Origin of the sequence: Collinsella aerofaciens, assembly GCF_039752775.1 — a bacterium.
GTDB lineage: Bacteria > Actinomycetota > Coriobacteriia > Coriobacteriales > Coriobacteriaceae > Collinsella > Collinsella aerofaciens_R.
The window spans coordinates 1-57,671 of the sequence record NZ_JBDMGT010000003.1 but is presented as its reverse complement, the minus strand read 5'-3'; the positions used below and the strand labels follow the sequence as shown (position 1 = coordinate 57,671).

The 57,671-nt window shown below is 59.6% G+C and carries 49 protein-coding genes, 7 tRNA genes and 1 riboswitch (1 of these 57 running past the window's edge); of the genes, 10 read left to right on the top strand and 46 right to left on the bottom strand.

The annotated features are described in order from the left end of the window. The 3 genes from ABHR63_RS01680 to ABHR63_RS01670 all read left to right on the top strand — a co-directional run. Positions 1-148: the final stretch of a mechanosensitive ion channel family protein gene (locus tag ABHR63_RS01680; RefSeq protein ID WP_346964761.1), read on the top strand. 620 nt of this gene lie to the left of the window's left edge; 148 of the gene's 768 nt are visible here — the last part of the coding sequence; the start codon falls outside the window, past its left edge; its stop codon occupies positions 146-148. Between the two features lie 163 nt (positions 149-311). Beyond that, positions 312-2,228 (top strand): BMP family ABC transporter substrate-binding protein, encoded by a 1,917-nt coding sequence (locus ABHR63_RS01675; protein WP_346964762.1) that lies wholly within the window; start codon positions 312-314, stop codon positions 2,226-2,228. Continuing rightward, positions 2,225-2,935 (top strand): metallophosphoesterase family protein, encoded by a 711-nt coding sequence (locus ABHR63_RS01670; RefSeq protein ID WP_346964763.1) that lies wholly within the window; start codon positions 2,225-2,227, stop codon positions 2,933-2,935. The genes ABHR63_RS01675 and ABHR63_RS01670 overlap by 4 nt, the downstream gene beginning before the upstream one ends. 125 nt (positions 2,936-3,060) lie before the next feature. On the opposite strand, the gene rplA is transcribed toward ABHR63_RS01670, so the two are convergent. The 11 genes from rplA to ABHR63_RS01615 all read right to left on the bottom strand — a co-directional run bounded on the left by rplA (position 3,061) and on the right by ABHR63_RS01615 (position 8,665). Then, complete coding sequence (gene rplA, locus ABHR63_RS01665; protein ID WP_346964764.1) at positions 3,061-3,768, bottom strand: 50S ribosomal protein L1; 708 nt, start codon at positions 3,766-3,768, stop codon at positions 3,061-3,063. A 117-nt stretch (positions 3,769-3,885) separates the two neighbouring features. Beyond that, positions 3,886-4,314, bottom strand: coding sequence for a 50S ribosomal protein L11 (gene rplK, locus ABHR63_RS01660; RefSeq protein ID WP_022093893.1), 429 nt, complete (start codon positions 4,312-4,314; stop codon positions 3,886-3,888). Between the two features lie 120 nt (positions 4,315-4,434). Beyond that, positions 4,435-4,971, bottom strand: a complete 537-nt coding sequence (nusG, locus tag ABHR63_RS01655; protein WP_099432095.1) for a transcription termination/antitermination protein NusG — start codon at positions 4,969-4,971, stop codon at positions 4,435-4,437. Positions 4,972-4,974: 3 nt separating this feature from the next. Then, positions 4,975-5,286 carry a preprotein translocase subunit SecE gene (gene secE / locus ABHR63_RS01650; RefSeq protein WP_346965857.1) on the bottom strand — a complete coding sequence of 104 codons (312 nt, stop codon included), beginning with the start codon at positions 5,284-5,286 and terminating at the stop codon, positions 4,975-4,977. Between the two features lie 76 nt (positions 5,287-5,362). Further along, positions 5,363-5,438, bottom strand: a tRNA-Trp gene (locus ABHR63_RS01645). 13 nt (positions 5,439-5,451) lie between these two features. Beyond that, on the bottom strand, positions 5,452-5,601 hold the full coding sequence (rpmG, locus tag ABHR63_RS01640; RefSeq protein WP_102372646.1) for a 50S ribosomal protein L33: 150 nt from the start codon (positions 5,599-5,601) through the stop codon (positions 5,452-5,454). 279 nt (positions 5,602-5,880) lie between these two features. Continuing rightward, a complete protein-coding gene (tuf, locus tag ABHR63_RS01635) occupies positions 5,881-7,071 on the bottom strand; it encodes an elongation factor Tu (protein ID WP_346965856.1) in 1,191 nt (396 codons plus the stop codon). Positions 7,072-7,167: 96 nt separating this feature from the next. Further along, positions 7,168-7,244: transfer RNA gene (locus tag ABHR63_RS01630), tRNA-Met, on the bottom strand. A gap of 3 nt (positions 7,245-7,247) precedes the next feature. Next, positions 7,248-7,323: transfer RNA gene (locus tag ABHR63_RS01625), tRNA-Thr, on the bottom strand. 10 nt (positions 7,324-7,333) lie between these two features. Further along, positions 7,334-7,415, bottom strand: a tRNA-Tyr gene (locus ABHR63_RS01620). A 416-nt stretch (positions 7,416-7,831) separates the two neighbouring features. Next, entirely contained in the window at positions 7,832-8,665 is an 834-nt protein-coding gene (locus ABHR63_RS01615) for a MurR/RpiR family transcriptional regulator (protein WP_346964765.1), read from the bottom strand. A gap of 151 nt (positions 8,666-8,816) precedes the next feature. On the opposite strand from ABHR63_RS01615, the gene ABHR63_RS01610 reads away from it, so the two are divergent. Further along, positions 8,817-10,235 (top strand): glycoside hydrolase family 1 protein, encoded by a 1,419-nt coding sequence (locus tag ABHR63_RS01610; protein WP_195625132.1) that lies wholly within the window; start codon positions 8,817-8,819, stop codon positions 10,233-10,235. Positions 10,236-10,244: 9 nt separating this feature from the next. Continuing rightward, positions 10,245-11,645, top strand: coding sequence for a PTS transporter subunit EIIC (locus ABHR63_RS01605; protein ID WP_271730173.1), 1,401 nt, complete (start codon positions 10,245-10,247; stop codon positions 11,643-11,645). A gap of 533 nt (positions 11,646-12,178) precedes the next feature. On the opposite strand, the gene ABHR63_RS01600 is transcribed toward ABHR63_RS01605, so the two are convergent. After that, a tRNA-Thr gene (locus tag ABHR63_RS01600) sits at positions 12,179-12,253 on the bottom strand. Positions 12,254-12,414: 161 nt separating this feature from the next. On the opposite strand from ABHR63_RS01600, the gene ABHR63_RS01595 reads away from it, so the two are divergent. Further along, entirely contained in the window at positions 12,415-13,755 is a 1,341-nt protein-coding gene (locus ABHR63_RS01595; RefSeq protein ID WP_346964766.1) for a DNA-binding protein, read from the top strand. A 27-nt stretch (positions 13,756-13,782) separates the two neighbouring features. On the opposite strand, the gene ABHR63_RS01590 is transcribed toward ABHR63_RS01595, so the two are convergent. The 6 genes from ABHR63_RS01590 to disA all read right to left on the bottom strand — a co-directional run bounded on the left by ABHR63_RS01590 (position 13,783) and on the right by disA (position 19,287). Further along, on the bottom strand, positions 13,783-14,460 hold the full coding sequence (locus ABHR63_RS01590; protein ID WP_006234978.1) for an NYN domain-containing protein: 678 nt from the start codon (positions 14,458-14,460) through the stop codon (positions 13,783-13,785). A gap of 3 nt (positions 14,461-14,463) precedes the next feature. Then, positions 14,464-15,378, bottom strand: a complete 915-nt coding sequence (gene rlmB / locus ABHR63_RS01585) for a 23S rRNA (guanosine(2251)-2'-O)-methyltransferase RlmB (protein WP_238057645.1) — start codon at positions 15,376-15,378, stop codon at positions 14,464-14,466. A gap of 186 nt (positions 15,379-15,564) precedes the next feature. After that, positions 15,565-17,031, bottom strand: a complete 1,467-nt coding sequence (gene cysS / locus ABHR63_RS01580) for a cysteine--tRNA ligase (protein WP_195625128.1) — start codon at positions 17,029-17,031, stop codon at positions 15,565-15,567. Positions 17,032-17,034: 3 nt separating this feature from the next. Beyond that, positions 17,035-17,529, bottom strand: coding sequence for a 2-C-methyl-D-erythritol 2,4-cyclodiphosphate synthase (gene ispF / locus ABHR63_RS01575; protein WP_006234975.1), 495 nt, complete (start codon positions 17,527-17,529; stop codon positions 17,035-17,037). Next, a complete protein-coding gene (gene ispD, locus ABHR63_RS01570; RefSeq protein ID WP_238057643.1) occupies positions 17,519-18,247 on the bottom strand; it encodes a 2-C-methyl-D-erythritol 4-phosphate cytidylyltransferase in 729 nt (242 codons plus the stop codon). Before ispD ends, ispF begins: the two co-directional genes overlap by 11 nt. After that, a complete protein-coding gene (gene disA, locus ABHR63_RS01565) occupies positions 18,247-19,287 on the bottom strand; it encodes a DNA integrity scanning diadenylate cyclase DisA (protein ID WP_006234973.1) in 1,041 nt (346 codons plus the stop codon). Before disA ends, ispD begins: the two co-directional genes overlap by 1 nt. Positions 19,288-19,535: 248 nt before the next feature. On the opposite strand from disA, the gene ABHR63_RS01560 reads away from it, so the two are divergent. The 3 genes from ABHR63_RS01560 (at position 19,536) to ABHR63_RS01550 (ending at position 22,023) form a co-directional block, all read left to right on the top strand. Further along, positions 19,536-20,120 carry a manganese efflux pump MntP gene (locus tag ABHR63_RS01560; protein WP_346964767.1) on the top strand — a complete coding sequence of 195 codons (585 nt, stop codon included), beginning with the start codon at positions 19,536-19,538 and terminating at the stop codon, positions 20,118-20,120. A 124-nt stretch (positions 20,121-20,244) separates the two neighbouring features. Further along, on the top strand, positions 20,245-20,715 hold the full coding sequence (locus tag ABHR63_RS01555) for a helix-turn-helix domain-containing protein (protein WP_346964768.1): 471 nt from the start codon (positions 20,245-20,247) through the stop codon (positions 20,713-20,715). 3 nt (positions 20,716-20,718) lie between these two features. Beyond that, a complete protein-coding gene (locus tag ABHR63_RS01550) occupies positions 20,719-22,023 on the top strand; it encodes a type II toxin-antitoxin system HipA family toxin (protein WP_346964769.1) in 1,305 nt (434 codons plus the stop codon). A gap of 127 nt (positions 22,024-22,150) precedes the next feature. Here ABHR63_RS01550 and ABHR63_RS01545 read toward each other — a convergent pair whose 3' ends face one another. The 19 genes from ABHR63_RS01545 to asnB all read right to left on the bottom strand — a co-directional run bounded on the left by ABHR63_RS01545 (position 22,151) and on the right by asnB (position 46,946). Continuing rightward, on the bottom strand, positions 22,151-23,608 hold the full coding sequence (locus ABHR63_RS01545) for an aminoacyl-histidine dipeptidase (protein WP_346964770.1): 1,458 nt from the start codon (positions 23,606-23,608) through the stop codon (positions 22,151-22,153). A 213-nt stretch (positions 23,609-23,821) separates the two neighbouring features. Beyond that, positions 23,822-26,464 carry an ATP-dependent Clp protease ATP-binding subunit gene (locus tag ABHR63_RS01540; RefSeq protein WP_346964771.1) on the bottom strand — a complete coding sequence of 881 codons (2,643 nt, stop codon included), beginning with the start codon at positions 26,462-26,464 and terminating at the stop codon, positions 23,822-23,824. 192 nt (positions 26,465-26,656) lie between these two features. Continuing rightward, positions 26,657-27,346, bottom strand: coding sequence for a TetR/AcrR family transcriptional regulator (locus ABHR63_RS01535; protein ID WP_055285228.1), 690 nt, complete (start codon positions 27,344-27,346; stop codon positions 26,657-26,659). Next, positions 27,330-31,769: an acyl-CoA dehydratase activase gene (locus ABHR63_RS01530; RefSeq protein ID WP_346964772.1), complete on the bottom strand. Its 4,440-nt coding sequence runs from the start codon at positions 31,767-31,769 to the stop codon at positions 27,330-27,332. The genes ABHR63_RS01535 and ABHR63_RS01530 overlap by 17 nt, the downstream gene beginning before the upstream one ends. Before the next feature lie 281 nt (positions 31,770-32,050). Next, positions 32,051-32,599, bottom strand: a complete 549-nt coding sequence (locus tag ABHR63_RS01525) for a DUF2798 domain-containing protein (protein WP_022094319.1) — start codon at positions 32,597-32,599, stop codon at positions 32,051-32,053. Between the two features lie 313 nt (positions 32,600-32,912). After that, entirely contained in the window at positions 32,913-34,481 is a 1,569-nt protein-coding gene (locus tag ABHR63_RS01520) for a threonine/serine exporter family protein (protein ID WP_346964773.1), read from the bottom strand. Positions 34,482-34,909: 428 nt separating this feature from the next. Then, positions 34,910-36,874, bottom strand: a complete 1,965-nt coding sequence (gene lysS, locus ABHR63_RS01515) for a lysine--tRNA ligase (RefSeq protein ID WP_022094894.1) — start codon at positions 36,872-36,874, stop codon at positions 34,910-34,912. A gap of 79 nt (positions 36,875-36,953) precedes the next feature. Continuing rightward, positions 36,954-37,424, bottom strand: a complete 471-nt coding sequence (gene greA, locus ABHR63_RS01510; RefSeq protein WP_006234960.1) for a transcription elongation factor GreA — start codon at positions 37,422-37,424, stop codon at positions 36,954-36,956. Positions 37,425-37,530: 106 nt separating this feature from the next. After that, positions 37,531-37,806: a twin-arginine translocase TatA/TatE family subunit gene (tatA, locus tag ABHR63_RS01505; protein ID WP_022094895.1), complete on the bottom strand. Its 276-nt coding sequence runs from the start codon at positions 37,804-37,806 to the stop codon at positions 37,531-37,533. A gap of 112 nt (positions 37,807-37,918) precedes the next feature. Then, a tRNA-Pro gene (locus ABHR63_RS01500) sits at positions 37,919-37,995 on the bottom strand. A 49-nt stretch (positions 37,996-38,044) separates the two neighbouring features. Then, positions 38,045-38,941 (bottom strand): 4-(cytidine 5'-diphospho)-2-C-methyl-D-erythritol kinase, encoded by an 897-nt coding sequence (gene ispE / locus ABHR63_RS01495; protein ID WP_346964774.1) that lies wholly within the window; start codon positions 38,939-38,941, stop codon positions 38,045-38,047. A 2-nt stretch (positions 38,942-38,943) separates the two neighbouring features. Beyond that, a complete protein-coding gene (locus tag ABHR63_RS01490) occupies positions 38,944-39,240 on the bottom strand; it encodes a Veg family protein (RefSeq protein WP_006234957.1) in 297 nt (98 codons plus the stop codon). 183 nt (positions 39,241-39,423) lie between these two features. Continuing rightward, entirely contained in the window at positions 39,424-39,870 is a 447-nt protein-coding gene (dtd, locus tag ABHR63_RS01485; RefSeq protein ID WP_148331907.1) for a D-aminoacyl-tRNA deacylase, read from the bottom strand. Between the two features lie 3 nt (positions 39,871-39,873). Continuing rightward, positions 39,874-40,515, bottom strand: a complete 642-nt coding sequence (gene rdgB / locus ABHR63_RS01480) for an RdgB/HAM1 family non-canonical purine NTP pyrophosphatase (protein ID WP_022094898.1) — start codon at positions 40,513-40,515, stop codon at positions 39,874-39,876. Between the two features lie 140 nt (positions 40,516-40,655). Beyond that, positions 40,656-41,381 (bottom strand): ribonuclease PH, encoded by a 726-nt coding sequence (gene rph, locus ABHR63_RS01475; protein WP_346964775.1) that lies wholly within the window; start codon positions 41,379-41,381, stop codon positions 40,656-40,658. Positions 41,382-41,435: 54 nt separating this feature from the next. Beyond that, a complete protein-coding gene (gene murI / locus ABHR63_RS01470) occupies positions 41,436-42,320 on the bottom strand; it encodes a glutamate racemase (RefSeq protein WP_346964776.1) in 885 nt (294 codons plus the stop codon). 51 nt (positions 42,321-42,371) lie between these two features. Beyond that, complete coding sequence (locus ABHR63_RS01465) at positions 42,372-43,283, bottom strand: HAD family hydrolase (RefSeq protein WP_055309432.1); 912 nt, start codon at positions 43,281-43,283, stop codon at positions 42,372-42,374. A 107-nt stretch (positions 43,284-43,390) separates the two neighbouring features. Further along, positions 43,391-44,953: a Mur ligase family protein gene (locus ABHR63_RS01460; protein WP_346964777.1), complete on the bottom strand. Its 1,563-nt coding sequence runs from the start codon at positions 44,951-44,953 to the stop codon at positions 43,391-43,393. A 112-nt stretch (positions 44,954-45,065) separates the two neighbouring features. Beyond that, the gene (gene asnB / locus ABHR63_RS01455) at positions 45,066-46,946 is read right to left on the bottom strand and encodes an asparagine synthase (glutamine-hydrolyzing) (protein ID WP_195920120.1); all 1,881 of its coding nucleotides are present in this window, start codon (positions 46,944-46,946) and stop codon (positions 45,066-45,068) included. 187 nt (positions 46,947-47,133) lie between these two features. On the opposite strand from asnB, the gene ABHR63_RS01450 reads away from it, so the two are divergent. Further along, a tRNA-Val gene (locus tag ABHR63_RS01450) sits at positions 47,134-47,209 on the top strand. Positions 47,210-47,821: 612 nt separating this feature from the next. Here the strand turns inward: ABHR63_RS01450 and ABHR63_RS01445 are convergent. The 9 genes from ABHR63_RS01445 to ABHR63_RS01405 form a co-directional block, all read right to left on the bottom strand. Beyond that, positions 47,822-49,105, bottom strand: coding sequence for an aminotransferase class III-fold pyridoxal phosphate-dependent enzyme (locus ABHR63_RS01445; RefSeq protein ID WP_346964778.1), 1,284 nt, complete (start codon positions 49,103-49,105; stop codon positions 47,822-47,824). Positions 49,106-49,174: 69 nt separating this feature from the next. After that, positions 49,175-50,155: an acetylglutamate kinase gene (gene argB, locus ABHR63_RS01440; protein ID WP_346964779.1), complete on the bottom strand. Its 981-nt coding sequence runs from the start codon at positions 50,153-50,155 to the stop codon at positions 49,175-49,177. 81 nt (positions 50,156-50,236) lie between these two features. Further along, positions 50,237-51,505 carry a bifunctional glutamate N-acetyltransferase/amino-acid acetyltransferase ArgJ gene (argJ, locus tag ABHR63_RS01435; RefSeq protein ID WP_346964780.1) on the bottom strand — a complete coding sequence of 423 codons (1,269 nt, stop codon included), beginning with the start codon at positions 51,503-51,505 and terminating at the stop codon, positions 50,237-50,239. Positions 51,506-51,639: 134 nt separating this feature from the next. Beyond that, complete coding sequence (gene argC / locus ABHR63_RS01430; RefSeq protein WP_195232437.1) at positions 51,640-52,710, bottom strand: N-acetyl-gamma-glutamyl-phosphate reductase; 1,071 nt, start codon at positions 52,708-52,710, stop codon at positions 51,640-51,642. A gap of 265 nt (positions 52,711-52,975) precedes the next feature. Beyond that, on the bottom strand, positions 52,976-53,386 hold the full coding sequence (locus ABHR63_RS01425) for a pyridoxamine 5'-phosphate oxidase family protein (protein ID WP_195232439.1): 411 nt from the start codon (positions 53,384-53,386) through the stop codon (positions 52,976-52,978). Positions 53,387-53,430: 44 nt separating this feature from the next. Next, a complete protein-coding gene (locus ABHR63_RS01420; protein ID WP_346964781.1) occupies positions 53,431-53,877 on the bottom strand; it encodes a pyridoxamine 5'-phosphate oxidase family protein in 447 nt (148 codons plus the stop codon). 30 nt (positions 53,878-53,907) lie between these two features. Then, on the bottom strand, positions 53,908-54,708 hold the full coding sequence (locus tag ABHR63_RS01415) for an energy-coupling factor transporter transmembrane component T family protein (protein ID WP_346964782.1): 801 nt from the start codon (positions 54,706-54,708) through the stop codon (positions 53,908-53,910). Further along, entirely contained in the window at positions 54,708-56,612 is a 1,905-nt protein-coding gene (locus tag ABHR63_RS01410) for an energy-coupling factor transporter ATPase (protein WP_346964783.1), read from the bottom strand. The genes ABHR63_RS01415 and ABHR63_RS01410 overlap by 1 nt, the downstream gene beginning before the upstream one ends. Beyond that, positions 56,609-57,199: an ECF transporter S component gene (locus ABHR63_RS01405; RefSeq protein ID WP_055252299.1), complete on the bottom strand. Its 591-nt coding sequence runs from the start codon at positions 57,197-57,199 to the stop codon at positions 56,609-56,611. Before ABHR63_RS01405 ends, ABHR63_RS01410 begins: the two co-directional genes overlap by 4 nt. Positions 57,200-57,204: 5 nt before the next feature. Next, a riboswitch (FMN riboswitch) is annotated at positions 57,205-57,395 on the bottom strand. Positions 57,396-57,671: the final 276 nt, after the last annotated feature.

The window sequence follows — 57,671 nt, the reverse complement described above, 5'->3', positions numbered from 1 at the left end:
GGGCTTTGACAAGGAGCCCTATGTGCTCTTTAGCGAGATCGGCGACTTTGGCATTAAGGGCAAGATCATCTTTATCGTCAGCGACGACAGCACCACTTTCACCGCTGCCGACGCCTGCATCCGCGCCATCGCCCCCATCATCGCCTAACCTACCAAATAGGGACAGGTTTATTTTGGCAGGTTTTATCTGGGCAAATGAGCGGTTATTTCTTAATGGCCCAGCCGCCCTTTACGAGCTGCCCCTTTTCGAGCGGCCGAGACGATGGTAGCATGATTCATATAGTTGTTTAAACGACTAAGGGAGCAAAACTATGGAAGAGGCCTATCGTCAAGCACGCAAGCGCGGCGAACAAGGACGTCGACGCGCCATTAGTCAAAGCGCGCATCCGTACCTCACGGACCTCGATAGCTTGGTCGCCCAGCTCCCCTTAGGTCAGCGAGAAAACGTCGGCCTGAGGGACATTCCACTCGAAATGGTCGTCGGTACGGTTACTAAGGGCCGTCAGTCCGCCTTTTCATGCAACTTTATGCCCTTGCTGCCGTTTAGCACCGAGTTCGCCCGCAAGTGGTCCAACCTCTACGACATCCAGGTAACCGAGGGCTATCGCGACCCCATCATCGTCACCGAATTTATGCATCGGTTTTACGTCCAAGAGGGCAACAAGCGCGTCAGTGTCCTCAAATTCCTGGACGCTCCAACGGTTTCGGCTAGGGTCACCCGTCTCTATCCCGGCACATGGGATTCCGTCGAAAGCCGCCTGTACGGCGAGTTCTGCGCGTTTTGGCGCGTCTGCCCCCTATACGAGATCGAGTTCTCGCGCGAGGGAAGCTACGAGACGCTCGCGAAGATGCTCGGTCAGAACCTTATCGAAAAATGGCCGCAGAAAAAGGTCGAGTACCTGCACCACACCTTCTTACTCTTTAAGCGCGCCTACCTTCGCGCGGGCGGCGACCACCTGGACATTACGCCTGCCGACGCCATGCTCGTATACCTCAACGTATACAACCAGGACCGCCTACTGGACACACCGACCGATATCGTCGTAAACCGCCTGTGCAAGATTTGGCGCGAGCTGGTCATTGCCGGCAAAAGCGACGAGGACAAGGTCAACCTTGTCGAGGCGCCGAGCGTCGATGAGGAGGAGTCGCCCGCCAAGTCCACCTCCGGCGTGCTCAACTTCTTTATGGGCAAGACCGTCTATTCGGCAGCCAATCCCCTGCGCATCGCCTTTATCCATGAGTTCCCCTGTGCGACGTCGAGCTGGGACAGCCTGCACGACCAAGGGCGTCAGTATCTCGATGAGCACTTTGGCGGTATCGTGCGCACCGAGGCGTTCGAGGACTGCCATGATCCGGACGCGTTCTACGCCGCCGTGGAAACGGCTGTCAAACATGGAGCAAACGTCATCTTCTCGACCTCGCACCGCCTGATGGAATACACGCTCAGGGCTGCCGTTGAGTATCCCCGGGTTCGGTTCCTCAACTGCTCTATCGGTCTTCCCCATCAAAGCGTCCGTTCGTACTTTGGCAAGATGTACGAGGCCAAGTTCCTCCTGGGCGCCCTTGCCGCCAGCATGGCGGACAACCACCGCATCGGTTACCACGCGTCGGTCTTTGCCTCGGGCGCACTCAGCGAAATCAACGCCTTTGCGATTGGCGCCTCGCTGCTCGACCCCCGTGCGCAAATTATCCTGACCTGGGGCGATGTGCCTGCCGGTGGCCTTGCCGAGGCCATGTGCCGCGAAGGCGTGAGCGTCATGACCGGCGCCGACATGTCAAAGTCGCTCGAAGATCCCACGGCCTACGGACTTCACCGCCTGATCGATGGCAAGGTTGCCGGCATTGCCATGCCGGTGTGGAACTGGGGCCGATATTACGAGCTTATCGTGCGAAGTCTGCTGCATGGCACCTGGGACGAGACCAGTGACGACAGCCGGGTCCGCGCCGTCAACTACTGGTATGGCATGAGCTCGGGCGTTATCGATATTCGCTACGCTCCGGGCCTGCCCTATCAGACGCGCAAGCTTGTTCAGCTACTCCGCAATGGCATCGTCGAGGGCTCCATCAATCCATTTGGCGGCGAACTCCATAGCCAAGACGGCGTGGTGCAGATCGAGGGCTTTCCCCCACTGCCGAGCACTCAAATCGTCGAGATGGACTGGTTGGCCGACAACGTGGTGGGCACCATTCCGCAGCCCAACGATGAGCCGAAGGTCCACGCCCTATGAAAATCCTTGCCATAGCCGATACCGAAGAACGATGCCTATGGGAGCGCTTTCGCAAGGAACGCTTTGAGGGTGTCGACCTGATTTTGTCCGCTGGCGATCTGGACCCGGATTATCTTGAGTTCTTGGTCACCGTCATCAACAAACCGCTCATCTACGTTCGCGGCAATCACGATGATCGCTACGCGCGTCATGCACCAGGCGGCTGTATCTGTGTCGAAGACTCCGTTTACGTGTATCGCGGCGTCCGCATTGCGGGTCTTGGCGGCTCCATGCGCTACCGAGATGGCGCCAACATGTACACCGAGCGCGAGATGGCCAAGCGCGTGCGCAAGCTGTCACGCAAAGTGAGGATGGTCGGCGGCTGCGACATCCTGCTGACCCATGCGCCCGCCGCCGGCATGGGCGATCTGGATGATCTGCCACATCGAGGATTTGAATGCTTTAACACAGCGCTCGAATCCTGGAATCCCGACTACATGGTGCACGGGCATGTGCACCAATGCTATGGTCGCGACTTTCAGCGTGAGCGTCAACATGCATGCGGGGCAATGATCATCAACGCCAGCGGATATACGCAGTTTGAGCTCGACCAGACGCGCTACCCCATCCGTGGCTGGCAGGCAGCCTGGCTCAACTCACAAACCATGCGCCGCGAGCTCAAGCGCCACGAGGCCATCGAGTCCTCAACCGCCAGAACACCCTGGTAACTGCCTCAAAGGGGTCACTGCCCCCTTTGAGGCAGTTTTGACGCGATAGCAAGAAACCCGGTCCTGCACGAGACAGAACCGGGTTTCTTTAGCAATGCTTGCTTTGCTCAGGCAGTAACTGTTAGTTACTCAGCCAGGAAGTCACGCTGGATAGCGGGATCGACCTTGACGCCAGGGCCCATGGTGGAAGACACGGAGATGGACTTGACGTACTTGCCCTTAGCAGAAGAGGGCTTGACGCGCAGGATCTCGGTGTACAGGGCGGCGTAGTTCTCGACGAGCTGCTTCTCGGAGAAGGACTTCTTGCCCAGGGGCACGTGGCAGATGCCGTAGCGGTCGGCGCGATACTCAACGCGGCCGGCCTTGAGCTCGGAGACCATCTTGGCGACGTCCATGGTCACGGTGCCGAGCTTGGGGTTCGGCATGAGGCCACGGGGACCAAGGATCTTACCGATGCGGCCAACCTTGGCCATCATGTTCGGCGTAGCGATAGCGGCGTCGAAGTTGATCTCGCCCTTCTGAATCTGGGCGACGAGCTCGTCGGAACCGATGATGTCGGCGCCGGCAGCCTCGGCCTCGCGAGCCTTCTCGCCCTCGGCGAAGACGGCAACACGAATGGTCTTGCCGGTGCCGTGGGGCAGGGAGATGGAACCACGAATGTTCTGGTCAGCCTTACGAGTATCGACGCCCAGACGGAAGTGGGCCTCGACGGTCTCGTCGAACTTGGCGGTGTCGAGCTCCTTGATGAGCTTGGCAGCCTGAAGGGGGGTGTAGAGCGTGGCGCGGTCGATCTTCTCGGCAGCGGCGTTATAGCTCTTACCATGCTTAGCCATGTGCATTACCTCCTGTGGTTAAACGGGCGTGAGCCCTCCCACATCGTATCGTGTGCCCTATTGCACACATTTAACGGGCGCCCCGGTTGGAGCACCCGTCATTACCTAAAGAAATCGCTACTCAGCGATGGTGACGCCCATGGAGCGGGCGGTACCGGCGATGATCTTCTTGGCGGCGTCAATGTCGTTGGCATTGAGGTCCGGCATCTTGATCTCGGCGATCTTGGTGAGCTGCTCCTGGGAGAGCTGACCGACCTTGTCGGCCTGGGGCTTAGCGGAACCAGACTTGAGGTTCAGCTCCTTCTTGATGAGGTGAGCCGCCGGCGGGGTCTTGGTGATGAAGGAGAAGGACTTGTCCTCGTAGACAGAAATCTCAACGGGGATGATGTCGCCCTTCTTGTCCTGCGTCTCGGCGTTAAAGGCCTGGCAGAACTGCATGATGTTCACACCAGCAGCGCCCAGGGCGGGGCCGACGGGAGGAGCGGGGTTAGCTGCACCAGCAGGAATCTGGAGCTTAATGACGTTGGCAACCTTCTTCTCAGCCATGGTCATTCCTTTCGAATCACGAGTGTGAAGTACTTGCTATATCGTAAGCACGCACGTGTTAGAAGCACTCCTGAGATGAGCAGTCACAGAAGAAGCACGCTCGCGCGAACGGACGAAAACTTAAGCGATGACAGCGACCTGGTTAAAGTCGAGCTCTACCGGCGTCTCGCGGCCAAAGATCATCAGCGTGACCTTGAGCTTGCCTGCCTCGGTGTTAACCTCGGAGACCTTGCCATCAAAGTCGGTAAGCGGGCCATCGGTGACGCGGACGGACGTGCCGACCTCAATATCAACCGAGGTGCGCTTGGGCGAATCGCCCTTACCGGGACGACGAGTCATCTTATTGTACTCGTCGCGGGAAAGCGGAGCGGGCTTGCCGTTGCCGCCCAGGAAACCGGTGACGCCGGGCGTGTTGCGAACACACGTCCATGCATCGTCATCCATCTCCATGCGGACCAGGACATAACCCGGGAAGATCTTCGAATCCTTGGTCTCACGCTTGCCACCCTCTTTAATCTCGGTGACGCGCTCCATAGGAATCTCGATATCAAAGATACGGTCCTGCATGCCCATAGTCTCGATGCGATGCTCGAGATCGGACTTAACGCGGTTCTCGTATCCAGAGTAAGTGTGAACGACGTACCAACGCTTAGACATGGTTTAGCCCCTCAATCCAGAGAACAGAGCAAGAGCCTCGCCAAAGCCAGCATCGAGCAGAGCGATGACGACGCCGACGACGATCAGAGAAGCGCAAACGACGACCGAGTAGTTCACGAGCTCCTTCTTATCGGGCCACGTGACACGCTTCATCTCGGACTTGACCGAAGCGAAATACTTCTTGGTGCGGGCGAAGAAACCAGGCTTCTCGTTCTTCTTGGCAACGGCCTTCTTGGCCTCAACCTTGGAGTTGGCGGCAGCGTTGTTGGCAGGTGCCGGCTGCTGAGCCTTCTTCTTGTTCTTCTTGTTGGCCATTTGGGTTACCTCCGCGCAATGCGCTTATACATGAGTAAACCGTAAGCCCCCAATTGGGAGCTTACGGAATAATGACTGGCACGCCAGGAAGGACTCGAACCCTCAACACTCGGTTTTGGAGACCGATGCTCTACCAATTGAACTACTGGCGTATGTGACTAGAGACTAGCGAGTCTCTTTGTGCAGCGTGTGGTGACGGCACCAGGGGCAATACTTCTTGATCTCCATACGATCAGGCATGTTCGCCTTGTTCTTGGTGGTCGTATAGTTGCGGCGCTTGCACTCAGTGCACGCAAGAGTAACTAGAGTACGCATGTATCCTGAACCTTTCATATCCGCCCCGTACGGGCACGAGATGGTACTTTATCAGCTCTATGTAAGTGCTGTCAATGAAAACCTCGAATCAATTGGTTCTCGCTGGATCCATTCATATTTGGAACACATCAATGAAGCCAGCGAGATCTAATCGATCCATCACGCTCGGCTTAAGGGCGAGCGAAGCGTAATCGGCGGGGAATAAGTCCCGCGTAGAAAAGAACCCGGCACCCTATAAGTGCCGGGTTCTCTCTAAGTCAGCTATATCAAAGAGCTAATTTACTCAATAATCGTGGAGACGATGCCCGAACCGACGGTGTGGCCACCCTCGCGGATAGCAAAGCGCAGGCCATCCTCCATGGCGATCGGGTGAATGAGGTCGCCCTCGATGGTGATGTGGTCACCAGGCATAGCCATCTCGGTGCCCTCGGGGAGCTTGACCGTACCGGTAACGTCGGTGGTACGGAAGTAGAACTGAGGACGATAACCATCGAAGAACGGGGTGTGACGGCCGCCCTCCTCCTTGGTCAGAACGTAGATCTCGCCGGTGAACTTGGTGTGCGGGGTAACCGAACCGGGCTTGCAGAGAACCTGGCCGCGCTCGATGTCCTCGCGCTTGATGCCGCGGAGCAGCAGACCGACGTTGTCGCCAGCCTCGCAGAAGTCCATGGACTTACGGAACATCTCGATACCGGTAACGACAGTGTTCTGGGTATCCTTGATGCCGACGATCTCGACGGGCTCGTTGAGCTTGAGCTCACCGCGCTCGACACGGCCGGTAGCAACGGTACCACGACCGGAGATGGTCATAACGTCCTCAACGGCCATCAGGAACGGGAGGTCGTTGTTACGAGCAGGCGTCGGGATGTACTCGTCGACGGCCTTCATGAGCTCGCGAATGGCGTCCATCCACTTGGCGTCACCCTCGAGAGCGCCCAGAGCAGAACCACGGATGACGGGGATGTCGTCGCCGGGGAAATCGTACTCGGAGAGGAGCTCACGGGTCTCCATCTCGACGAGGTCGATGAGCTCGTCATCGTCGACCATGTCGCACTTGTTCAGGAAGACGACGATGTAGGGAACGCCGACCTGACGGGCGAGCAGGATGTGCTCGCGGGTCTGAGCCATGGGGCCGTCGGTAGCAGCGATGACCAGGATAGCGCCGTCCATCTGAGCAGCACCGGAAATCATGTTCTTGACGTAGTCAGCGTGGCCCGGGCAGTCAACGTGAGCGTAGTGACGGGCAGCAGTCTCGTACTCAACGTGGGAGACGGAAATCGTGATGCCGCGCTCGCGCTCCTCGGGAGCCTTGTCGATGTTCTCGAACGCAGTGAAGTCAGCCTTGCAGCCCTCGGTCTCGGAGAGAACCTTGGTGATGGCGGCGGTCAGCGTGGTCTTGCCGTGGTCGACGTGACCAATGGTGCCGATGTTAACATGCGGCTTAGTGCGCTCAAACTTCTCTTTGGCCATAAAGCCCTCCTCTTAACAGGTCGTCCCCGGACGGGACTTTGCCTTTATACCATAGTGGCCTCTCAACATACTATTGAGAAGCCACCGTGTTACCTATGGTAGCGGTGACTGGATTCGAACCAGTGACGCCACGGGTATGAACCGTGTGCTCTAACCAACTGAGCTACACCGCCGGATGGAGCCTGCAACCAGACTTGAACTGGTGACCTCTTCGTTACCAACGAAGTGCTCTACCGACTGAGCTATACAGGCACTTGACGGGTGGGAGCTATAGGATTCGAACCTATGTAGGCAGAGCCAACGGGTTTACAGCCCGTCCCCATTAACCACTCGGGCAAACTCCCAATCGTTCAAGTATCCGCAGGTTCTTTGGTGTTTTGGACCGCCGCCCCCGCGAACGAAAAAGATAATACGATGCAACCTTGGGGGCTGTCAACGAAAACCTCTATATACACGGTGCCGGGCGTATCTATATACCTTTGACCTGCTGTTTTGCTGAGTTTGGATATAGAGGACGGTGGATTTGCATGTAGCGGTGACATTTCCCGAGGGAACACTTTGGCATAGTGGAGTACATCTGCTGCACCGACCTTTGATAACGACCCTCTTGCACTATTACCTTGCACTATTACATAGGTCGCGATCGTGCTTCCACGGCACGTTCAAGCGTGGATAATCTCCCGCTTTTAGCGCGGCTCTAAGCCCAAAGTTGGAGATTATCCACTCTCATTCTCCAGACGGGAGAACTATAGAGCCGCTACTACTCGGGCCAGACCAAAGTAGACCCATAGAGCGGCTCCCCCTTGGTGCAGGGGTAGCGGCTCAAGTAACACGACGATAGCAAGTCGAAGAAATAGGTCATGGCGTATTTCGAATAAACGCCGAGTCGGTCAATTCCGTTTCCCGCATTGCCAAGACGATCTACACGGTCAAAAGACCTCGATTTGTCATCGTTGCTAAACGCAGTAATTAGAATCTTCCTGCCCGAACGGCAATCAAGATACTCTCGCGCCTGTGACGCAAATAGCCCGGAGACCGATACGAGAATTATCAATGACTGCGAAGCGTCTCCCATGTTTTTCAATTCCGCGACGTTAGCCCCAGCAACTATGCGAACTATCTTGCCCGCATAAAACATTTCCTGCTGAAATCGTACGAGATTGGCGCTCACATTATTGGTGCACCAGATTTCAACGTTTTTATGGCCATCAATTTCGTCGGCAAGGTGCTTAATAGCGATATCGGACACGCCGCTTTCAACCTCAGCGAACATCTCGATCATGCGAACGTCGAGCTCTGCCCTGTACTCCTCGTAGCCAAATTCCTCCTCTCGATGGCTTAAGTCGCTTGGAAAGACTGATTGAGTAAATGATTCTTTCAAATCGCTAAGAGACTGGTAGCCCAATCGATTGCAGAAACGACGAACAGCGGAACGGGTCACGAATGCATCGCGGGTTATTGCGGCAACATTGATTTCGCTCGAACGCCTAATGTGAGCGATGAGATATCGAGCGATGGCGGCATCGTTTGACCCAAACTCGCTGTTGATGATGGAGCTAATGCGATTGAGCACATCGAAGTCATTGATATTCACGTGATCTCTCTTTCCGCTCTCCTCGATATTATGGTTCATTTATTGAATCAAACAGCTTTGGTCGTTCTCCTATGATTCAAATCAGTTGACGTCATCTTAATCGTAATTCCGTCACACGTATCCACCGTGTTGAATGATGGAAAGGGGATTCATGGGCAACGTGAACAACATGCCGTTTCTCTGGGGTTCCGCCACGGCGTCTTATCAGTGCGAGGGTGCCTGGAACGAAGACGGCAAAGGCCTCGGCGAGTGGGATTTCTTTAACCACACAAGCAATAAGAACATCAACCATGTTGACGGTGATGTATCTTGCGACTTCTACCATCGCTATGAAGAAGATATCCGCATGATGAAAGAAGGCGGACAAAACACCTATCGCTTCTCTCTTTCATGGAGTCGAATCATCCCCACGGGTATCGGCGAAGTGAATGAAAAGGGTATCGATTTTTATAATCGGGTCATTGATTGCTGCCTCGAAAATGGCATAGAGCCCAACGTTACGCTGTTCCATTACGATCTGCCATTCACGCTTGCTTGCAAAGGCGGATGGCTGAACAACGACATGGCAGAGTGGTTCTGCAAATACGCCAAGATTTGCTTTGAGCGCTTTGGAGACCGCGTCAAAATCTGGGCTACCGTTAACGAGCCGCATTTCTACAGCTACTGCGTAAACATGTTGGGCAACTATCCCCCCAATCGATCGCTCGACGTTCAGTCGTACATGCAGTTTCAGTACAACCTGATGCGCGCAAGCGCACTCGCAGTCCGAGCATATCGTCAAATGGGCTACGACGGCATCATCGGCGCCGTCCACGATGGCGGCGTTGTCGAACTCGACCCGGCAACCGAGCACCCCGATGACGTATTTCGATACGCAGACTTTTTCGCCAATCGCATGATTCTGGCACCAGCACTTCAGGGTCAACTGCCGCCAGAAATGGACGAAATCCTTGAAAAACTTGGCGTCTCGCTCTATCGATCCCCAAATGACGTAGAAGAATTCAGAGACGGTAAAGTCGATTTTATTGGACTCAACGTGTATTGCCGAGAGTATGTAACCGACTGGCACGGTGGAGAGCTTGCCGTTTCGGCGAACAATAAGGGCGGTTCGAGCAAAAAGGTCGAAGGAAAATGCATTGCACCCTTGTTTGAAAGCGCCCGCGACAGCAATGTTCCCCGCAATAAATGGGGCCGCGAAATACTCCCAAGTTGCATGTATTCAACCATCATGGATGTCCATGAGCGCTATGACGCGCCCCGCATCTTTATTACGGAAAACGGACATGGCGCCTATGAGCAACCAGACGCAGACGGAATGATCCACGATGATGACCGCATCGAGCTTCTGGGCCAGTTCATCGAGCACATGATGAGGGCTAAGCGCGACGGCGCACGCGTTGAGGGCTACTACCTTTGGTCGACGATGGATCTGTATAGCTGGATCAACGGCTACGAAAAACGATACGGACTTGTCCATATCGACTTCGAGAACAATCTGGAGCGCACCCCCAAAAAGAGCTGGTATTGGTACCGAGACCTTATCTCGAAGTATCAGGAGCAGGAAGGTTAGGAGAAAGAGATGAAATATCAGGCAATGTCCGAAACAGTCCTAAAGGCTGTTGGCGGCAAAGAGAACATTACATCGGTAACTCATTGTGCGACGCGCCTTCGCATCGACGCACGAGACACCTCGATCATCGATCTCCAGCTCGCCAAATCGGCCGACCAGGCGCTCGGGGCAGTAGTCAGCGGTGGCCAGCTTCAGGTGATCATCGGCCCCAACGTCACCGAGGCTTACAACGACTTCCTCGACTTCGCGGGAATCGAAGTCGGCGGAGGCGCGGTTGCCGACGATGCCCAAACCGCCAAGGATCTTGCAGAGGGTATCAAAAGCGGCAACACTGCCATGAGCCTAGTTGAGAAATTCGGAAATGTCTCCGCACAGGTATTCATGCCCATCGTCCCGGCGCTCATCGTTGGCGGACTCATTCTTTCGATCAAGAATCTCCTGGTCAATTATTGTGGATTGAGCACCGATAGCGGAACCGCCCAGGTTCTGCTGGCGATCTTCAGCGCCTCATTTAGCTTCCTGCCCGTTTACCTCGGCTATCAGCTCGCCGCCGTCATGAAGATGCAGCCTATCATGGGCGCACTGCTGGGCGCAATCATGATTAGCTCGTCTATTAGCGGTGCTGAGGGTCTCGACTTTCTTGGCATCCCCATCCCGACGAATGACTACTCGAGCACGGTGGTGCCAATCGTACTGGGCGTTGTGTTCATGTACTTTGTTGATCGCGGTCTTCAGAAAATCATCCCCGACATTACCAAACTGTTCTTGAAGCCGCTGCTCACCATGTTCATCGTCGTGCCTGTTGAGCTGATTATCCTCGGCCCCGCCGGCAGCATGATGGGCTACGCGCTGAGTGATGCCGCCACGTGGCTCATGGATAACGTGGCATTTATCGCTACTCCAATCCTTGCAGCCCTTAACCCCTATTTTGTCATGCTCGGTCTTGATAAGGCCTACATCGCGATCGAAGTTACGAGCTTGGCGCAGCTCGGCTGGGCGCCCATCATCTTTGGCTTCATCTCAAACCTCTGCATTGGCGGCACGAGTCTCGCCTTGGCAACTGCAATGAAAGGCAACAAGGAGAAGAGAGGTATGGTCACCACGGTTGCCGTCACCGCACTTTGCGGCGTAACTGAGCCCGCATTTTACGGCTGCCTCATCGAGCGTCCCCGCCTGCTTGTCGGCACGGCAATCGGCGCCCTCTGCGCGGGACTCCCTGCAGGTATCTTCGTCCTGAAGGAGTATGTTGCGGGAGCATGCCCCGGTCTTCTTTCTGCGCTGATCTTTATCGCTCCCGATGGATCCATGGGCAACTTCGTACTGGCGTGCGTTGTCGCCGTCATCGCCATCGTCGTCTCGTTCATCGCTGCACGCGTGATTATCAAGAAGAATCCTAACTATATTGAGTAAATGCCCGCTGTTTGCATTGGGGACATCCTCGGCAGACCGTTAGCAAGAACCCAAGAAGTCCCTTAGGGGCTCGATTAATCCATTCGGATTCCTGAGGCACAAACGACCCCGATTCCACAATGAAATCGGGGTCGTTGTTTCTGAAGCCTTCGATAGACAATCGGTGTTTACCTTAGCTCCCTATCCAAGTTAATTATCCACGCTCGTTCTCCGGCCGGCAGATTTTCTTCTCTCGCGTGTCCAGAAATCCACGCTCGAGCAGGACGTCCAGGTCCGCACCCGCCCTTGTCTCGATCTGTAACAGCAAGAGGCCTATTCCGCTTCTACATGTTACAGATCAAGATATTCCTGAAACACCCTAAGTTTTATCTCAATCTGTAACAGTTAGATGCCAAATATCGGTCTTGGTGTTACAGATTTAGACAAACTGGAGGACGAGACAAACCAAAAACGGAATGGGCGCTAACCCGATGGCGCACCACCTAAATAGAAACGGGCCCTGTCCCACAAGGGAACAGAGCCCGAAACTCTCATGGAGCCAGTGACAGGAATCGAACCTGCAACCCACTGATTACAAATCAGTTGCGCTACCGTTGCGCCACACTGGCACACTTGGCACTTTCGCGCGAAGCCAGATAAGAATAAAGGAATTGCGGACGAGGCGCAACAGACCCTTTGACCGACCACATCTTAAAACTATTCGTCAGAACGAATAGTTTTAATTACAATGGAATAGATAAAACTATTCGTTCTGGCGAAGGGTTTCGCGATGTTGACCACGAAGGAAGCTGCAGAGCTACTCGACATCACCCCGCGCAGGGTGCAAGAGCTCATAAAAAACGGAGCACTTGAGGCACGCAAGGCTTCTGGTGTATGGCTCATCGACAAAGACAGCGTCAACGCACGACTCCGCTCCGTGACCAAAACGGGGGGACGCCCCCGTCGAGGCCATGGAAAAAGCGAGATTACGTTTACCCTCATGAACCGCACGCACGAAGTGGCCCAGCTGGTCTACAGCAGATCACGGAAAGACTTCACCCACATCGGCGCCGACGTCGATCGTGCCCACGCCCCTATTGGAGTTTTTGCTCCCAGCAAACCTGTATCGCTCGACTCCTTCCGCATCTGGTGGCGCGGCCGCGGTATCCCGCTCGCACGCATTGGGCTAGCCTCCCTGCTTGCAGAAGCCGCAGTCGATGTTCCCGATGAACTCGTACAGCGAAATCTTGGCCTCTCCTTATCCGACCAGTATTGGATTAGGCCCCAAGACTCCGGTCTCGCGTGGGAAGATATCAATTTCTTCAATAATGCTTTTGACGACGTCTCGCTAACCATTGCACCCTTCGCCCCGGAGGGTAAGGCAGCTGCCGCAAAGCCTGACAACACCTCGGACGGCAATCTTCAAAAGTACTGGACATGCGAGGGTGACCGTCGAATCCTCCACAAGGCAGGTGCACATCTAAACCAGGAACCTTATAACGAGCTGGTGGCGACTGCACTTCACCGTCGCATCCTAAACGGTTGCGATTATGTACCCTATTCGCTCGAAGGCGCGGGTACTTCCGCCTTGAGCACATGCAATGTCTTCTTAACTGACGAAGAAGAATATGTCCCTGCGTTCTATGTAAACCAGCATGCAAATGCAGACGAGCGACTAACCGATTACGAACGGTATGTAGCAAACAGCGAGGAGCTTGGAGCGACAGATATAAAAGACGCCCTTGACCGCATGATCGTATGCGATGACATCATTGCCAACTACGACCGTCATTGGCGCAACTTCGGCCTCGTGCGAAACGTCAACTCACTGGCCTGCAGACCAGCCCCCATCTTCGATTCGGGCTCATCACTCTGGTGCAACATATCACTAGAGGAGCTTAGGGCGGGAGAGCACAGTTTTACCAGCGCACAATTTCATTCAAGTCCCGCCAAACAAATGTTGCTCGTCGAGGACATGGGCTGGTTTGACGGCGACAAACTCGAGGGCTTTGTCGACGAGGCGATCGAGATTCTGTCTAAAAACGATGCCCTAGCAGCGAGACTGCCTTATCTAAAAGAGGCGCTAACGTGGCGCCTCGAAAGAATGATCGACATCGCTGAATGGAGTTAGCGAGGCAGCATTGCCCCGCCAACTTCCCTACCTCCCGCGAAGGGCCTTGAGCTTGGCCAGGGCATCGGGGCTCAGGCGGCTGCCCAGGGTCATCTTGATCTGCGGGGCTTCCTCGGCTTCGTGAACGTCGTTATCGATCTGTTTGATCTCGTCCACCAGCATGCGGCTCGAGATGCGCGTGACGCCCTTGCCCATGACGACGGCCTGGATTGTGCCGTCACTCGATACCACGGAGCACGCGCGGCCCTCCTCGCGTGCCTCGATGCAGAGCTTCTGCACCACGGTATCGGCAGAGACGCCCGTCGGCGAAAACTCGATGCGCACGCCGCGGGCCGGCAGGTTGGGGCGCTCGCTGGAGATATTGCCCGCGCCGTCGAACACGATCACGGCCTCGTAGCGGCCCTGGGCAAACGCCGCAACATCGTTGATGAGTGCGGTGCGCGCCATATCGTGGACGTCGCTGGAATACGGATCGTCGGAATGGTCGTAGACGAGCTTTTCGTAGCGCGGCGTGCAGTGGATCACGTTGTAGCCGTCGACCACCAGCAGCTCGGGCTTATTGGAATGCACCGTCGAGACTGGGTCGGCGATAGCCTGTGCAAACGCATTGCCGCCCACGCCATAGGTCGCGGCCGAAACAATCGGCTTGGCCGAGCCTTCGCCAAAGCGCTTGGCCTTGGACTTGGCACGGTTCTTCTTGGACATGCGTTACTCCTCCCCCATGAGCTCGCCTGCGTTGCGGCGCAGCCACTCAAAGCATAGCGCCGTCGTTGCCTGGGCAACATTGAGGCTCTCGGTCATGCCGCGCTGGGGAAGCTTGGTCAAAAAGTCGCATTTCTCGAGCACCAGGCGCGAGATGCCGTCGCCCTCAGAGCCCATGACGAGCGCAACGCGGCCCTCGAAGGGGGCGTCCCAGCAGCTGCCCTCGGCGTGCTCGGAGGCACCGCCCACCCAAAAGCCAGCGGCCTTGAGGTCATCGAGCGCACGGGCGATATTGGGAACCTGCGCGATGGGCAAATGCATGACGGCGCCGGCTGACGTCTTGTAGCTGCCCACGGTTACGCCAGCGGCACGCTTGTTGGCGATGATAACGCCCGCGGCGCCCACGACCTCGGCGGAGCGCACGATGGCGCCGAAGTTACCGTCGTCGGTCACGTGGTCGAGCACCACGACAAGCGCCGGACCGTCGCCCGCACGGTCGAGGATATCGGCGACATCGGCATAGGGGAAGTTGCCTACCTCGAGTGCGATGCCCTGGTGAGCGCCATGGCTCGACAGCGCATCGAGCTGTGCACGCGGCACGTACTTAATGCGGACACCCGCGGCATTGAGGTCATCGACCAGGCGCGACAGGGCGGCATCGCGCTCCCCGCCCTCGGCGATGAGCGCGCACTTGATGGGAAAACCGGTGCGTAGCGCCTCGGCGGCAGCACGACGGCCTTCGATAAACTCGCCCTTGGGGGCCTGAACAGCGCCGCGGTTGCGATCGCGCTGCGGACGAGCGGCCTGGGCGCGATCGCGCTGGCCCTTAGGAGCGGCAGCGCGATCATTGCGGCGAATCGGACGCGAGCTAGAAGCAGCCTGCTTGCCGCCACGAGGCGCACGCTTGCGATTGTCGGCCATAAAGCGACCTCCTAAATACAACTATCAATCGAAACAAAATAAACGACCGCCTATGAATATTAATTCGGGCGGTCGGTACGGGTTTTCCAAGTGCCCGAGATTGCCGTGAAAGAGGAGCGACGCGTACTTGAGTACGCGAGCGACGGTTTGAACGGCAAGGTCGGGTGCTTGGGAAACCCGCAGGGATTAGAGAGATTTGATACGGGTACCGGCGGCAGTATCCTCGATCGTGAGGCCCAGGTCCTTGAGCTGATCGCGGATGGCATCTGCCAGATCCCAGTTCTTGGCGGCACGAGCCTCGGCGCGGGCCTCGAGAATCTTGGCAGCGGCCTCGTCCACGTCGTCGCCCGTGTAGGCAACCAGGCCGGCGGCAACGCCGAGCAGACCCAGCGGCAGCTCGACCTTGGGCTCGGGAAGTTCAACGCCAAACGTATCGAGCAGCTCGGCCAGCGTATCGGCGGCAGCAAGCGCGGCGGCCTTGTCGGCAGCATCGCCCGCCTGCTCCAGATACTGGTTGCACTCGGTGACAAAGCCAAAGACGACGCCCATGGCACCGGCGGTGTTAAAGTCGTCGTCCATGCACTCCTTAAAGGCGGCACGAGTCTCGGCGGCCTTGGCGGCAAACGCCTCGGCGGCAGCCTCATCGGCGTTGGCCGTCGCGTGGTTCGCAGCCCAACGCAGGTTCTCGACCGTACCGGCGATACGTGTGAGCGAATTCTCGGCACCCTCCAGGCGCTCCCAGGAGAAGTCGAGCGGCGAGCGATAGCTCGTCTGCAGCATCAGCAAGCGCAGAGCCGCGGCAGAGTGCTGCTCGAGCACCTCGGCCAGCGTAAAGAAGTTACCGAGCGACTTGGACATCTTCTCGCCGTCTACCAGCAGCATGCCCGTGTGCATCCAGGTGTTGGAGAAACCCTGGTGCCAGGCGCAGGTGGCCTGGGCGCACTCGTTCTCGTGATGCGGGAAGGCCAAGTCGGAGCCGCCGCCGTGAATGTCGATCGGAGTGCCCAGATAGCGGTGCACCATGGCGGCGCACTCGGTGTGCCAACCAGGACGGCCCTCGCCCCAGGGGCTCGGCCAGCTGGGCTCGCCGGGCTTGGCGGCCTTCCACAGGGCAAAGTCGAGCGGGTCGTTCTTGTCCTCGTTCTCCTCGATGCGCGCACCCACCATGAGGTCGTCGATGTTGCGGCCCGAGACCTGGCCGTAGTTGGGATCGCTGCGCACGGCAAAGTACACATCGCCGTTATCGGCTGCGTAAGCGTGGCCCTGCTCGATAAGCGTCTTGATCATGGCGATCATGGGACCGATCTCTTTGGTGGCGCGGGGACGCACATCGGGATCGAGCACGTTGGCAGCGCGCATGACGCCGATGAACTTGTCGGAGAACTCCGTCGCAACCTCGGCAGCCGTACGGCCTTGCTCGTTGGCGCGCTTGATGATCTTGTCATCGACATCGGTGAGGTTCTGAGCGAACGTGACCTCGTAGCCGCTCGCGATGAGCCAGCGGCGAATCACGTCAAAGCTGATGAACGTGCGGGCGTTGCCGATGTGGATGTTGTCGTAGACCGTGGGGCCGCACACATACATGCGGACCTTACCGGGCTCGATGGGCTGGAACTCTTCCTTTTTATGGGTAGCGCTGTTGTAGATACGCATTCGTTACTCCTTAACGGTTTTCTGTAGCAGGCAGACGGCCCAGGCGCCAATTCCCTCGCCTTGGCCTTCCCAGCCGAGTTTTTCGGTCGTAGTGGCGGCGACGCCCACGTTTTCGACGTCAACGCCCAGGGCATGGGCCAGGTTGGCGCGCATGGCATCGCGGTGCGGGGTGATCTTGGGCTGCTGGCAGGCAATGGTGCAATCGGCATCGACAAACTCAAAGCCCAGCTCGCGCGCATAGTCCATCACACGGGCAAGCAGCACCATCGAGTCGGCGCCCTCATAGGCAGGATCGGTGTCGGGGAACAGCTTGCCGATGTCTCCCCCGCGGCAGGCGCCCAGAATGGCGTCGGCCAGCGCGTGCGCGAGCACATCGGCATCCGAGTGGCCCAGCAGACCGCGCTCGTAGGGAATGTCGACACCGCCGATAATACATCGACGCCCCTCCACCAGACGGTGAACATCGTAGCCGTGTCCAATGCGCAGGTTACTGAACATGGGGAAGGTCCTCTCCCTCGGCCATGCGGCCGAGCAGAATCGCGGTTACGGGACGCAGGTCCTCGGGCACCGTCACCTTAAGGTTATCGCGCGGGCTCTGGACGCAGCGGACACGCCCACCCATGCGCTCGACCAGCGACGAATCGTCCGTGCCGATAAAGCCCTCAGCAATCGCCGCGGCATGGGCGCGTTTCATGGCGTCGACACTAAAGATCTGCGGCGTCTGCGCGGCCCAGTACAGCTCGCGCGGCGGCGTCTCGACGATGTTGTCGCCGTCGACGATCTTGAGCGTGTCAATCGCGGGCTGACCGCACACGACACCGTCGAGGGCACGGTCGCTCACGAGCACGTCGATAGCGTGGTCGATGGCCTCGGTCGTAATGAGCGGACGAGCGCCATCGTGAATGGCAACGTATTCAAAGCCCGCCGGAACCGCACGCACACCGGCACGGGTGGAATCCTGGCGGGTCGCGCCGGCATCGGCAAAGCTGATGGGCGTGTCATAGTCAAACGGGTCGATGGCCAGGCGTCGCATCTCGGCACGACGCTCGGCAGGGCAAACCACGACGATGTGGCCGACCTTATCGCTACGGTCAAATGCGCGGATGGACCAGCTCATAAGCGGACGGCCCGCCACGTTAACGAGCTGCTTGCCACCGGGATTTCCAAAGCGCTGGCCGCTGCCGCCGGCAACGACCACGGCGCATACGGGCGCCATTATGCGTTCCCCTGTTTGGTGCCCTTCATGCGGTACAGCGAGTCCGCAAGAATAGCAGGGTTGTTGACGCCAAAGTCGCCCAGGCGCTCCGGATCCTCGCTGATGTCGTCCATGAGCTCCTGCAGCGAGCCGTACTCGTCGACGATTTTCTCGGCCACGCCGTCGCGCACGACGGACACGCGCGAAAGCGTGCGCAGGCCCAGCGGCGTCATGACAGAGTCCTCGTCCAGGTCGTCGTAACCCAGAACCGCCGCCACATGCTGTGGGTCGGACAGGTCCTTAGGCGTCATGCGAGCAAGCTCGGCGCGAATCTTCTCGGCGTTTGCCTCGGAGGAATCGCTCGCGTAGTCGCGAATCATCAGGTCGTACTCGGTATCCATGCTGGAGCCGGCGAGCTGCTCGAGCTGCATCTGCACGAGCTTGCCCTGGTTGCCCAGCTTGACGATGCAATCCTTAAGCTCGGTCTTTGCCTGCTGCATGATCTCGAAGCTCGAGAAAATACCGGTAATGTCGGCGAGCGTAACGTAGTCGTCGAGCTCGAGGGCCGTCAGGCGCAGCAGGGAGCGATCGAGCGACTGACGGGTGGTCTGGAGCGTGGCGACGAGCTGGTTGACCGAGCTCATGATAGTGGTGACGGGCTGGATCTCGTAGCTCTTGCCGTGAACGTACACGTTGACGACGGCACGACGGGCCGAGACCGAGATCACGATGGCATCGGTGAGCACCGACATGCGAGCGGCGGTGCGGTGACGCATGCCCGTCTCGCTCGTGGCAAGCGAGGGATCGGGATTGAGGTGGAAGTTGGCGCGCAGGATCTGGGTGAGGTCGCCGTCGATGACGATGGCGCCATCCATCTTGGAGAGCTCGAACAGACGGTTCGAGGTGAACGAAATGTTGAGCGGGAAGCCGTCGTTACCGGCGGCGAGCACGTTTTCAGTGTCGCCGACGCAGATAAGAGCACCCAGGTGACCGGCAATGATCATGTCGAGGGCGGTGCGGATCGGCTGACCAGGTGCCGTCAGGCGGATGGCCTGTTCCATACGCTTTTGCAGCTCGTTCTTATCCAAGGCATCGCTCCCATCGTATACGCTCCATAAACGCTAAATAGTTTCTCACGGTTTGTCCCCGCAACGCTTGCGAAATCCGATGCTTACAGAATGAGCGAACACCGCTTAGGTAGCTCATTTGGGACGGGGCTCTTTTAGCTGCTCATGTGGTAGCATCGGGTTTCATATAAATGAGGGAGTAGTCGTGTAATCGGGTTCGCCCGCAAAGAGGGAGCCAGACTATGGGACTCGCAGAGCTCATGTTGCTCGCCGTTGGCCTTTCGATGGACGCCTTTGCCGTTTCCATCTGCAAGGGTCTTGGCATGAAAAAGATCAACCTTAAAGTCACCGTGGTGCTCGGTCTGTTCTTTGGCGGGTTTCAGGCCGGCATGCCCGTGATCGGTTGGGCACTCGGCAGTCAATTCATGGGCATCATCGGACCCATCGACCATTGGATTGCCTTTATCCTTTTGGCCTTTATCGGCGGCAAGATGCTGTGGGAAGCCTTTACCGAAGACGAGGATGAGGATGAAGGCGACGGCAAGGATGCCGAAAAGATCGACCTGGGCGAGTACCTAATCCTTGCCATCGCCACCTCGATTGACGCGCTCGCCGTGGGCATCTCGTTTGCCGCGCTCTCGGTCGATATCGTTCCCGCTGTATCGCTTATCGGCGTCACAACGTTTATCTTCTCCGTCGCCGGCGTAGCGATCGGCCACACCTTTGGCGCGCGCTACGAAAAACCCGCCACCATCGTGGGTGGCGTCGTGCTCATCCTCATCGGGCTTAAGATCTTGCTTGAGCATCTGGGGATTCTCGCGATATAAAAAGCGCCTCTCATAAGCTCAACGTCAATGTAGAAGTCTCATGCAGAGTTTTGCATAATGCCTATTCGTGCAGACTTTTGCATGTCATACTGATATGCAAAAGTCTGCACGTTAGGAGATTGCCGTGGATACCCTTCCCATCACCACGCCGCGCCAAGCTGGCATCTACGTGCGCCAGGCACGCGACTCACAGGGAATCACCCGTGCGGCCCTCGCTAAAAAAGCCGGTGTTTCGGAGCGCCTGCTCGCATCGCTCGAGCTGGGAGATGCCACCGGCATTCGACTCGACAAGCTATTGGTGATCTTTAATGCTCTCGGACTGGCGCTCGCCGCTCAAGGGGATATCGTCAAAACGAATAACGAGCAATCAGCCAACGTTCCGCATGCCGATCTGCAAACTCGCAGCACCCCCAGACGCCATCGCGCTCAACGTCCCTCTCATAGCTACCGTTGCTGTGCCGCCATTCCGGTTCTTGCAGACGCCCCCTTTACGTCTGAACTCTACGACAAAGCCTTCGCCGATTTCGCCATGTCCAATCTCGGAGTCTCGATTGCCGCAAACGCATCTAACCAAACCAAGCCCGAAGGGAAATAGCCAATGGCCAGAACATCACTTCGGACCTTTATTTGCGGTGTACCTGCGGGAACGCTCACGCAAGATGAGAACGGTCTTATCAGCTTTACCTACGATCATGACTATGACGGGCCAGCCCTATCGACCAACATACCCGTATCGAATCGCACATACGGACAACAGGTCATGAATCCGTACCTGTTTGGCCTTCTACCCGACAGCGAAGACCAACGAAAAGCGATTGCCGCCGAATTCGACGTTAGGCCCAACAATCCCGTTGCGTTGCTCAGCCATATCGGACTCGACTGTCCGGGCGGAGTGCAGTTTTGTGCCGAAGAAGATGCCGACGCCGTCCTGCATCGCGTTGGCGAATACCGCCCTATAGACGACCACGAAATTGTTCTCCGTCTCAAGTCGATCAGAGATGACCGCGATGCATCGTGGATGGGTCTAGATGAAAGTTGGTCACTTGGAGGCAACCAGGGCAAGTTCGCGCTCGCGTTCATAAACGGCCGCTGGTGCGAATGCATGGGCTCCTCGCCCACGACGCATATTTTAAAAAATGGCGTTATCGGATTTAAACTCGAGGCTCTCAATGAGTTTGTCTGCATGAAAAGCGCCCAGCGCGCCGGTATCGCAACGGCAAACGTCGAATATCGAATGTTTGAGGACGAACCTGCCCTCATTGTTGAGCGCTATGACCGCGTGAAAGTCAAAGACGGAACGATCAGGCGTCTACATCAAGAAGACCTCTGTCAGGCCCTTGGAGTGATGCCCGCTCAAAAGTACACGGCAGACGGCGGCCCGACCGCACGCGATATTCAGGAACTCCTCGTCAATACGAGCCATCATCAACTTAACCTGTATCTGTTTACGCAGATACTTTTCTTTAACGCCATCATCGGCGCACCGGACGCGCATGCGAAGAACTATTCCCTGCTTCTTGGAAACGGCGGCACAGCTATGATGGCCCGTATGTATGACGTTGCATCTGGGCTGGCATACGAACGTATGCGGCGAAAAGCGCGCCTCGCCATGAGCGTTGGCGGCGAAAACCGTGTGGGATGCATCGGTCCAGGCGCTATCCGCCGATACCACGGTATGGGCGACCCCGCGCTGGAGGCGGCACTCACCGATGCCGGGCTATCCGAGAAGTTTTGCTTTGCGACCATGATGGACCTCGCCTACGAGGTACCCATTTGCATGGAAGAGGTCATGGACGAATACGCCGATCTGCCCGGCATGGCGGACCTGCGCAAGCATATGCTCGGGCCCGTCCGCGAAAACTGCCAGCGCACCCTCGACCTCATCAAGGCGGATATGGGCTAGACGCCAATCAATTTCCCATTTCTTAAAAGAAGAGAGGGGGCACCCGCCGCAAAAGCTCGGGTACCCCCTCTCGTAATGTCATTTGCAATCCATCAGCAAAGGTTTTGGATCGCCGTCAATGCGACCTTTACGCAGCGAGGCGCTTGAGGACGTCGATGAGCAGCTCGTAGAAGCGCTCGGCAGAAGCGAGCTCCATGCTCTCGTCCGGGGTGTGGACATCGGAGAGCGTCGGGCCCACGGCGATGGCGTCCAGGCCGTGCAGGGCCTCGGCAAACAGGCCGCACTCAAGGCCGGCGTGAATGGACTCGATGCGCAGCTCGGAGCAAAAGAGCTCGCGATAGCTCTCGACAAAAACGTCGCGGACCGGCGAATGCTCGGCATAGCTCCAGCCGGGATACTCGAACTCAAACTTGGCGTCAAAGCCCAGGACATCGGCAAGCGTCTGCAGGCGGTCCTTGAACTCGTTCTGCAGCGAGGTGATCGAGGAGCGCGGGGACAGCATGATCTTGACCTGGTCGTCAGAGGTGGCAACCACACCGATGTTGGAGGAAACCTCGACGGAGCCGTCGGTGGCGACGTTGCGGCGAATCACGCCGTTAGGGGCAAGACGCAGAGCGCGGATGAGGGCAAGCGCGGACTTCTGGTCCATGGCCTCGACCTCGGCGTCGTCGGCAATCTCGACGGTGCAGGTAAAGCCGGGGTCGAAGACCTCGAGCTCGGCAGTGACGTCGGCGATGATGCCCTTTGCGATCTGGGCCGCCGCCTCGGCAGCAGCATGGTCGGCGTAGACCAGAACAGCCTTGCACTCACGGTTGATGGCGTTGTCCTTGGTGCCGCCGTTAAAGCTGACGATGGCGGGCTCGCCGGCGACCATCAGGCGGTCGATGATGCGGGCCATGATGAGGTTGCCGTTGCCGCGCTCCAGGTGGATATCGCTGCCGGAGTGACCGCCCAGCAGGCCGGAGATGTCGAGCGTGAGGGTGCTACCGGTCTTGTGCTCGCGCGCGATCGGGCAGGTGTAGGTAACGACGACGCCGCCGGCGCAGCTGACGGTGGCAACGCCCTCTTCCTCGGAGTCAAGGTTAATCATGGTGCGAGCGCTAATCTGGGACTTGTCGAGCGTCTCGGCGCCGACCAGGCCAGTCTCCTCGTCGGTGGTGAATACGCACTCGAGGGCGGGGTGAACGATCGAATCGTCATCGAGAACAGTGAGCATCAGAGCGACGGCAATACCGTTGTCGGCGCCCAGCGTGGTGCCGTTAGCGGTGAGGACGCCGTCCTTGACGACCAGGTCGATACCATCGGTCGTAAAGTCGTGCTCAACGGAGCCCAGCTTGTCGCACACCATGTCGATGTGACCCTGCAGCATCACGGTCGGGGCATTCTCGGCGCCGGCAGATGCGGGCTTGCGAATGATGACGTTGTAGACCTCGTCCTGATACACATCGAGGCCGCGCTCCTTGGCAAACGCGACCAGGAAATCGCTGATGCCCTTCTCGTTGCCAGACCCGCGGGGAATCGCGCTGACCTCCTCAAAGAAATGGAACAGCTGGGCGGGCTCGTAGCCGGTAATCTTGTAGTCCATGGTGCCTCCTTGGCGCAACTGGTTAGACAGTAAGACATGCGCCTTGTATATTCCCAGACTTTACGTGCATAAACCAGTCGAAAACGCCGAGCGCCCTCGCATCATCGGCTAACGGTGGACCGCATAGCGTAACGGTCACAACTTCGCAGTTCTACAAATCGAGGCGCCCTTGCCAGAGCGCCTCGATTGCGCGTATCAAATTGTCGCCACGCCCTACAACGCGCCGGAACCGGCTTGCATCATGCCGCCGGGGCCCGAGGTCACGCCGCCGCTCACGGGCGCGGCGTTGCCGGTGTGCGGTGCCGCCGGAGCGGTATCGCCACCGAGCGTGCCCGCCGGACGCGGTGCCGGGATCTCACCCGTGCCGTGGCTAAAGACAAACTTGCCATCGGTCACGTCGCACAGGACGGTATCGCCCTCGCCCCACTCGCCGGCCAGAAGCTCCTCGGACAGCGGGTCCTCGATGAGCTTTTGGATGGCACGGCGCAGCGGACGCGCACCGTTGGTGAGGTCGGTGCCCTCGGCCACGATCTTGTCATAGGCCGCATCGGTGAGCTTAATGTTCATGCCGTTGGCAATCAAACGCTGACGCAGGTCGTCCACCAGCAGGTGAGCGATCTTGGTGAGATTCTCGCCCGAGAGCTTCTGGAACACCACGATGTCGTCGATACGGTTGAGCAGCTCGGGGCGGAACAGGCGCTTGAGCTCGCCCATCGCGCGACCACGGATCTCACTCGACGTGAGACCCTGCTCGCCGGTGGTGCCAAAGCCAACGCTCGTATCCTGCGCAATCTCGCGGGCGCCCACGTTTGACGTCATGATGATCACCGTATTGCGGAAATCGACCGTCTTGCCCTGGCTATCGGTCAGACGCCCCTCCTCCAGCACCTGCAGCAGGATATTGAAGATGTCGGGGTGCGCCTTCTCGATCTCATCGAACAGCACGACCGAGTACGGGTGGCGACGAACAGCCTTGGTGAGCTGGCCGCCCTCGTCGTGACCGACGTAACCCGGAGGGCTACCGATAAGCTTGGAGACCTCGAACTCGCTGCCGAACTCCGACATGTCGAAGCTGATGAGCGCGTCCTTGCTGCCAAAGAGATACTCGGCGAGCGTCTTGGCGAGCTCGGTCTTGCCCGTGCCGGTGGGGCCCAGGAAGATAAAGCTGCCGCCGGGGCGACGCGGATCCTTGAGCGGCGAGCGACTGCGGCGCACGGCCTTGGCAACGGCCTCGACGGCCTCGTCCTGGCCGATAATGCGGGTCTTGAGCACGCTTTCGGCCTGTAGCAGGCGACGGCTCTCGCTCTCGGTAAGCGAGGACACCGGCACGCCCGAGGTCACGGACACGATATCGGCGATCTGACTCACATCGATGGTGAGCGGGCTGGCGTCGAGCTCGGCGGTCCAGGCGGCCTTGGCCTCGGCGAGCTCAATCTCGGCGGCCTTCTGCCGCTCGGTAATCTCGGCGGCCTTGTTCATGTCGTCGCTCTCGGTGGCCTCCTGCGCGGCGGCCTTGAGCTCCTCTATGCGATGCTCGGCCTCGCGCACCGGCTCGGGCGCGCGATTCGCGGCGATGCGAGCGCGGGCACCGGCCTCGTCAATGAGGTCGATGGCCTTATCGGGCAGGAAGCGATCCTGGATGTAGCGGTTGGAAAGGTTCGCGGCGGCCTCGATAGCACCCTGCGTATAGCGCACATGGTGGTGCTCCTCGTAGCGCGGCTTGAGCGCGGTCAGGATCTTGACCGTGTCCTCGACGCTCGGCTCCTCGACATCGATGGTCTGGAAGCGACGCTCGAAGGCCGGGTCCTTGGTGAGGTACTTGCGGAATTCCTCGGCCGTGGTGGCGCCGATAATCTGGAAGGCACCGCGCGCGAGCACGGGCTTGAGCATAGAGCTCGCGTCGATGGAGCCCTCAGCAGAACCGGCACCGATGATGGTGTGCATCTCGTCGATAAACAGGATGACGTCGTCGGCTTCGGTGGCCTCTTGGATCACGTTCTTGAGGCGCTCCTCAAACTCGCCGCGATACTTGGCACCCGCCACGAGGCCCGGCAGGTCGAGCGTCCAGATATTCTGGTTCATGAGGTTCTCGGGCACGTTGCCGGCTGCAATCTGCTGAGCCAGGCCCTCGACGATGGCCGTCTTGCCCACGCCGGGGTCGCCCAGAATGAGCGGGTTGTTCTTGGTGCGGCGCGAAAGAATTTCCATCATACGCTGGACTTCCTTTTCGCGACCAATTACAGGGTCGAGCTCGCCATCGCGCGCCTTCTGCGTGAGGTTGGTCGCGAACTGCTTAAGCGTATCGGTGCCACTCCCCTTTTGCTGAGAGGCATCCGAGCCGCTAAAGAACGGCAGGCCCGCACCGGGACGCCCGGCACCGGCGCCGGCGAGCGGACGCTTCTTGTCCTGGTCCTTGGCAGTGAGTTTCTCGATAGCCTTTTTGATAGAGGCGGACGACACACCCAGGCGCATGAGGATGTCCATGGCCATGCCGTTGCCCTCTTCGACGATGCCGATCAGCAAGTGCTCGGTCGACACGTAGGTCTGGTTATTCTCACGCGCCACGCGGAATGAACGCTCCATAACGCTAATGACGAGCGGCGTAAAGGCGAGCTTAGCCGCCTCGGTCTCCTCACTGGGCTCGGGAACCGTGGTCTGGACCTCCTTGAGGGTGTCCATGATGTCGTCGTAGGAGATATCAAGCGAGCGCAGTGCCTCGGCGGCAATGCCCTCGTCCTCCTTGGCAAGCGCGAGCAGCAGGTGCTCGGTGCCCACCTTATTTGAATGAAGATCGAGCGCCTCCTGTTTGGCCATCGACATGACCTTGCGCGCTCGATCGGTAAATCTATCTAACATGCTCGTTTCCTTACATGAGTTCATCGAAATCAAAACGCCCGCCCGTCGGCGGCGCTTTTGTCTCTTTACCCACAGGTTGTCTATGTTAACAGCTGGAGGAATATCTATAAACCCGGCTCACATGAATGCAGGTTATGACCGCATCGCGGGACTCACCGCGCGATGCGCGACAGGCGCCCCGCAAGAGAAACCCTAGGCGTCTTTCACCACGTCGGGACTCGTCGCACGCGATGCGCGATAGGCATCGGCCTCCTTGGAGACGCGTTCGAGCAGCTCGGATGTATCGACGCCCTCGACTTGCGCGACCGTTTCCACCGTCTGCATGGCGACCGCCCTCAGGTACGCGCACGCGCTGTCCCCCAGCTGCTCGAGGTCTATCTCCTCGCCGCCCTCCCGGGCAAAGCCGACCGCCATCACAAAGTCCATGATGCCCGAGACCAGAAAGCCCACCGCAAAGCTCGAATCCGCCTTGAGCTCTTCTCCGTCGGGGTGGACGATCTCTCTCACGCGGTCGATGATGATCGTATGGATGCCCTGTACGACCTGCTCGGCGGCACCCGCCCTCATGGTGATGACGATGCGCCGCAGCAGGCAGCGGACGTCGCGCCGGTCGAACGCCGAAAGGTCGCCCTCGCTCGAAAAATGCCAGAGGGCATCGGTGATGAGCTCGTTATCCTGTAGCAGTTGGGCTATGGCGATGGCGACGAGTTCATCGAAATCGTGAAAATAGTAGTAAAACGTTCCGCGATTGCACCGGGCGGCGCGGGTCACCTCGCCAACCGACAGCTCGAAGATGCTGTTGTTCTCGATGAGCTCCCAAAACGCCTCGATGATACGGGTGCGTGCATCGGGCGCATCGGCGTCCTTACGCGGTCTCGCCATGCGCCTCACCGCACCCCTGCGCCTTGGCGTTCATGATGAGCATCTGAAGACGGTTCTCCACGTTGGCGAAGCTCACGTCGGGATCGTAGTCGAGCGGCAGGAACTGCGCCGTGGGATACTGCTCCTTGAGCGCATGGATGAGCCCGCGCCCCACGACATGGTTGGGCAGACACCCGAACGGCTGCAGGATCACGAAGTTGCGGCAGCCGCGCTTGGCGTGCTCGAGGATCTCCGCCGGAATCAGCACGCCCTCGCCCGCATCGAACGTATGGTGCAGGATCTTATCGCTCGCGCGCACGAGCTCGGGCATGCGCGTCGGCGGCTCGTAGAGCGGGCTCGCCGCGCCCAGGCGGTCGCAACGGTCGTGCGCGAGCTCGAACAGGTTGTCCGCCGTGGCGTACCAGGCCTTTTCGGGCAGCGACAGGTCGACGTGGAACTCGCGCGACTGCGCATGCTTGTAGAAATAGGTCTTGCGGATCACGTCGGTCATGCGCGCCTCGATGACCTCGAGCCCGTTGTCCTCGAGGTAGCGCTCGATCTCGTGGTTGGCGCCGAGATGGAAATTGAGCAGGTACTCGCCCACGATGAGAACGGTCGGATGCGGGTTCGAGCGGTCGTACGGAACGGCGTCCATGATCGCAAGCGCGCGTTTGAAGCCCGTCGCCTGGCCTCTCAGCCCGGAGCGCTCCATGCCCTCGATAACCTCATCGAGCGCGCGGTCGAACGCAGCGTCCGCCGCGCCCTTCTCGAGCTCGTAGGGACGGATGCGCCTAAGCATGGCCTCGAGGGCATCGATCATGGGAAGACCGTAGGCGATCTGGATGCTCGGGCCAAGGCCGAGCTTGAAGCCCGGATGCGCATTGTGGGCATCGACGTCGTCGTTGGTGAGCACCGGGACATAGTCGTATCCCGCGTCGTCGAGCGCGCGGCGCAGCAGGGGCATGTAGTGCGTCAGGCGGCAGTCGCCGATATACTTGCCAGTCACCACGGCGACGTCGTGCGGGTCGTACTTACCGCTCTCGAGTGCCGCGAGCGCCTCGCCGATCACGATTTGCGCGGGGAAGCAGATGTCGTTGTGCACATAGCGTTTGCCCAGGCGGATGGCATCCTCGCGCCCGATATCAAGGGCCTCGGCGCGCACGCCCTGATTGCGCATCGCCGCGGTCATGAGCCTGCAGAACGCATGGGAGGTGTTGGGGACCAGCGCGATCTTGTCGTGCCGGTCGCGCTTGGTGTACTTGACCTTATACGGGTCGTCGAGCGGATGGACCGCGTGCACCCGGGCGCCCTCGGCACGCTCCTCCGCGCGACGACGGTTGACCGACTCGATAAACGAACGCACGCGAATGCCCATGGGACCGGCGACGTCGCTCTCATCGAGCTTGATCATCATCGGAACCTTGGAGCCCATCTCGCCCATCATGCGCGCGATCTCGTCGGTGAGATACGCATCGTGGCCGCAGCCGAAGCTGCCCATCTGCACGAGCTCGAGCTCGGGCGTCGATGCGACGATGACCGCGCACGACAGCATGCGCGCATGGTAGTTGTTCACGATGTCGATGCGGCTGTTGGAAAGATCGACGTTGTAGACCCCCGGCACCGCATCGGGCGTCAGCACGGGGATGCCGCGCTCAGAGAAGAGCTTGGGCAGCCCGTGGTTGACCAGCGGGTCGTTGTGGTACGGGCGCGAAGCGATCACCACCGCGTAGCCGCCGTCCTCGCGCACGTTCTCGAGCACCTGCCTGCCGCGCAGCTGCAGCTGGTTCTCAAACGTCTGCTGCGCGCGGTCCGCCTGCTCGGTCGCCTTGGCAACCAGGTCGGCATCGATATCGAAGGTCTCCTTGCACCACGCCTTGAGCTGGCGGTTTCGGTCGCCCTCGTCGTACCAGTGGAACAGCGGCGTATCGAACGGAACGCCGAAACGCTCCTCCGGGTTATCGGAATTGCGCATCACGTAGGGGTATCCCTTTACGACGGCGCACATCCACTCGCTGGTAGAGGCGGTGTTTTCGGTGGGCACCGTCGTGATGATGGGCATGAAGATGCGGTCGACGCCGGCGTCGACGAGATTGCGGATGTGCCCGTGGACGAGCTTGGCCGGGAAGCACACGGTGTCGGATGTGACGTGCGCCAGACCGCGCTCGTACATCGCCTTGGTGCTGCGTCCCGAGACGCGCACCTTAAAGCCGAGCGTGCTGAAGAACGTCGACCAGAACGGCATGGTGTCCCAGAACTCGAGCACACGGGGAATGCCGATCGTGACATCGCGCCCCCCGCAGACGGGAACCGTGGGGTACGACTCGAACAGCAGCTTCTCGCGGTCGACAAAGAGATTGGGGGCAGCCGCGGTCCGGTCGCGCCCCGTGCCGGGTGCCTGTGCCTCGCAAGTACCCTGCGGACGCAGCTCCTCCGCCGCGGGAACCTCGCGCACGAGCTCATCCCATGAGATGGCGCCGCCGCGCGGGCAGCGATTGCCCGTGACGTAAAGCGAGCCGTCGCCAAATGCCACGACCGCGCGCTGGCAGCGGTTGTTGCACCGACGGCAGGTAACGCCGCCGAACTCGCGATGCTCGAAGCGCTCCACGGCATCGAGCCCGATAAACGACGTGCCGGCGTCGCCCTTGCGGCATTCCTCGCGCGCGAGCAGGGCGATACCGATAGCGCCCATCAGCCCCGGGTGGGGCGCACGCGTGACGGGTTTGCCCAGATACTGCTCGAATGCGCGCAGCACCGCGTCGTTTCGGAACGTGCCGCCCTGGACGACGACTTTGTCGCCCAGACGGTTGAGATTTGAAACGCGAATGACCTTGGTGAACACGTTCTCGATAATCGAACGGCAGAGACCGGCCATGATGTCGCCCGGACCCTTACCGCGCCGCTGCTCGGAAACGACGCTGCTGTTCATGAACACCGTGCAGCGGCTGCCGAGAACGGCGGGGGCTTTGGACGAAAATGCCTCGGTCGCGATATCCTCAACGGCTATTCCGAGGTTTTTGGCAAAACCCTCGAGGAACGAGCCGCAGCCCGCAGAGCACGCCTCGTTGACGACGATATCGGTCAGCACGCCGTGGTTGAGCCAGATGGCCTTCATATCCTGTCCGCCGATGTCGAGCACGAAGGTCGCATCGGGAACGCATGCGCACGCGGCGCGGGCGTGCGCGACCGTCTCGACCGTATGGTAGTCGGCGTGGAACGCGCGCGCGAAAAGCTCCTCGCCGTATCCCGTGGTGCCCACGGCATCGATCGCAAGCGTGACTCCCGCTGTCTCCCAGCGGTTCTTCAAGCTGACAAGACCCTGTTGGGCGACGTCGAGCGGTCTGCCGTTATTAGACGCGTAGAACGAATCGACAAGCTCACCCGCCTCATCGACCAGGGCGAACTTGGTCGTCGTGCTCCCCGAATCGATACCGAGCGCCACACGCACCGTCTCTCCGGGCGCATACGCATCCGGACCCTTTGCCGGCGTCTCTTTGCCATGGCGTGCCGTAAAATCCGCCTGCTCGGCAGGTGTGGCAAAAAAGGGCTGGGCAAGACGTCCCTCCCCGCTTGCGGGCGCGACCGTCTCGAGCTTATCCAGCCGGACAAAAGCGTCGGGAAGGTCGATCGGTTGGGACGATGCGAACATGTCGGTCAGCGACAGGGCGGCACCGCGCGCGACCATGATCTGCGGATCGCGCGGGACGATAACCTGATCGTCCGATAGATTCAGTTGCTCCCGGAACACGCGGACCAGCGTGGGGTTGTAGGCGAGCGTACCGCCCTCGAAGATTACCGGCGGCTCGATGTCGATACCCTGGGCCAGACCGCCGATCGTTTGGCGGGCGACCGCGTGAAGCGCCGAAAGCGCCAGGTCGGTGGTAGGAATGCCCTCGTTGAGCAGCGGCTGGATATCGGTCTTTGCGTACACGCCGCAGCGGCCCGAGACCTCGTGGACGGTCGTTCCCCGGCTTGCGAGCTGCTCGAACTCGCCCGATTCGGTGCCGACCCCCATGAGCTTTGCCATCTCGTCGATAAATGCACCGGTACCGCCTGCGCACGAACCGTTCATGCGCATGTCGGCAACCTCGATGTCTCCCTTATCGTTGGTGCGGAAGAAGATCATCTTGGCGTCTTGGCCGCCCAGCTCGATGGCGCAGCGCGTCTGCGGATAGAACCTGCTGATCGCGAGCGCGTTGGCGACCACCTCCTGAACGTACGAGGCGCCCAGCGCGGTCGCGATATCGCGCGCACCCGAGCCGGTCACCGCAACGCGCAGTGACTCATGGGGAAAGCGCTCGGCGAGCTCGCCGAGCATGGCGCGCACGCTCGCTGTCTGACACGCCCCGTGGCGGCGATATCCCCACCACGCCTCGGTCATATCCTCGTGCATCGCGTAAACTTTGGTCGTCGTCGACCCTACGTCCAGTCCTACTAGCAACGCCATAATGCTCCGTCTCTCGCATTTTTCCCGCTAGAGATATACCACTCTACGTAATACAACAGACTGTTGTATTTAAACTCCGTATAAAAAGCGGCTGCCGAAACGCTTCAGCAGCCGCCGAATGCACCAACAGATTGTTCTGCGCGCTAGCACGTCGGGCAACGGAGCAGCACGGGCCCTCCGGTCATGCGCACCGCTCACGCCCGCGATGTCGCCGAGAGAGCTATCCACGCTTTGGGCTCCAACCAAGCAAGTCGCCCGCGCTCAGCAGATCCCTAAGCGAGCTACTCGCACTCAGGAGCCATAGCCTGCTCCAAGAGCTCGGCATGCTCCTCCTCGAAAACCGTCCCCACAGGGAAGGCGCGACGGAAGACGAAGCGGGAAATCGGACCGGCTACCAAAAGGTTCCACGGCAGCGCCATCACAAAATTATGCGGGATGTTGATCATCCAGATCGCGGGCACGGAATACAGGTTCGCAAGGATGCCGCCGGGCATGTGCGTCAGACCCTCACAGGCACCGTACAGCGACATGATGATGACCATGGGAACGACCATGCAGGAGCTGACGGCGAGCGTCATGGCAAGTGGCGAGCTCTTGCCCGGCGTGACCAAGTACTTAAAGGCGAAACCCTTGGCGAGCGGGCTGGCGACGAACCAGTCGCAGCACATGGCAAAAATGTAGGCAACGGGGAAGCCGAGCCACGCAGTGGCAACGACCTCGCCGTTGATGGCCCCGTGCTGCAGGGCAACGTTGTAGATGCTCATCCAGAGCACCATGCAAAAGCACATGATAAAGGTGAACAGCAGGCTCTCTCGTTTGTTGATAGGCATAAAGGGCAGATTCCTCTCTGTGTTGTACCGCGGCGCCACGCAACAAAAACGGGCGGGCAAGATGGAGCTGTTGGAACTTCATCTCGCCCGCCCGTGGTACGCGCGTCTGCGACTACTTATGTGGTGGAACCAGCCTAGCACGAAACGCATGCGCTTCGTAAGCGTTGAGTTTATGAAGATGCAGGGCACCGATAATCCCCCGACCCCATAAGTTGCGGTGGAATACGGACTGTTTTGACCCTTTAAGCAGCAATTCAGTCCCTATTTCACCGCAACTCATTTGGTGCAAAGTAACCTGTCCCCCTTGTACCAATTAGCTGGTGTGGCGCCAGCGAGGGTCGGTGAGCGTACGCGCCACACCCAGTCCAACGGGCAGAAACGCTACGATGAGCACTGCGCGCACAAACCAGCCGAGCATATTGACCGTGTCGAAGGTGCACATGTAATACATCGAGCGATACAGATACAAGCCCGGCACCATAATGACAATCGAAGGCACCGTGAGGGCGATGCGCGGGTAGGTGAGCTTGACTTCGGCCAAGCTTGCCAGCAGACCCGATACCAGCGCGCCGATAAACGCTGCTGCCTCGGGAGGCATTCCCGTGCTGAGGCCCAGGAAGGGAATCATCGTCGGCGCATCGACAAGGGTCAGACGCAGGGTATTGGACACGGCGCCGATCAGCCCAGCTGCCGCGGCCATCTTTACCGGGCTGTTGAACATCACCGAGAAGCCGAATACGCCAACGAAGCTCATCACCACGCGCAGGAGCGTAAGAGCAAGCGGCGAAAGGCCGAGCGGCGCAAAGTCGTCCGGCGCCAGGCCAACACACTCGGCAACCATCCAACCTACGAGCGTCGCCATCACAATAATCGATACGGCATATGACAGGCGCTCGATACCACTTCGCATGTCGAGCTTAGCGATGTCGAGGCCTGCCGTAATGAGCGGAAAGCCGGGAATCACAAAGAGCATGGCGCCGATATAGCCTTCTTGGTGCGACATTGCCCCCGGTACGACCTGGCCAAGGCCGAGCAATGCCAGCAGATACGAAACGCAAGCGAGCGCAACGCCGGTCGTCAGCGCGCTGAACTGACCAAGGCCTTGCTTGAGAATATGGGAGCGGGCAAAGTTGCCGACACCCGCGCCCACAAACGCGCAGGCCATCTCGATAGGGCCGCCGCCGAGCAAAAAGACGAAGGCGCCGCAAGCACAAGCTGCCGCAAGGCCCTGTTGCCAGGGAGAGTAATCGGGTTTTGAACTCTCAACGGTCTTGAGCATCTCGTGATACTCGTGTACCGTGAAGCGACGACCATAGGTCTCGATTTCCTTGAGGAAACTCTCCATCATCCAAATGCGATGGGTATTGACTCCCGTTGTGGGCAGGCTGACAACCTCGTTAAAGCAGTGGCCATCTTCGATGCAAGTGCACTCAAACGACAGAAGACTCAGGTCGACGTGAATCGTGACGCCGAGTACGGCAGCAACACGATTCATGGTATCGCGCACGCGCCAGGCACCTGTTCCGCTTGCCAGCATAAGCATGCCAGTGCGGCAGATGATGGATGACTTATCGGTGAGTGGCGCATCGACGGCAAGCTCATCGCCTGCCGTCACGATCTGGTGCCAGTCAGTTTTCATATGGAGCGCGCCGGCACGAACGCCGTGGTGCATGGGGGCTCTCGAAAGCAGCGAGTCAAGGCGCGAAGGCTGTGGGGGCTCCGTTAATTCGCCCTCGTCCTCGTCGGGCTCTTCATCGACCAGATCAAATGAGTCAAGCGATGCCGGCTCGCGACGATCGATTAGCTCCTCATCCTCATCATCAAAGTAATTGAACTGATCGAGCATGTCCTCTTCGATTGCACGCTCGCTCGCGTCGTCCATATAGACGCTCCCTTCCTACCGACTAACCCCCATCCTAGGCAGCAACGGCTAAAGGAAACATAAAAGAGACGGCTGTCATGCGAGCCATGTGCTCAACAGCCGTTGGGCAGTCGTTTAAGAACGTCCCCAATGACTACATCGATGTTCTAAGTGTCAACCAAGTCAACGCCGCAGGTAGAGGACGGACAGCAAGCGACGTCCAGGGCGAACAAGTTGGCATGAAAAAGGCAAGGCATAGACCTTCTGGTCATGCCTTACCTTTTGAATGACAAATTGTCGCCCTGGGCGGCGCGCAGCGTCAACTGGTTACGCGGGTTGGTAAACCCGCGTAACCACCTAGGTCGCGCCCTTGAAGTTGAACGTCAGATTGTCCAAATGCGGCCCGCGCAGCGTCGAGCCGTTACGCGGTTCGTAGAACCGCGTAACTCTTAATACATCTTTGCGCCGGCGGGGATGGAGGCGTCGAGCTGGATCAGGTTGAGGCGCTCCTCACCATCCTCCTCGTGGATGGCACTGATGAGCATGCCGCAGCTGGGGATGCCCATCATCTTGCGCGGAGGCAGGTTGGTGATGGCGAGCAAGGTCTTGCCGACCAGGTCCTCGGGCTCGTAATAAGCGTGAATACCGGAGAGGATGGTGCGGTCGGTACCGGTACCGTCGTCGAGCGTAAAGTTCAGCAGCTTCTTGGACTTCTTGACGGCCTCGCATGCCTTGACCTTCACAGCGCGGAAATCGCTCTTGGAGAAGGTATCAAAGTCGACGAACTCCTCAAACAGCGGCTCAACGGCGATCTTGGAGTAATCGAGCGTGGGCTTAAGCGACTTAACGAATGGGCTCGCGGCGTTGCCGGCCTCTGCAGCCTTGGCGGCAGCGGCACCGGACTGGAAACCCTTCTCGGGCTTCATGTGCGGGAACAGCAGGACGTCGCGGATAGAAGCCTGGTTAGTAAGCAGCATGACCACGCGGTCGATACCAATGCCAATGCCGCCCGCGGGAGGCATACCGTACTCGAGGGCGCGCACGTAGTCCTCGTCATACTCCATAGCCTCATCGTCGCCGCCGGCCTTCTCGGCCATCTGGGCAGCAAAGCGCTCAGCCTGGTCGACCGGGTCGTTGAGCTCGGAGAATGCGTTGGCGTACTCGTGGCCGGCGATGACCAGCTCAAAGCGGTGAGTCAAACGCGGGTCGTCCTCAAAACGCTTAGCGAGCGGGCTGACCTCGATGGGGTAATCGCACACGAAGGTCGGGTTGACGATGGTGTCCTCGCCCAGCTCATCGTAAATCTCGGCGATGATCTTGCCGGCAGTCCACTCGGGCTTGATCTCCAGGCCCTTCTCGCGCGCGGCGGCAGCAAGCTCCTCGACCGGCGTGTCGATGGTGACCTGCTTGCCGAGCACGTCGGAGACGATGTCGGTCATGGGACGGCTGGCCCACTCACCAGAAAGGTCGATGGTCTGGCCCTGGTACTCGATGACCTCGGGGTTGCCGATGGCCTTGTTAGCCGCCTTAATGACACCCTGGGCGAGCGCCTTCATGCCCTCGAGGTCTGAGAAGGCACGGTAGGCCTCCATCGTGGTGAACTCGGGGTTGTGGGTAAGGTCCATGCCCTCGTTACGGAAGATGCGGCCGATCTCGAACACGCGCTCAAAACCACCGACGATGCAGCGCTTGAGATGGAGCTCGGTGGCAATACGCAGGTAGCACTCCTGATCGAGCGCGTTGAAGTGCGTGATGAACGGCTTAGCCGTAGCGCCGCCCTGGATGGTCTGCAGGATGGGGGTCTCGACCTCCATGTAGCCGTCGGACTCCATAAAGCGACGGAAGGTGGAGAGAATCTGCGAACGCTTACGGAAGGTCTCACGAACGTCGTCGTTGGCGATCAGATCGACATAGCGCTGGCGATAGCGGGTCTCCTTGTCGGAAAGACCGTGGAACTTCTCGGGCAGCGGACGAACGGCCTTGGAAAGCAGGGTCGCGCTCTTAGGGGCAACGGAAAGCTGGCCGCGCTGGGTGCGCACGACCACGCCGGTCACGCCCAGGATGTCGCCCAGGTCGAGGGCCTTGAGCGTATTCCAGGCGGCCTCGTCCATGTCGTTGATGCGGCAGAACAGCTGAATCTCGGCAGTCGCATCGCGCACGACGATGAACATGATCTTGCCCTGACCGCGCTTGGCGACCACACGGCCGGCGATCTTCACGACATCCTCGGTGTCCTCACCATCGGCAAGATCGGCGTACTTAGTCTCGATATCGGCGACGTAGTCCTCAAGCTCAGAGTGCTCGGGATAGGGGTTCTGGCCCGCCTCGAACAGGGCGGCGCGCTTGGCCAGGCGGGTGGCGCGCTCGTCGTTGAGCGTCGATGCCTGATCGGCGGCGTTCTGGTTCTCTGCCATAAGTTAGCTCCTCAAACTAAAACGCTCCCCAGGATTCGGTCCCAGGGAGCGAAAACATACCTTTACGCGGGACCGTGGTCTAGCGTGCGATCTTGGCGATGGTGTAGACGCGAGTCTTGCCGGAAGGCGTAACGACCTCGACGGAGTCGCCCTCGCCGTGACCAATGATGGCGTGACCGACCGGAGACTCGTTGGAAATCTTGTGCTCGAGCGAGTTGGTCTCGGTGGTACCGACGAGCGTGACTTCCATGACCTCGCCGTTGGGATCAATCAGCGAAACGGTGGAACCGATGGAGACGGTCAGGTCGCCCGTGGTGGCAGCAACCTGAGCGTTGGCGAGGATGGCCTGGATCTCGGCAATACGAGCGGCGTTCTGGGCCTGCTTGTCCTTAGCGGCGTCGTACTCGGAGTTCTCCGAAAGGTCGCCGAACGCGCGGGCTTCCTTGATGTCCTCGACGATCTCCTTGGCGTAATCGCCCTCACGCCAAGCGAGCTCCTCGACGAGCTTCTGGCGGCCCTCAGCGGTCAGTACGATCTGGCTTGCGTCCATACGGATATCTCCCCAACTCTGATCAAACAATCAACTGTCAACAAAACGAAAAAGACCGGCTAGCCTGCGGGCAAGCCGGTCAGGTGCTCACCCCAAAGGGATGGGACTACTCTGCGTCCGCGTCGCTGTCCTCTGCCTGCTTCTTCTTGGCAGCAGCGAGCTTGGCCTCGAGCTCAGCGATCTCCTTGTCCTCCTCGGACTGCTCGACCACGACCTCCTCGGCCTGCTTGGTCTCGGCCTTATCGTCGCCCTCCATACCCTCGCGGATATTCTTGACGGTAGAGCCGAGGGACTTGCCGAGCTTCGGCAGGTTCTTGGGCCCGAAGATAATCAGGACAACGACGAGAATAATGATGAGCTCAGGAGCCCTCAGTCCAAACATGTAGACCTCCACAATACAGCGAGACAAGCTCGAATGAGTATACCGCGGGTATCGCGGTATCACAACACTAGCTAAAAAAAGGGACCGCAAGAAGCGGTCCCTCCTCATGCTCTGGTCGGGTTGACTGGATTTGAACCAGCGACCCCTGCGTCCCGAACGCAGTGCTCTACCAAACTGAGCCACAACCCGTTAGCTCGACTATAGTAACAAAGATTTTCGCCGCGTGCTAGAGAAATTTTTATTTCTTTGGCGCGTCGATTTGAACCGTGTTGGGAATAAGCTCAGTCGCGCAGGCCCACCAGCCATTTTGCTGGGCAGCATCGGCAAGCCTTTCGGCCGTGGCAGCGGTGTCGCAAATGGCAAACGAGCAGGCACCCGATCCGCACACATCTACAGCAACGGTTCCGTCCTGTTTACGCAGCCAGTCGAGAACCGTTTGAATCTGCGACTCCATCTGTGCGGAAATGACACCAAGGTTGTTATGGATGAGTGCATATGCCGTCTCGGCATCACCAGCACGCAAGGCAGAAGCTATCGCGCCGGGCTTGTCCGCAGGCACCGAGGCCTCGTCAAAACGTCGATAGGCTTCAATTGTCGAAACACTTGCCTCGCGCGGCTTGACCAGCACGACGGGCGTCGCGGGCAGCGCGGGGTACTCAGTTGCCAGCACGTCCCCCCCACCTACGTAGAACGCAGGACTCGCGTGCAAAAAGAACGGGACGTCAGCACCAATGCCTCGCGCAATATCGTCGAGCGCTGGGTCGGTGCGATCAATGCCCCAGAGCTCCGCCAAGGCGACAATGACCGCGGCCGCATCCGTCGAGGGGCCGCCCAAGCCGGCGCACAATGGAATGCGCTTCTCAATCGTCACGCAGATGTTTGCCTCGCGACCATAATGCTCGGCCATAGCAACCGCAGCCCGATACGCCGTATTCTTTTGCATGGGAAAATCTGATGCCGGAACCGTCTGGACGGTCAGCGCCTGCGCCGGCGTGACCGTCACGGTATCGGAAAGACCGACGGCCGCCATCAGGGAATCGACCCTGTGGTAGCCGCGGTCATCGCGCTCGGTATGAACCCCCAGGTAGAGGTTAATCTTTGCCGGCGCGGAAAGAGTCAGGGACCAATCGGTCACCGTTAATGCTCCTCGAGCTGATTGCCGAGCGGGGTAAAGATATGCTCGCCGCTCTCGGGGTCGAACAGCTCGACCTGACCGGTGAGGACATCGATGTACTGGTAGGACTGACGCGACTTGCGACCGCGACGCTCGTCGACCTCGACGATAAAGACGGCGGGGTGGACGCTCTTGATGGTGCCCATGCGCTCGACAACGCGGGTGCGGCCCATGTTGGCCTTCACCTTGACGCGATCGCCCACCATATCGGTCAGCTTCTCGTGGATGTCGTCGACGTGATTGACTTCCATCTCTTCCATGAACAGGGCCTCCAGAAGGTGCAATTCAAAAAGGGGATAATACCCCTAAGATAGACAAAACTCTAATACTATAGCACCCTGTTGTGGCCATACGCAAGTAGCTAAATAAGCCCCGTCCCAAATACGTACCAGACGACAACCTCGCATGACCAGTTGTTACGCGGTTTGGTAAAACCGCGTAACCTAAAGGTTGTCGGTGTCCAAGACGATGGTGAATGGGCCGTCGTTGACCAGGTCGACCTTCATGTCGGCGCCAAAGATACCGTGCGCCACATGCTCAACGTCCTCGTGCACAAGCGTCAGGAAGTACTCGTAGAGCTCGTTGGCAACATCGGGTGCGCCGGCATCCGTAAACGACGGACGGCGACCGTGGCGGCAGTCGGCGAACAGCGTGAACTGCGACACCACGAGCACCTCGCCGTCGACATCGGCAAGTGCCAGATTGGTCTTGCCGTTCTCGTCCTCGTTGATACGCAGCCCGCGGAGCTTGCCCCACAGCTTGTCGGCCTCGGCACGCGTATCGCCATGGCCCACACCCAGCAGCACCAGGTAGCCGCGTCCAATGCGGCCCACGCACTCGCCGTCGACCGTCACGCCGGCGTTGAGCACGCGCTGCACCACCGCACGCATGGCCTACTCCTCGCCCGTCAGCTTGGCGGACAGATGCTCGAGCGCGTGGAAACGATGGCTGATGGCGTTCTTCTCGTCAGCCGTCAGCTCGGCCATGGTCTTGCCCGGCGTGTCGACCGGCAGGAACAGCGGGTCATAGCCAAAACCATGGTCGCCGCGGCCCTCGTGCGCGATAACGCCCTCGCAGGCGCCCTCGCCATAGGTGACCAAACCGTCCGTGTCGATGAGCGCGACGACGCTCATAAAGCGCGCAGTGCGGTCCTCGTCGGCCACGCCCTCCAGGTTAACGAGAAGCTTGGCGTTGTTGGCGGCATCGTCGCCGTGCACGCCCGCATAGCGCGCGCTATACACACCGGGCTCACCGTCCAGCGCGTCGACGACCAAGCCCGAATCGTCGGCAATGGCCATAAGGCCCGTCTCCTCAACCGCGGCTTGGGCCTTGATGATGGCGTTCTCCAAAAACGTCGTGCCGTTTTCCTCGGGATCCTCAAAATCACCCAGCTGGCCGAGCGCCACAAAGCGCACCTCGGGCATGACCTTGCCCAAAATGGCCTCGATCTCGGTGAGCTTATGGGCGTTGCCCGTTGCCACGACGATGGTCGCCGCCGGGTCGAGGGTGTCGATGTCAATCTTCTCAAGTGCCATGACTGGCCTCCTTGTCTCTATAGCAAGCCGCGTGAGGGGCGTTTGGGCACTTGACCTCTCCCCTCTCAGGCGATCGGACCTTTCAACGCAGCATTTCAGCAGATAAAACCTACCAAAATAAACCTGTCCCTTTTGGCAGGTTAGGCGATGGCTTGGCGCTGAAGCTCGATGAGCTCGGCGATACCCTTGTCGCCCAGGTCGAGCAGGGCGTTGAGGCGTTTGCGGTCAAAGGGCGCCTGCTCGCCGGTGCCCTGGAGCTCGATCATCTCACCGGTATCGGTGGTGACGAGGTTCATGTCGACCTCGGCATGACTGTCCTCGGAATAATCGAGGTCAAGCAGCGTATTGCCGTCGACAACGCCCATAGAGATGGCAGCCACCTGGCCGGTAAGCGGGATGCGCTCGATCTTGCCCGCCTCGACCCACATGGCAAGGGCGTCGTGCAGCGCCACCCAGGCGCCGGTGATGCTCGCTGTACGCGTGCCGCCATCGGCCTGAATCACATCGCAGTCGACGGTGACGGTGTACTCGCCGAGCGCCTTCATGTTGACGACGGTACGCAGGCTGCGGCCAATGAGGCGCTCGATCTCCATGGAGCGACCCTTGCGGTTGGCGTGTTCGCGCTTGCAGCGCTTGCCGGTCGACGCCGGCAGCATGGCGTATTCCGCGGTCACCCAGCCGGCCTTAGCTCCCTTTCGCCAGCCCGGCACGCCCTCCTCGATAGTGGCGGCGCACAGCACGCGCGTGTCACCGAACTCGGCCAAACACGAGCCGTGGGCGTGCTTCATGACGCCACGGGTGAGCTTAACGGGGCGCAACTCGTTGGCGGCGCGACCGTTGGCGCGGTTGACCTGCATGTACTCCATAGAAATTTCCTTTCGGCAAAAGATGTGGCGAAGGCTTTGGCGGCTGCCTTACATCTATTTCAGCTCATCGATATCGATATGTTCGATGCTCTTGAGCGGCTGACCAAAGATAAAGCTGCCCGCCACCGCAAACTCGGCAATGTTATCGGCCGTCGTGGCAAAACGATGCTGCGGCTCGGCGGCGTCGCCCGCCAGCTGCTCGCGGCGCGTGAGGATATCGGTCAGCTCGCGTGTGGTCTCCTCGGCGGAACTCACGACGCGCACCCCAGGCCCCAGCGCATGCCGGATAGGTCCCACCAACAGCGGGAAATGCGTACAGCCGAGCACCACGGTATCGATACCGTGGTCGCGCAGCGGCTCAACCGTGGCACCCACCAGCGCACGCACGGCAGGCGTATCGAAGATGTCCTCGTTCTCAAGCCACTGTTCCTGCAGACGTGCACCCGAGGCGAGCTCGTGTTCGACAACCTCGACAAAGCTCGAGGCAGGACAGCCGTATACATCGACGCCGGCATCCAGATCCTGAATGGCGCGCGTGTAGGCGCCCGAGCGAATAGTGAGGTTGGTAGCGAGCACGCCCACGCGACGCGTACGCGTGCTGTTGATTGCCGCACGGGCACCCGGCGCGATCACGCCGATCACGGGAACGTCGAGCACCTGCTGGGCCAAACGCAAGGCCGCAGCGGTCGCCGTGTTGCAGGCGATGACCATAATCTTGACGTCGTGCTTCGAAAGCCAACGACCCGCCTGCAGCGCAAACGAGCGCACTTCATCCTCGGTGCGCGTGCCGTAGGGGCAGCGCTTGGTGTCGCCAAAGTAGTAGACGGACTCGTGCGGCAGCGCCGTCGCAATCGCGCGCGCAACCGTCAGACCGCCCAAACCAGAATCGAACACGCCAATCGGGCGCGTGTCGCCTGCCGGATTCTCGATATCGGACATTACCTCACCAGTCTCTCTCGAAAAGACATGTCCAAGTGCAGCGACGCCGCGCTACGAACGCGCCGCGACCAGCAGCTCTGCCGTCGCCGCCCAACCGTCGACAATTTTGCCGCGCGTAACGAAAGCGTTCTCGCAGGCAGCCAGGAACTCGGGCGCGCCGGCGCTCGTCAGGCCATTCTCGACCAGGCAGAACGTGCCCACGTGATCGGCCATGTAGAAGTCGGACTCGGAATCGCCGAGCGCGAGCGTCTCCTCGCGCTCGATCCCCAGGTGCTCGCAGAAGCGCGCGATGGCAACGCCCTTGTTGAGACCCGCGGGGTTGATGTTGAATGCGCGACCGTCCTCGACGCGATCGAGCTCGAGCGTCGTCGGCTTGGACAGGTGAGTCAGATGGCCGTTGCAAGCCCAGATCAGACCGCAGCCGGCCTCGTCCAGGATGGCCTGAACCTCATCGTCGGGCACATCGCCGCGCATGCCGACGGTGACCTCACGGTATTTGTAGCCGGTCGACATGTCGTTGTGATACTCGATCTTGTGCGGCCAGCGGGCGAGGATCTTCTCGCACACGCCGGTCTGCTCGATCACCTGGTGAGGCGTGAGGCCGCAAGAGGAGTCGTAGGGCATGTCGCCGGTCAGATACTCCCAATCGTTGGCTTTGAGGTCGTACATGACCAGGCCGCCCATCTCGCCGATGTAGGAGTTGAGACCGAGCACGCGCGCGTCCTCGTGGATCATGGTACGGTTGCGGCCCGAGGTGGGAACCACCTGAATACCAGCGCGAGCGAGCGCCACGACGGCCTCGACGAGTTTGGTCGAGGGGTTGCCGTCGTTGTCGCGTAGCACGCACGAGCCGGGTGCGAGCATCGTGGCATCCAGGTCGGTAAAGACGTACTTGACCTTGGCCAAGCGCTCGCGCATCTCGCCCGAAAGCTCGGCAACGGTCGGCAGGGTGTTGTGGGACATGGTTACTCCGTTTACGTAGAAGGGTTTGGACTTGGACGGCATGTTTTGATTGAGGGAACACGCTTATGGCGACAGCGCACTCAGGGCGCCGCCGCCATCATGGTTCATTAGTCAAACTGGATAACATCGATCAGGCGATTGGCCAACGAAAGGTCGCTCTCGATGGGCACGAACTCGTCGCCCACGTGCATGAGCTCTTCGTCACCCTTTGCCAGCAGCAAGACAATGGTGGGAGCATCGGGGTTGACGTACTCCTCGCGCGCCGCCTTGAACGCCGCATGCACAGCGGCTTCGCGGTCGAGGATGATCTTGTTCGGCGTATCGTCGGGAACATGCTCGGCAAGCTCGCGACAGACCTTCATCGGGTCCTCGTGAGCTGGATCCTCGTTGGCAAAGATCATCAGGTCGGAATACGGTGCGGCCTCGCGCGGAAGCTGCTCGCGGCGCTCCTGCGCCTTGCCGCCGGCAGCGCCAAACAGCGCAATGACGGGGCTAGCGGGAAACGCGCGCTTCACCGACGAGAAAAGCGAACGGAACGAAAGCTGGTTGTGCGCATAGTCGACGACGCAGATCACGCGGCCGTCCTTCGACTCCACGACCTCCATACGGCCCGGCACACGCAGTTTGGAGAGGCCCTTCTTGATAGCCTCGATACCGATGCCGATCTCGCGCGCAGCGGCGATAGCGACCAGCGCGTTTTCCACGTTAAAGTCGCCCGCGATGCCCAGCAGGACCTTCTCCCCCGTCTCGGACTCGTCGGCACACAGGCCATGCAAGTTGAACTCGATGCTAAAGCCGACCATGCGTACGTCGCTTGCCCACAGGCTCGCCTCGGGATGCTCGACCCCAACGGTCACCAAGCGATCGGCCGTCGACGCTGCCTCTAGCACACGGTCAACCTCTTCGGTGCCTAGATTCACCACGGCGGTCTTTGCCTGGTCAAAGATCCTGAGTTTGCTCTCAAAATAATCCTCAAACGTGGGGTGTTCGATCGGCGAGATGTGGTCGCGGCCGATGTTGAGGAAGCACGCCACGTCAAACGGCAGATTCTCGACGCGTTGGTACTTGAGCGCCTGGCTCGAAACCTCCATGACCATGGACTGGCGACCGGACGTGCGGCAGTTGGCGATATGGCGCCAGACCTCGGGGGCCTCGGGCGTGGTGTTGGTGCTCTCGTAGCACTCGATACCATCGTCGGTACTCACCGAGCCGATCATGCCGCAGGACTCGCCCGCCGCCTTGATGATGGACTGGAGCATAAAAGCGGCCGTGGTCTTTCCCTTGGTGCCGGTGATGCCCACGATCTTGACGTCGTGGTCAGGACGGTCGTAGACCTCCGGCGGCAACAGGGCCATGGCCGTGCGAACACTATCAACAACCAGCATCGCAGCACCGCTCTCCTGCGCCAGCGGCTCCAGAGACTCGACCAGCGACTCCTCGCACACAAATGCGACGGCGCCCGCATCGAGCGCCATGCTCAAAAACGCGGGCTTAAAGGCAGCACCTTTGCAAAAGAATACGTCACCTGCCGAGACCGCGCGCGAATCAAACGAGCAGCCGGTCACGGCACGCTCGTCAACCTGCTCCGATGCGCGCAGCTCGCCGCACACACCGAGAAGCTTGGCAAGCGTATCGACCGTGGTCACGGTCGCGGAATCCGAATGGTGCATCTTTCACCTTTCTCAGCCATTTGGCAGGGACGGTTTTCATAGTAACTGAAACGTGCTCGCGCAAAAACGGCTCCCGGAGGAGCCGTTACGCGCAGGCATTCGTAAGCCGAGACTAGGCAGCCTGAACAGAAGGCTGGCCCTCGTCGATAAAGAAGCGCTTGTACCACACTAGGAACACGAGCGGCGTATAGATCTTGCGCTGGAAATCGCCCTTGCCCGCAAAGTGCAGATCGAGCAGGTGCATGAGCTCGTCGGTATTGAAGAACTCGCTTGCCCACGGCGCGGTGAAGTACTCCTTGACATAGTCGTACCACTTTTGCTCGCGCAGCCAGTAGACAATCGGCACCGGGAAGCCCACCTTGGGACGGGTGGCCCACTCATCGGGCAGCGACTTGTTGGCAGCGTGGCGGAGTACCTGTTTGTTGCCGTTCTCGTTGATGCGGTAGCGGTCGGGAATGTGCTCGGCGAACTCCATGACTTTGCGGTCCAGGAAGGGCACGCGCAGCTCCAGTGAGTGTGCCATGCACATCTTGTCGGCCTTGAGCAGAATGTCGCCCGGGAGCCACATGTTCATGTCCAGGTACTGCTTCTTGACCAGCTCGGGCTGACCCTTCACGCGCGCATAGATGGGAGCGGCAAGCTCGAAGGCGCCGTCGCCGGTGTTGTACTCGGGCTTGAGCACGCCGTCGACCTCGCGCTCCGGCCATACCAGAGCCTGTCCCAGGAACGACTTCTCGGGGATCTCGGCACCCTTGACCAGGAAGTTATGTCCCTTGAAGTACGGCATATGCAGCGCCAGGTTACCGAGCGCGCGACGGACGGGCAGCGGCACCATCTTTTTGTACTTGCGCACCGGGACCGTATCCTCGTAGTAGGCGTAGCCGCCAAAGAGTTCGTCGGCGCCTTCGCCCGAAAGCACCACGGTGACGTCCTTGCGGGCCATCTCGGCCAAGAACCACAGCGGCACGGAAGACAGGTTGGACTGCGGCTCGTCCATGTGATACTGGATGTCCTCGAGCGCACCGAAGAACTCGTCGGCGGTAATCATCTTGCGAACGTTTTCGACGCCGAGCTTATCGGAAAGCTCCTTGGCGTAGTTGGTCTCGTTGAAGTTCTTGTAGTCAAAGCCCACCGAGAAGGTCTTGTCGGGCATGAGGCAAGCGGCAATGTAGCTGGAGTCGACGCCACCGGAGAGGAACGACGCGACCTTGACGTCGGCGATGCGATGGGCCTCGACGCTCTCGTGCACGACCTCGTCCAGCTCATCGACATACTCTTCGAACGGCTTCTCGACGGCAGAGTAATCGCAATCCCAGTAACGCTCGATGTTCATCTTGCCGGTCGGGATATCGACGGTAAAGTAGTGCGCCGGCGGCAGCTTGTAGACACCCTCGAAGAAGGTCTCCTCGGTTGCCGAATACTGCAGCGTCATGTACGGACGCAGGGCCTTTTTGTTGACCGCCTTGTGGAAGTGCGGGTAGTCCAAGAAGCTCTTGATCTCGGAGCCAAAGAGCACGCCCGGAGCGCCGTCGCCCGCATCGGCCATGGGATAGTAGTAAAGCGGCTTGATGCCAAAGATGTCACGGGCGCCAAAAAGCTTGTTCTTCTTTTTGTCCCAGATGACGAAGGCGTACATACCGCGCAGGCGATCGAGGACGGCCTCGCCCCACTCCTCGTAGCCGTGCAGGAGGCTCTCGGTGTCGGCGCCGCAATGGAACTTGTAGCCCTTGGCTTCGAGCTCGGAACGGAGTTCTTGGAAGTTGTAGATTTCACCGTTGAAGACAATGACGACGCTGCCGTCCTCATTGGCCATGGGCTGAGCGCCGGCCTCGGTCAGGTCGAGGATCGACAGGCGGCGGAAGCCGAGGGCAACGCGGCCGTCGATAAACTGACCGCCCATGTCGGGACCGCGATGGACGATGCGGTCCATCATCTTGGTGAGCACCTCGGATTGGTTATCCGTCCCACCGACAAAACCGACAAAACCGCACATATACTATCCCCTCTGCTGTTGCTGGGCATCAAATCGAATCAGTAGCTTTTGAGTATACCCGAGGGCGTAAAGAGGGGCGGAATGTTCAGGCAATCTCAACTGAATCAGCTCCGCTGTGACACGCGCGAGTTACCTTTAATGGATATGAGGTGAATGGGGCGATTGTTTTGCTATACTCTCTCCGCACGGGCGATTGGCGCAACGGTTAGCGCAGGTGCTTTACACGCACAAGGCTGGGGGTTCGAATCCCTCATCGCCCACCACTGATTTGATAGGCTCCCAGCAATGGGAGCCTTTCTTTTTTTGGGCCCATCGCAGAGGGATTCGAACCCGCCAGGGTGCGGAGCTGAGGAAACGCGAAGCGTTTTCCAGCGCAGCACGCGAGGAGCGAAGCGACGAAGCGAAAGCGGGCGGCGTCAGCCGCACGCGACATCCCTCATCGCCCACCACCGAATTGGAAATGGTCCTCGCAAGGGGACCGTTTTTGTTTGTGCCCATCGCAGAGGGATTCGAGCCCGCCAGCACGTCTGTCACAAAGGCCGTGGCCAAATAATGGCAAAAATGAGTACTGCTGCTTTGTTTGCAACATATAAAAAGATAGTATTTGCTTAAGTTACGCAACATATGTCCATTATAAGGACTAACAGTCAGATCAAAATCATGCTTTCATCGCCATTTCGACTTGCTATCTGGCCTTATTAGTCCAAAATTGCTGCTACCAAATCGGTAACAGTACTCATATTTGATGTTTTTTGACCAGCAGGTCTCCCTGCCTTAGCAAATCTAAGGCAAAACGGGCTCCAGACCGCTGAATCATGCCGCATAGGGCACGTCCACAGTCCGGAACTCGGTCCAAATTGAGTTATTGCGCCGCGTTAGCCCAAAACACCCGACAGGATCTCGATCAGACTGTCCACGTCGGCTTCCTCGCAGACGAGTGGCGGCAGGAAACGCAGCGTATGCGCACCCGTAGCGTTGATCACGGCACCGGCGGCCAGCGCGCGGGCAACAACACCATGCGCGTCGCCCGCGGCATCATCCAAATCACAGCCGAGCATCAAGCCGCGACCACGTACCTCGGTCACGTGCGGCAGCTTGGCGAGCTTTGCCTCCATATAGGCACCCACCTTGGCAGCATGGTCGGCATAATCGCCGCGCACAAGCGCGGAGAGCGTCGCGGCGCACGCCGCGACGGCCAAGCAGCTACCGCCAAAGGTCGAGCCGTGGTCGCCCGGCTTAAACACGTCGGCAATCTCCTTCTTTGCCACGACGGCACCCATGGGCACGCCATCGGCAATGCCCTTGGCTAGGCTCATGATGTCGGGCTCCACGCCATAGGTTTGGAATGCAAACGGCTTGCCGGAGCGGAAGATGCCGCACTGGACCTCGTCGGCGATAAGCACGGCGCCCACTTCGTGTGCCAGGTCGCGCGCTGCCGCCATAAACTCCTCGGTCATGGGGTGCACGCCACTCTCACCCTGGATCGGCTCGAGCATCACGGCACAAATCTCGCTCCCCAGCTGCTTAAAGATCGCACGCAGCTCGTCCACATCGTTGGGCGTGCAGGCCACAAAGCCACCCGGCAGCGGGCGGAAGCTGTCCTGCAGCCAATCCTGCATGGTAGCGGCAATGGTCTCGAGCGTACGGCCGTGGAAGCCGCCGCGCATGCACACGATGGTGTTGCCGCCATTACCGGCACGCTTGGCGTACAGGCGCGCGAGCTTCATCGAGCCCTCGTTGGCCTCGGCGCCAGAGTTGGCAAAGAAGGTCTCCCAAACCTGCTCATCCGCAGCCGGGGCACCAAGAGCAGCTGCCGTGGTCTCATCGCCGGCGACAATGGCATCGGCAAGCACGCGCGCACCATCTACGTCGTCGTTAGCAAGCTTGGACAGCAGCGCCGCGACCTGTCCGCGCTGCTCGATGTAGAAGTAATTGGAGACATGCATGAGCTTTTTGGTCTGTGCCTCGAGCGCCGAGAGCACGGCCGGGTCGCCATGACCTAGGCTGCACACGCCGATGCCGGCAAGAAAGTCGAGGTACTCACGGCCATCGTCGCCGGTGAGCTTCATGCCGTGACCCTCGACAAACTCGACCGGAGAGCGGCCAAAGGTATGCATAACGTAATGGGATTCAAGCGATTGCTGAGCTGCAAGTGACATGAGATGCCTTTCGTTGGGCGCCAGACGGCGCGGGGCTATGGGTGCAGGAATGGGGCGGCTGCGGGTCAGCTAGACCGTCTGAAGCTTCTCGACCTCGTCAAGGTTCTCGGTCAGACGCGCAGCAAACGTCGAAAGCGGATGCGGATGCGTATCGAACTCGTAAGCCGTCTCGGTGGAATGAATCACGGTGCCGACGCCGGCATCGGTCAGCAGCTCCAGGAGCAGCGAATGCGGCGTAGTACCGTTAATGATGTGGGCACGAAATACGCCGCCGGTAAGCGCATCGACGGCCGCACGCAGCTTGGGAATCATGCCCTTATCGACCTCGCCGCCGTAGAGCATTTCGTTAACCTCGTCGAGCGTTAGGTTGGAGATAAGCGAGTCCTTGTCGCTAAAGTCCTTGTACAGACCATCGACATCGGTCAAAAAGATCGCCTTATGCGCGTGGAGCGCCGCGGCAACGGCACCGGCGGCGGTATCGGCGTTGATGTTGAAGAAACCGCCGTCCTCCCCCGCCGCGACGGTAGCGATGACGGGGATGTACTCGCTATCGAGTAAGCGCTCGATATAGTCGGTGTTGACGTGCGTCACTTTGCCCACGCGACCGAGCTCGGGGTCGAGCGGCTCGGCGATGAGCGTGCCGGCATCGCTGCCCGACACGCCCACGGCCAGGTTGCCGTGGTGGTTGATGGCAGCAACCAGCTCCTGGTTAACCTTGCCGCCCAGCACCTCGCGCACGATATCCATAGTCGCCGGCGTGGTCACGCGTTGGCCGTTCTTAAACTCGACGGGAATATCGTAATGGCTCAGCGCCTCGTTGATAGCCTTGCCGCCGCCGTGCACGATGACGGGGCGCATACCGATGATCTTGAGCAAAACGATGTCGCTCATCACGTCGCGGCGCAGCTGCTCATCAACCATGGCGGCTCCGCCATATTTGATAACAACCGTCTTGCCGGTCAGGTTCTTAATCCACGGCAGCGCTTCAAACAGCAGCTGCGCGGTTGCTTCGTTGGATTCGCTCGAACGACAATTGCGTGCGAATTTCATAATCTGCCTCGTCTTTCGTATCGTTATCGCGCCGTGCTCCGCTGTCCGCAATCGCGGCAAGATGCGCAGCGTGCCTGGAATCTAGGAACGGTAGTCGCCGTTGATGGAGATATACTCATGCGTGAGGTCGCAGGTCCACACGGTCGTTGCCGCGTCGCCTGCGCCCAGGTCGACCGAGATCACGATCTCGGGCGCCTCGAAACGTCGTAGAGCCTCGTCCTCGTCAAAGGGAACAGTCAGACCGTCGCGACAGACGGGCATGCCCATCATGTCGATAGAAACGTCTTCCTGATTAAACTTCACGCCGCACTTACCAAGCGCCATAGCAACGCGGCCCCAGTTGCAGTCGTGGCCGGCGATGCAGGTCTTAACGAGCGGCGAGTTGGCAACGGCGCGGGCGGCGATATCGGCCTCCTCGTCGTTCACGGCGCCGGTAACGTTGACCGTAACAAGTTTGGATGCGCCCTCGCCGTCGGCGGCGATGTTGCGCGCCAGGCTCTCGCACACCTCGTGCACGGCAAATGCCAACTCGTCAAAGGCATCGGAACCCTCGACGATAGGCTCGGCATCTGCGGCAGCGGCGCCGGAGGCAAGCATGATGCAGGTGTCGTTGGTCGAGGTGTCGGAATCGACCGTTACCTTGTTAAAGGTCTGCTTGACGGTGGAGAGCAACAGGGCGTGGAGCGCCGCCGGCTCGACGGGGGCATCGGTAGTGATGACCGCGATCATGGTGGCCATGTTGGGCATGATCATGCCCGAGCCCTTGCACATACCGCCCACCGTATAGGCATTGCCTGTGTGTCCCGCAGCCTCGCTGACGTAGGACACGGCGTACTCCTTGGAGTGCGTGTCGGTCGTCATGATGGCACGAGCGGCATCGGCGCCACCGTGGGCGGAGAGCGCCTCGTAGGCAGCAGGAATGGCTGTCTCAAACGTGTCGATCGGCAGAATCTGGCCAATCACACCCGTGGAGGCAACCAGGATCTGCTGGGGTTCGCAGCCGATAACCTGCGATGCGATGTTGCAGGTCTCGCGCGCGCAGGCAAGGCCGGTCTCGCCCGTGGCGGCGTTCGCGTTGCCGGAGTTGATTGAAACACCGGCGATGATACCGTAGCCCTTGTCCGCACCGCCCAGGTTGGCACGGCTCACCTGCACGGGCGCCGCGCAAAAGCGGTTGGTCGTAAACACGCCGGCGCCGGGACAGGGTTTATCGGGCATGACGAGCGCATAGTCTAAGCGCTCGGGATTCTTCCGGAATCCCGCATGGATGCCTGCGGCCTTAAAGCCGGCCGCTGCCGTAACGCCACCCTCGACGGCGCGAATCTTGATATCAATCAGGTCGGTATTCATCGTCTTTATGACTCCTTATGTCAAACAAAAAACGGACATCGGTTGGTGCGCCATGCCAGTCGCAATCATGAGACCAGCTTAAAAGTGGCGCCCCACTCGATGCCCGACTACCAAATCGTTAACAATCGAATGTGCTACACCGGGCACGCCACTGTGGGCAAGCCTCGTCGCTCGTCAAAGCCAAAGACGATATTGGCGCACTGGACTGCTTGGCCCGCAGCGCCCTTGCACAAATTGTCGATGGCGCCCGTCGCCACCAGCACGCCCGCGCGCTTGTTGAACGCAAGGCCAATCTGGGCGGCGTTGGTGCCGACGACCGAAGCCGTCTTGGGCTGCTGGCCGGCATCGAGCACGCGCACAAAGGTGCGTCCAGCGTAGAACTGCTTGTAATAGTCGACAACGTCCTCAAGGATCAAGGTATCGATAGCCTGCGGCGCAAGCGGCATCGTTACCGTAGAGAGCAGACCACGCTTGAGGGGTGCCAGGTGCGGGGTAAAGACGACGCGATCTGTTAGACCAAGGATTTGCTCGATTTCGGGCGTGTGACGATGCTTGCCCACGCCGTAGGCCTCCAAATTCTCGTCGGCGCTGCAAAAATGCGTACGAGCGTTGCAGGACTTGCCGGCACCCGTCACACCGCTGATGGCATCGACAATCACGGGACCGTTCTCGGCCACCCAGCCCGCACGCACGGCAGGAGCGGCAGCAAGGCTCGTTGCGGTGGGATAGCAGCCGGCGCAGGCGACCAACACGGGCCTGCCAGCAGCATGGCTGGAAGCAGCGGTCTCCAAGTCCTGGCAGAACAGCTCGGGCAGGCCGAAGGCACGTGTCTTGAGTAGCTCGGGGCTCGTGTGCTCGGCGGCATACCATGCCTCAAACACGGCCGGATCGCTCAGGCGGTAATCGGCCGAAAGATCAAAGCAGGAAACGTCTGCGGCAAGCAGGGCGGGCACCTGCGCCATGGCGGCGGTGTGCGGCACGGCCAAAAATACCGCGTCGCAGTTCTTGAGCTCGGGGGCATCATGCGTCGTGAAGACAAGATCGCTTACGCCGGTGAAGCTCGGGTACACCGCAGACAACGGCTGGCCGGCATCGGCGTTGGACGTAATGGCGACAAGTTCAAACTCGGGATGACCGAGCACGAGGCGAATGAGCTCGGCTCCGGCATATCCAGCCGCGCCGACGATTCCAACCTTCAAAGACATATCAGACTCCTTGTCTGCGATTTATGCACCGATGCGCATTTCGCAGCGGTCGTTATGAAGTGGGTTGAAACTTTAGCACCAAAAGATGCATGAATACGTAAATGGCTTGCATATTCATGCATTGAAACATTCCCGACACATTCGCTTGAAGGAATTGACAAATGGAGCGGGCCCCATATTACCCAGTGCACCTTACGGTGACGTTGCAATGTGGGGCCCGCTATATGCGAGAATTTGAATTGTCGAAGCTTGCTGAGAGACTCGTTTAGAGCTCGACCGGCACCCATTCGTCGTGATTGCAGATAAAGGCCTCGGGTTCCTCCACGCTAAAGAAGACGAGCGTGGGGTCGTTAGGCCCCTCATAGTGCTCGCTCAAGCGCTCAAGATGTTTCCATCCAGCCTCGCGCATATCGGGAGCGGCCTGGTCATCCAGACCCGCATGCCCGCGCAAGATGAGCCAGCCATGGCCCGGCCACCAACTCGTGGCCTCAAAGCGCTGATTTTGCAGCAGCTCTTGCCACACGTCTTTGGTGCGCGCCGTCACAAACCACAGCTTACCGTCCTGAATCTGTGCAAACGAGAACGGACGTACATGTGGCTGCCCGTCCACGCTCGTCGCCAAGTACCACGCCGGCACCGACGTCAGATACTCCAAAACCGTATTCAATCCGTCCACGTTTCCTCCTGTACTAGCCAGTTTGAGAGCCTGGTTTGTGTGAGCTAGAGCTCCAGGCGCTCCTCGCTGCCGTCGATATCACAGAAGCGGGCGACGATATTGCGGACCGAGAAAAACGCAAGGCGGCCGTCGTTGGCACTATCGTGTTGCTCGCCAATGCCCACCATGTGCTTAAAACCCGCTTGACGCACCTTGTCGCTCGCAGCTGCGTCGTCCTCAAGTGCGGCTTCGCCGGTCAATACGATCCAACATTCCCCCGGCTTCCAGCTCGATACCTCAAACTTGGGATTCGCACTCAGCTCCGCCCACACGTCCTTGTCGCGCGACGTGCAAAACCACAACTTACCGTCATCGACCATGGCAAACGAAAACGGCCTCACGCGAGGCTGATGCCCGTCACTTGCATCGGTCGTGGCCAGATACCACGCCGGAATGCGCCTGAGATACGAACAGGCGCGCTCAAGCTGAGCCGTGCGGTCGTTGTCGGTCATAGGGACCCCTTTCTTGCGCCCGAATCGCGCCTAAACAAGTTGAAGATTGATGACGATGACGCAGATGAGCAGCAACGCCGTCACCGCCGCCGCCAACGCATCGCCGCGGCCAAATGCAAGCGCATGCAGGCGCGTGCGGCCCTGCTCGCCGTGATAGCAGCGTGCATCCATGGCGGCAGACAGCGTCTCGGCACGGCGGAACACGCCCGTGAACAGCGGAATCGCCACACTGCCGAGCATACGCACGCCGCCGAGCGGACCGCCCGTCACGCGCGCGCCGCGGCTTGCCTGTGCATCGGCCGTCTGCTTCATCTCGGTGGCGAACTGCGGCATAAAGCGTAGCGCGATACCCATGATCATGCCGAGCTCGTGCGCAGGAAGTCCCACACGCGCAAACGGCGCGAGCAGGCGCTCAAAGCCCGCGGTGAGGTCGAGCGTCGGCGTGGTGAGTGTAATGGCGCTCATGCCGGCCATCATCAACGTCAGGCGGCACGCCATAAAGGCGGCAGAACGCAGTGAGCCCTCGCTTATCTGCAGAAAGCCGAGCTGCCACAGGATGCGCCCACTCTGATCGGTAAACAAGTTGAGCACCGCGACCACGACGACGATTGCCAGCAGCGGCGCCATCGACGACAGAACGCGACGAACCGGCACCCGAGACACGGCATAGATCAGCACGACGAAAATTGCGACAGGGGCCAGTCCGCGGAAGCTGCTGACTGTGAGCGTCGTGATCAGAAACACAAAGCCCAAGAGCAACTTAGTTCGCGGGTCCAGGCGGTGGATCGCACTATCGCCGGGATAGTAGCTGCCAAACGAAAACGCCTCCATCAGCAGCCCTCCTCTCGCGAGACCGTCTTGGATTTAGCAATGTCCGCGACGTTAGAAGGACCGTCCGAGCGACCGATCAGCAAATCTGCCAACTCGTCGGCCAACGACTCAACCGTATAGAGCCCGCCGCGACGCAGCGGCACGCCCGCCTCCGTAAGCGCCAGCGCCATACGCTGGGCGGCGGGAACGCCCAAGCCGATCGACTTGAGCTCATCGGCATGCGCAAACACCTGAGCGGGCGTGCCCTCGGCAAACACCGCGCCCTCGTTCATCACGACAATACGGTCGCAGCAATTGGCCAGGTCATCCATGCTGTGCGAAACCATGACAACGGTCAGGCCATCGCGGTGAAGTCGGTCGATGAGCCCTAGGAAATCCCTGCGCGCAGCCGGATCGAGCCCCGCCATGGGTTCATCGAGCACCAGGACTTCGGGCTCCATGGCGAGTACGCCGGCGAATGCCACACGCCGTTGCTGACCGCCCGAAAGCTCAAAGGGACTCTTGTCGCCGACCGTGGAAAGGTCGAGGCCCACGCGCGAGAGCGATGTCTCAACGCGGCGGGCAACCTCGGCCTGCGACAAGCCAAGGTTGTGCGGACCAAACGCCACGTCCTGCGCCACGGTTTCGGCAAACAGCTGACGCTCGGGATATTGAAACACCACGCCGACCTTGGCCTTAACCGCGGCGGCGTCTTTCTTGTTTGACAGATCGAGCCCCAGCGCGCGAACGGATCCCTCCTGAGGGCGAATCAAACCGTTGAGATGCTGGACCAGCGTCGACTTACCCGAACCGGTATGACCTGCCAAGCCCAGGAACTCGCCGCGACGCACCGTCAGCGATACATCGCGCAGCGCCCACGGGCTGCTGGGGTCGTTTCCCCAGAGAGCCTGTTTGCTCGATTTGCCCGCAGTGGCCGAGCGCTTATGCCAGCGGCGGCGCTCGCGCGGACTGAGCGAATAACTGTACGAAACATGGGATAGCTCGATGACGGGCTCCGACGCGTTCCCCTCGTTGCCAACCGGAACAGTGCCGTCAGCGATTTCCCACTGGGATACGGAAGACTGCCCCGCGATGTCTGCTCCACTTCGCTCGGTATAGACCTGCGCAACCTCGGTAACCATATCCGCCTCGCGCACCTGCGCGTGAACGGGCACACCCTTCGCACGAAGTGCCCTACCTAGACAGCACGACGCCGGCATATCCAAGTTGAGCTGCGCAAGTTCGTCCGCTCGCGTCAAGATTTCCTCGGGCGTACCGAGCATGGCAACGCGCCCCGCCCGAAACACCGCGACACGATCGGCCTCGGCGGCCTCTTCCATAAAGTGCGTAATCATCACGATGGTCATGCCGCGATCGTGCAACGCGCGGCAAGCCTTCATGAGGCCCTTGCGCCCACGCGGATCAAGCATCGAGGAAGCCTCATCCAAAATGAGAACGCGCGGCTCCATGGCGAGCACGCCGGCAAGCGCCACGCGCTGCTTTTGGCCACCCGAAAGCGCGTGGGTCTCGTGGCGCTCAAAGCCCACCAGGCCCACACCCTTCAGCGCCTCGCGTACGCGCTGCGCAATTTGCGCCGATGGCACGCCAAGGTTTTCGGGACCGAACGCAACGTCATCTTCGACAAGCGTCGCCACAAGCTGGTCGTCGGGATTCTGGAACACCATGCCAGCAGTCGAGCGGATGTCGTAGACCAGCTCGGGATCGGACGCGTCCATGCCGTTGATGCGTACCGTGCCCGCATCGGGCTGCAACAGTGCATTCAGATGCTTGGCAAACGTCGACTTGCCCGACCCATTGCCACCGAGGATGCAGAAAAACTCGCCGTCCTCGATATTCAGATCGACGCCGTCGAGCGCCGGTGCGGCACCGTCATAACTAAAGGAAACGCCCCGACACTCAATCATGCGCGGCCTTTGACCTGGTCCTTTTTAGGCGTGATGAGGTTGGAGACTGCTTTATACACCGCCAGCGTCAACACCGAGTTAAGCACGGTCTTGATAAGGTTAAACGGCAGTACGGCAGGAATCATGAGCGGGGCGATCACATCGACCGAGCCATACCAGAACCATACGCCAATGGTAAGGTTTGCGACCATAGACAGCGCTGTAGCGGCAATGACGCCGAGCACCAGGCCAATCACGGCACCCTTATAGGTGTGCATCTTCTGGTAAACGATAGCCGCGGGCAGAATGTAACCCAGCGTGGCAACCAGGTTCATAAGCGCGCCGACCCAGTCACCCGTGGTGAGCGCATGGATAACGATTGCCATAGCGGCAACAGCGGTACCGGCGCCGGGACCATACGCAAACCCGCACACCATCGCCGGCACCAGCGACGGGTCATACGTCAAAAACGGCGCCGAAGGAAGGATGGGCAGCTGCACGTACATAAACAGGGCGCCCAAGGCGCACATCAGCGCCATGGTAACGAGCTGTTTGGTGCTCCACCTATTCGTGTTCTCAAAATGGATATGCTGCGACTGTTCAGACATAAGATCACCTGCCTCTTTCATCCGGACTCTAACCGTTGGTACTGGGGTTTCACCAGTTCAGCCGGCATGCGAACCAACACACGCACGGGTCGCGGACTCATCGGCTCGACGCAGGTCCTCGCCTGCGCCACGGCACCCCTTTGGCACCGCCCAATTTACCGCCAGTGGGGAATTCCACCCCGCCCTGAAACAGCAATTGCAAGTGTAGCACGAGAGGGTATTCGTGCAAGTATGCCAAGGGTAATTTGTGGCGGAGATCAGTTGCAAAAACAACCACGTTCCCCACCCATCCCAAAGTAGCGCGCCTTTCGCGCAAAGCGCGAAACAGCGAAGGGGACACGTATCCCTATCGACCACATCCTTCTCCGCCCGCCGACCTCAAGGCCGTAAACGCAGGGAATCCGGGGGCGTGACGGGGACTTCTCTCCGGAATATTCCGCAGGACGCAAAGAGGCTCCGCAGCGCGAAGCGC

Coding starts and splice junctions, on each gene's coding strand:
- dtd (WP_148331907.1), bottom strand. CDS start 39,870: ATGCGTGCGGTGGTGCAGCGCGTGCTCAACGCCGGCGTGACGGTCGAC.
- cysS (WP_195625128.1), bottom strand. CDS start 17,031: ATGCGTATCTACAACAGCGCTACCCATAAAAAGGAAGAGTTCCAGCCC.
- ABHR63_RS01535 (WP_055285228.1), bottom strand. CDS start 27,346: ATGGCGAGACCGCGTAAGGACGCCGATGCGCCCGATGCACGCACCCGT.
- ABHR63_RS01560 (WP_346964767.1), top strand. CDS start 19,536: ATGGGACTCGCAGAGCTCATGTTGCTCGCCGTTGGCCTTTCGATGGAC.
- rph (WP_346964775.1), bottom strand. CDS start 41,381: ATGGAGTACATGCAGGTCAACCGCGCCAACGGTCGCGCCGCCAACGAG.
- ABHR63_RS01530 (WP_346964772.1), bottom strand. CDS start 31,769: ATGGCGTTGCTAGTAGGACTGGACGTAGGGTCGACGACGACCAAAGTT.
- ABHR63_RS01460 (WP_346964777.1), bottom strand. CDS start 44,953: ATGCACCATTCGGATTCCGCGACCGTGACCACGGTCGATACGCTTGCC.
- ABHR63_RS01545 (WP_346964770.1), bottom strand. CDS start 23,608: ATGGACTACAAGATTACCGGCTACGAGCCCGCCCAGCTGTTCCATTTC.
- greA (WP_006234960.1), bottom strand. CDS start 37,424: ATGGACGCAAGCCAGATCGTACTGACCGCTGAGGGCCGCCAGAAGCTC.
- argJ (WP_346964780.1), bottom strand. CDS start 51,505: ATGAATACCGACCTGATTGATATCAAGATTCGCGCCGTCGAGGGTGGC.
- murI (WP_346964776.1), bottom strand. CDS start 42,320: ATGTCCGATATCGAGAATCCGGCAGGCGACACGCGCCCGATTGGCGTG.
- ABHR63_RS01605 (WP_271730173.1), top strand. CDS start 10,245: ATGAAATATCAGGCAATGTCCGAAACAGTCCTAAAGGCTGTTGGCGGC.
- ABHR63_RS01465 (WP_055309432.1), bottom strand. CDS start 43,283: ATGTCCCACAACACCCTGCCGACCGTTGCCGAGCTTTCGGGCGAGATG.
- secE (WP_346965857.1), bottom strand. CDS start 5,286: ATGGCCAACAAGAAGAACAAGAAGAAGGCTCAGCAGCCGGCACCTGCC.
- rpmG (WP_102372646.1), bottom strand. CDS start 5,601: ATGCGTACTCTAGTTACTCTTGCGTGCACTGAGTGCAAGCGCCGCAAC.
- ABHR63_RS01410 (WP_346964783.1), bottom strand. CDS start 56,612: ATGATTGAGTGTCGGGGCGTTTCCTTTAGTTATGACGGTGCCGCACCG.
- ABHR63_RS01675 (WP_346964762.1), top strand. CDS start 312: ATGGAAGAGGCCTATCGTCAAGCACGCAAGCGCGGCGAACAAGGACGT.
- ABHR63_RS01590 (WP_006234978.1), bottom strand. CDS start 14,460: ATGTCCAAGAAGAACCGTGCCAAGTCCAAGGCCAAGCGCTTTGGCGAA.
- rplA (WP_346964764.1), bottom strand. CDS start 3,768: ATGGCTAAGCATGGTAAGAGCTATAACGCCGCTGCCGAGAAGATCGAC.
- ABHR63_RS01520 (WP_346964773.1), bottom strand. CDS start 34,481: ATGGACGACGCGAGCGAGCGTGCAATCGAAGAGGACATGCTCGATCAG.
- ABHR63_RS01415 (WP_346964782.1), bottom strand. CDS start 54,708: ATGGAGGCGTTTTCGTTTGGCAGCTACTATCCCGGCGATAGTGCGATC.
- asnB (WP_195920120.1), bottom strand. CDS start 46,946: ATGTGCGGTTTTGTCGGTTTTGTCGGTGGGACGGATAACCAATCCGAG.
- argB (WP_346964779.1), bottom strand. CDS start 50,155: ATGAAATTCGCACGCAATTGTCGTTCGAGCGAATCCAACGAAGCAACC.
- rlmB (WP_238057645.1), bottom strand. CDS start 15,378: ATGGCCGACAATCGCAAGCGTGCGCCTCGTGGCGGCAAGCAGGCTGCT.
- ispF (WP_006234975.1), bottom strand. CDS start 17,529: ATGTTCAGTAACCTGCGCATTGGACACGGCTACGATGTTCACCGTCTG.
- ABHR63_RS01550 (WP_346964769.1), top strand. CDS start 20,719: ATGGCCAGAACATCACTTCGGACCTTTATTTGCGGTGTACCTGCGGGA.
- ABHR63_RS01420 (WP_346964781.1), bottom strand. CDS start 53,877: ATGACCGACAACGACCGCACGGCTCAGCTTGAGCGCGCCTGTTCGTAT.
- ABHR63_RS01595 (WP_346964766.1), top strand. CDS start 12,415: ATGTTGACCACGAAGGAAGCTGCAGAGCTACTCGACATCACCCCGCGC.
- ABHR63_RS01445 (WP_346964778.1), bottom strand. CDS start 49,105: ATGTCACTTGCAGCTCAGCAATCGCTTGAATCCCATTACGTTATGCAT.
- argC (WP_195232437.1), bottom strand. CDS start 52,710: ATGTCTTTGAAGGTTGGAATCGTCGGCGCGGCTGGATATGCCGGAGCC.
- ispD (WP_238057643.1), bottom strand. CDS start 18,247: ATGGCGCCCGTATGCGCCGTGGTCGTTGCCGGCGGCAGCGGCCAGCGC.
- rdgB (WP_022094898.1), bottom strand. CDS start 40,515: ATGGCACTTGAGAAGATTGACATCGACACCCTCGACCCGGCGGCGACC.
- ABHR63_RS01525 (WP_022094319.1), bottom strand. CDS start 32,599: ATGCCTATCAACAAACGAGAGAGCCTGCTGTTCACCTTTATCATGTGC.
- lysS (WP_022094894.1), bottom strand. CDS start 36,874: ATGGCAGAGAACCAGAACGCCGCCGATCAGGCATCGACGCTCAACGAC.
- ABHR63_RS01610 (WP_195625132.1), top strand. CDS start 8,817: ATGGGCAACGTGAACAACATGCCGTTTCTCTGGGGTTCCGCCACGGCG.
- nusG (WP_099432095.1), bottom strand. CDS start 4,971: ATGTCTAAGCGTTGGTACGTCGTTCACACTTACTCTGGATACGAGAAC.
- ABHR63_RS01490 (WP_006234957.1), bottom strand. CDS start 39,240: ATGGAAGAGATGGAAGTCAATCACGTCGACGACATCCACGAGAAGCTG.
- ABHR63_RS01405 (WP_055252299.1), bottom strand. CDS start 57,199: ATGTCTGAACAGTCGCAGCATATCCATTTTGAGAACACGAATAGGTGG.
- tuf (WP_346965856.1), bottom strand. CDS start 7,071: ATGGCCAAAGAGAAGTTTGAGCGCACTAAGCCGCATGTTAACATCGGC.
- rplK (WP_022093893.1), bottom strand. CDS start 4,314: ATGGCTGAGAAGAAGGTTGCCAACGTCATTAAGCTCCAGATTCCTGCT.
- disA (WP_006234973.1), bottom strand. CDS start 19,287: ATGGAACAGGCCATCCGCCTGACGGCACCTGGTCAGCCGATCCGCACC.
- tatA (WP_022094895.1), bottom strand. CDS start 37,806: ATGTTTGGACTGAGGGCTCCTGAGCTCATCATTATTCTCGTCGTTGTC.
- ABHR63_RS01670 (WP_346964763.1), top strand. CDS start 2,225: ATGAAAATCCTTGCCATAGCCGATACCGAAGAACGATGCCTATGGGAG.
- ABHR63_RS01540 (WP_346964771.1), bottom strand. CDS start 26,464: ATGTTAGATAGATTTACCGATCGAGCGCGCAAGGTCATGTCGATGGCC.